Source organism: Psychromonas sp., assembly GCF_047632955.1.
Taxonomy (GTDB): Bacteria; Pseudomonadota; Gammaproteobacteria; order Enterobacterales; family Psychromonadaceae; genus Psychromonas.
The window spans coordinates 1-57671 of the sequence record NZ_JBLIED010000005.1; the positions used below are offsets into that span (position 1 = coordinate 1).

At 41.1% G+C, this 57671-nt stretch carries 57 protein-coding genes, 4 tRNA genes, 1 other RNA gene and 1 other annotated feature (1 of these 63 running past the window's edge); of the genes, 32 read left to right on the forward strand and 30 right to left on the reverse strand.

The window, feature by feature from the left end; translation table 11 throughout:
- From ACJAZP_RS05155 to smpB, 3 genes are all read right to left on the reverse strand, one after another.
- A partial coding sequence (locus ACJAZP_RS05155; RefSeq protein ID WP_415229669.1) for a transposase occupies nt 1-256 on the reverse strand: 256 nt, incomplete at its 3' end.
- 378 nt (nt 257-634) lie between these two features.
- Nucleotides 635-988: a transfer-messenger RNA gene (gene ssrA / locus ACJAZP_RS05160) on the reverse strand.
- A 97-nt stretch (nt 989-1085) separates the two neighbouring features.
- Complete coding sequence (gene smpB / locus ACJAZP_RS05165) at nt 1086-1574, reverse strand: SsrA-binding protein SmpB (RefSeq protein ID WP_415229670.1); 489 nt, start codon at nt 1572-1574, stop codon at nt 1086-1088.
- 162 nt (nt 1575-1736) lie between these two features.
- Between smpB and ACJAZP_RS05170 the strand changes: the two genes are divergently transcribed.
- Nucleotides 1737-2174, forward strand: a complete 438-nt coding sequence (locus ACJAZP_RS05170; RefSeq protein ID WP_415229671.1) for an SRPBCC family protein — start codon at nt 1737-1739, stop codon at nt 2172-2174.
- An 8-nt stretch (nt 2175-2182) separates the two neighbouring features.
- A complete protein-coding gene (locus ACJAZP_RS05175) occupies nt 2183-2473 on the forward strand; it encodes an RnfH family protein (protein WP_415229672.1) in 291 nt (96 codons plus the stop codon).
- A gap of 112 nt (nt 2474-2585) precedes the next feature.
- Here the strand turns inward: ACJAZP_RS05175 and ACJAZP_RS05180 are convergent, their stop codons facing one another.
- Entirely contained in the window at nt 2586-3032 is a 447-nt protein-coding gene (locus ACJAZP_RS05180) for an outer membrane protein assembly factor BamE (RefSeq protein ID WP_415229673.1), read from the reverse strand.
- Between the two features lie 254 nt (nt 3033-3286).
- Between ACJAZP_RS05180 and hemA the strand changes: the two genes are divergently transcribed.
- The 8 genes from hemA to rlmM all read left to right on the forward strand — a co-directional run bounded on the left by hemA (nt 3287) and on the right by rlmM (nt 10319).
- Nucleotides 3287-4546: a glutamyl-tRNA reductase gene (gene hemA / locus ACJAZP_RS05185; protein WP_415229674.1), complete on the forward strand. Its 1260-nt coding sequence runs from the start codon at nt 3287-3289 to the stop codon at nt 4544-4546.
- A 48-nt stretch (nt 4547-4594) separates the two neighbouring features.
- A complete protein-coding gene (prfA, locus tag ACJAZP_RS05190) occupies nt 4595-5686 on the forward strand; it encodes a peptide chain release factor 1 (RefSeq protein WP_415229675.1) in 1092 nt (363 codons plus the stop codon).
- A complete protein-coding gene (prmC, locus tag ACJAZP_RS05195; protein WP_415229676.1) occupies nt 5687-6532 on the forward strand; it encodes a peptide chain release factor N(5)-glutamine methyltransferase in 846 nt (281 codons plus the stop codon). It abuts the gene before it with no gap.
- Nucleotides 6533-6553: 21 nt separating this feature from the next.
- The gene (locus ACJAZP_RS05200; protein WP_415229677.1) at nt 6554-6940 is read left to right on the forward strand and encodes a SirB2 family protein; all 387 of its coding nucleotides are present in this window, start codon (nt 6554-6556) and stop codon (nt 6938-6940) included.
- 3 nt (nt 6941-6943) lie between these two features.
- On the forward strand, nt 6944-7789 hold the full coding sequence (locus tag ACJAZP_RS05205) for a SirB1 family protein (protein WP_415229678.1): 846 nt from the start codon (nt 6944-6946) through the stop codon (nt 7787-7789).
- 24 nt (nt 7790-7813) lie between these two features.
- On the forward strand, nt 7814-8659 hold the full coding sequence (kdsA, locus tag ACJAZP_RS05210) for a 3-deoxy-8-phosphooctulonate synthase (protein WP_415229679.1): 846 nt from the start codon (nt 7814-7816) through the stop codon (nt 8657-8659).
- Complete coding sequence (locus ACJAZP_RS05215) at nt 8659-9072, forward strand: DUF423 domain-containing protein (protein ID WP_415229680.1); 414 nt, start codon at nt 8659-8661, stop codon at nt 9070-9072. Before kdsA ends, ACJAZP_RS05215 begins: the two co-directional genes overlap by 1 nt.
- 149 nt (nt 9073-9221) lie before the next feature.
- A complete protein-coding gene (rlmM, locus tag ACJAZP_RS05220) occupies nt 9222-10319 on the forward strand; it encodes a 23S rRNA (cytidine(2498)-2'-O)-methyltransferase RlmM (RefSeq protein ID WP_415229681.1) in 1098 nt (365 codons plus the stop codon).
- Nucleotides 10320-10416: 97 nt separating this feature from the next.
- On the opposite strand, the gene ACJAZP_RS05225 is transcribed toward rlmM, so the two are convergent.
- The 4 genes from ACJAZP_RS05225 to pspB form a co-directional block, all read right to left on the reverse strand.
- Entirely contained in the window at nt 10417-10971 is a 555-nt protein-coding gene (locus ACJAZP_RS05225; RefSeq protein WP_415229682.1) for a DUF882 domain-containing protein, read from the reverse strand.
- Nucleotides 10972-11147: 176 nt separating this feature from the next.
- On the reverse strand, nt 11148-12710 hold the full coding sequence (locus ACJAZP_RS05230; RefSeq protein WP_415229683.1) for a L,D-transpeptidase family protein: 1563 nt from the start codon (nt 12708-12710) through the stop codon (nt 11148-11150).
- A 155-nt stretch (nt 12711-12865) separates the two neighbouring features.
- Nucleotides 12866-13258 (reverse strand): envelope stress response membrane protein PspC, encoded by a 393-nt coding sequence (pspC, locus tag ACJAZP_RS05235; RefSeq protein ID WP_415229684.1) that lies wholly within the window; start codon nt 13256-13258, stop codon nt 12866-12868.
- Nucleotides 13255-13476 (reverse strand): envelope stress response membrane protein PspB, encoded by a 222-nt coding sequence (gene pspB, locus ACJAZP_RS05240; RefSeq protein ID WP_415229685.1) that lies wholly within the window; start codon nt 13474-13476, stop codon nt 13255-13257. Before pspB ends, pspC begins: the two co-directional genes overlap by 4 nt.
- Before the next feature lie 310 nt (nt 13477-13786).
- On the opposite strand from pspB, the gene ACJAZP_RS05245 reads away from it, so the two are divergent.
- The 4 genes from ACJAZP_RS05245 (at nt 13787) to ACJAZP_RS05260 (ending at nt 16681) form a co-directional block, all read left to right on the forward strand.
- Nucleotides 13787-14083, forward strand: coding sequence for a hypothetical protein (locus ACJAZP_RS05245; RefSeq protein ID WP_415229686.1), 297 nt, complete (start codon nt 13787-13789; stop codon nt 14081-14083).
- A gap of 173 nt (nt 14084-14256) precedes the next feature.
- Nucleotides 14257-14535, forward strand: a complete 279-nt coding sequence (locus tag ACJAZP_RS05250; protein WP_415229687.1) for a peptidylprolyl isomerase — start codon at nt 14257-14259, stop codon at nt 14533-14535.
- An 830-nt stretch (nt 14536-15365) separates the two neighbouring features.
- Nucleotides 15366-16367: a BsuBI/PstI family type II restriction endonuclease gene (locus tag ACJAZP_RS05255; protein WP_415229688.1), complete on the forward strand. Its 1002-nt coding sequence runs from the start codon at nt 15366-15368 to the stop codon at nt 16365-16367.
- 59 nt (nt 16368-16426) lie between these two features.
- Nucleotides 16427-16681, forward strand: a complete 255-nt coding sequence (locus ACJAZP_RS05260; RefSeq protein ID WP_415229689.1) for a hypothetical protein — start codon at nt 16427-16429, stop codon at nt 16679-16681.
- Nucleotides 16682-16790: 109 nt separating this feature from the next.
- Here the strand turns inward: ACJAZP_RS05260 and ACJAZP_RS05265 are convergent, their stop codons facing one another.
- Both ACJAZP_RS05265 and ACJAZP_RS05270 read right to left on the reverse strand, forming a co-directional pair.
- Complete coding sequence (locus tag ACJAZP_RS05265) at nt 16791-18281, reverse strand: Eco57I restriction-modification methylase domain-containing protein (protein ID WP_415229690.1); 1491 nt, start codon at nt 18279-18281, stop codon at nt 16791-16793.
- A 101-nt stretch (nt 18282-18382) separates the two neighbouring features.
- Complete coding sequence (locus tag ACJAZP_RS05270) at nt 18383-19099, reverse strand: HNH endonuclease (protein ID WP_415229691.1); 717 nt, start codon at nt 19097-19099, stop codon at nt 18383-18385.
- 675 nt (nt 19100-19774) lie between these two features.
- Here ACJAZP_RS05270 and ACJAZP_RS05275 point away from each other — a divergent pair.
- A complete protein-coding gene (locus ACJAZP_RS05275) occupies nt 19775-19954 on the forward strand; it encodes a hypothetical protein (protein ID WP_415229692.1) in 180 nt (59 codons plus the stop codon).
- 8 nt (nt 19955-19962) lie between these two features.
- Here ACJAZP_RS05275 and ACJAZP_RS05280 read toward each other — a convergent pair whose 3' ends face one another.
- Complete coding sequence (locus ACJAZP_RS05280) at nt 19963-20721, reverse strand: TIGR01458 family HAD-type hydrolase (protein WP_415229693.1); 759 nt, start codon at nt 20719-20721, stop codon at nt 19963-19965.
- A 251-nt stretch (nt 20722-20972) separates the two neighbouring features.
- Between ACJAZP_RS05280 and ACJAZP_RS05285 the strand changes: the two genes are divergently transcribed.
- The gene (locus tag ACJAZP_RS05285; RefSeq protein WP_415229694.1) at nt 20973-22655 is read left to right on the forward strand and encodes an aspartate:alanine antiporter; all 1683 of its coding nucleotides are present in this window, start codon (nt 20973-20975) and stop codon (nt 22653-22655) included.
- 132 nt (nt 22656-22787) lie between these two features.
- On the opposite strand, the gene ACJAZP_RS05290 is transcribed toward ACJAZP_RS05285, so the two are convergent.
- Nucleotides 22788-23948, reverse strand: a complete 1161-nt coding sequence (locus ACJAZP_RS05290; RefSeq protein ID WP_415229695.1) for an SO_0444 family Cu/Zn efflux transporter — start codon at nt 23946-23948, stop codon at nt 22788-22790.
- Between the two features lie 2 nt (nt 23949-23950).
- Nucleotides 23951-24418, reverse strand: coding sequence for a Zn(2+)-responsive transcriptional regulator (gene zntR, locus ACJAZP_RS05295; RefSeq protein WP_415229696.1), 468 nt, complete (start codon nt 24416-24418; stop codon nt 23951-23953).
- A 261-nt stretch (nt 24419-24679) separates the two neighbouring features.
- Between zntR and ACJAZP_RS05300 the strand changes: the two genes are divergently transcribed.
- Entirely contained in the window at nt 24680-25834 is a 1155-nt protein-coding gene (locus tag ACJAZP_RS05300; protein ID WP_415229697.1) for a serine hydrolase domain-containing protein, read from the forward strand.
- 133 nt (nt 25835-25967) lie between these two features.
- Here the strand turns inward: ACJAZP_RS05300 and ACJAZP_RS05305 are convergent, their stop codons facing one another.
- Nucleotides 25968-27299, reverse strand: a complete 1332-nt coding sequence (locus ACJAZP_RS05305; RefSeq protein WP_415229698.1) for a succinylglutamate desuccinylase/aspartoacylase family protein — start codon at nt 27297-27299, stop codon at nt 25968-25970.
- Between the two features lie 311 nt (nt 27300-27610).
- Here ACJAZP_RS05305 and ACJAZP_RS05310 point away from each other — a divergent pair, with 311 nt between their 5' ends.
- The gene (locus ACJAZP_RS05310) at nt 27611-28195 is read left to right on the forward strand and encodes a DUF502 domain-containing protein (RefSeq protein ID WP_415229699.1); all 585 of its coding nucleotides are present in this window, start codon (nt 27611-27613) and stop codon (nt 28193-28195) included.
- Between the two features lie 74 nt (nt 28196-28269).
- Entirely contained in the window at nt 28270-28863 is a 594-nt protein-coding gene (locus ACJAZP_RS05315; protein ID WP_415229700.1) for a DUF938 domain-containing protein, read from the forward strand.
- A 160-nt stretch (nt 28864-29023) separates the two neighbouring features.
- Here ACJAZP_RS05315 and metG read toward each other — a convergent pair whose 3' ends face one another.
- Complete coding sequence (gene metG, locus ACJAZP_RS05320) at nt 29024-31084, reverse strand: methionine--tRNA ligase (RefSeq protein ID WP_415229701.1); 2061 nt, start codon at nt 31082-31084, stop codon at nt 29024-29026.
- 188 nt (nt 31085-31272) lie between these two features.
- Here metG and apbC point away from each other — a divergent pair, with 188 nt between their 5' ends.
- The gene (gene apbC / locus ACJAZP_RS05325) at nt 31273-32358 is read left to right on the forward strand and encodes an iron-sulfur cluster carrier protein ApbC (RefSeq protein WP_415229702.1); all 1086 of its coding nucleotides are present in this window, start codon (nt 31273-31275) and stop codon (nt 32356-32358) included.
- A gap of 244 nt (nt 32359-32602) precedes the next feature.
- Nucleotides 32603-33706: an alkene reductase gene (locus tag ACJAZP_RS05330; protein WP_415229703.1), complete on the forward strand. Its 1104-nt coding sequence runs from the start codon at nt 32603-32605 to the stop codon at nt 33704-33706.
- Nucleotides 33707-33828: 122 nt separating this feature from the next.
- Here ACJAZP_RS05330 and ACJAZP_RS05335 read toward each other — a convergent pair whose 3' ends face one another.
- From ACJAZP_RS05335 to gltX, 5 genes are all read right to left on the reverse strand, one after another.
- Nucleotides 33829-34668 carry an ABC transporter ATP-binding protein gene (locus ACJAZP_RS05335; RefSeq protein WP_415229704.1) on the reverse strand — a complete coding sequence of 280 codons (840 nt, stop codon included), beginning with the start codon at nt 34666-34668 and terminating at the stop codon, nt 33829-33831.
- A 37-nt stretch (nt 34669-34705) separates the two neighbouring features.
- Nucleotides 34706-35695, reverse strand: a complete 990-nt coding sequence (locus ACJAZP_RS05340; protein ID WP_415229837.1) for an ABC transporter permease — start codon at nt 35693-35695, stop codon at nt 34706-34708.
- Nucleotides 35696-35798: 103 nt separating this feature from the next.
- A complete protein-coding gene (locus tag ACJAZP_RS05345) occupies nt 35799-37184 on the reverse strand; it encodes a CmpA/NrtA family ABC transporter substrate-binding protein (protein ID WP_415229705.1) in 1386 nt (461 codons plus the stop codon).
- A 713-nt stretch (nt 37185-37897) separates the two neighbouring features.
- Nucleotides 37898-37973: transfer RNA gene (locus tag ACJAZP_RS05350), tRNA-Ala, on the reverse strand.
- Nucleotides 37974-38091: 118 nt separating this feature from the next.
- A complete protein-coding gene (gene gltX / locus ACJAZP_RS05355; protein ID WP_415229706.1) occupies nt 38092-39504 on the reverse strand; it encodes a glutamate--tRNA ligase in 1413 nt (470 codons plus the stop codon).
- 395 nt (nt 39505-39899) lie between these two features.
- On the opposite strand from gltX, the gene ACJAZP_RS05360 reads away from it, so the two are divergent.
- The 10 genes from ACJAZP_RS05360 to ACJAZP_RS05405 all read left to right on the forward strand — a co-directional run bounded on the left by ACJAZP_RS05360 (nt 39900) and on the right by ACJAZP_RS05405 (nt 48238).
- Nucleotides 39900-39975 (forward strand) — tRNA-Val (locus ACJAZP_RS05360).
- A gap of 48 nt (nt 39976-40023) precedes the next feature.
- Nucleotides 40024-40099 (forward strand) — tRNA-Val (locus tag ACJAZP_RS05365).
- A 48-nt stretch (nt 40100-40147) separates the two neighbouring features.
- Nucleotides 40148-40223: transfer RNA gene (locus ACJAZP_RS05370), tRNA-Val, on the forward strand.
- A gap of 395 nt (nt 40224-40618) precedes the next feature.
- The gene (locus ACJAZP_RS05375) at nt 40619-41836 is read left to right on the forward strand and encodes an ammonium transporter (RefSeq protein WP_415229707.1); all 1218 of its coding nucleotides are present in this window, start codon (nt 40619-40621) and stop codon (nt 41834-41836) included.
- 159 nt (nt 41837-41995) lie between these two features.
- Nucleotides 41996-42622 (forward strand): uracil phosphoribosyltransferase, encoded by a 627-nt coding sequence (gene upp / locus ACJAZP_RS05380; protein WP_415229708.1) that lies wholly within the window; start codon nt 41996-41998, stop codon nt 42620-42622.
- Between the two features lie 105 nt (nt 42623-42727).
- The gene (locus ACJAZP_RS05385) at nt 42728-44011 is read left to right on the forward strand and encodes a uracil-xanthine permease family protein (RefSeq protein WP_415229838.1); all 1284 of its coding nucleotides are present in this window, start codon (nt 42728-42730) and stop codon (nt 44009-44011) included.
- Nucleotides 44012-44222: 211 nt separating this feature from the next.
- A complete protein-coding gene (locus ACJAZP_RS05390; RefSeq protein WP_415229709.1) occupies nt 44223-45599 on the forward strand; it encodes an NfeD family protein in 1377 nt (458 codons plus the stop codon).
- 30 nt (nt 45600-45629) lie between these two features.
- Nucleotides 45630-46400 (forward strand): slipin family protein, encoded by a 771-nt coding sequence (locus ACJAZP_RS05395; protein ID WP_415229710.1) that lies wholly within the window; start codon nt 45630-45632, stop codon nt 46398-46400.
- A 79-nt stretch (nt 46401-46479) separates the two neighbouring features.
- The gene (locus ACJAZP_RS05400; protein ID WP_415229711.1) at nt 46480-47526 is read left to right on the forward strand and encodes a CNNM domain-containing protein; all 1047 of its coding nucleotides are present in this window, start codon (nt 46480-46482) and stop codon (nt 47524-47526) included.
- 418 nt (nt 47527-47944) lie between these two features.
- Nucleotides 47945-48238 (forward strand): hypothetical protein, encoded by a 294-nt coding sequence (locus tag ACJAZP_RS05405; protein WP_415229712.1) that lies wholly within the window; start codon nt 47945-47947, stop codon nt 48236-48238.
- Nucleotides 48239-48287: 49 nt separating this feature from the next.
- Here ACJAZP_RS05405 and ACJAZP_RS05410 read toward each other — a convergent pair whose 3' ends face one another.
- The 10 genes from ACJAZP_RS05410 to ACJAZP_RS05455 all read right to left on the reverse strand — a co-directional run bounded on the left by ACJAZP_RS05410 (nt 48288) and on the right by ACJAZP_RS05455 (nt 57412).
- The gene (locus tag ACJAZP_RS05410) at nt 48288-49439 is read right to left on the reverse strand and encodes an iron-containing alcohol dehydrogenase (protein ID WP_415229713.1); all 1152 of its coding nucleotides are present in this window, start codon (nt 49437-49439) and stop codon (nt 48288-48290) included.
- 284 nt (nt 49440-49723) lie between these two features.
- Entirely contained in the window at nt 49724-50353 is a 630-nt protein-coding gene (hisIE, locus tag ACJAZP_RS05415) for a bifunctional phosphoribosyl-AMP cyclohydrolase/phosphoribosyl-ATP diphosphatase HisIE (RefSeq protein ID WP_415229714.1), read from the reverse strand.
- On the reverse strand, nt 50350-51123 hold the full coding sequence (gene hisF, locus ACJAZP_RS05420) for an imidazole glycerol phosphate synthase subunit HisF (RefSeq protein WP_415229715.1): 774 nt from the start codon (nt 51121-51123) through the stop codon (nt 50350-50352). The genes hisIE and hisF overlap by 4 nt, the downstream gene beginning before the upstream one ends.
- Nucleotides 51105-51842 (reverse strand): 1-(5-phosphoribosyl)-5-[(5-phosphoribosylamino)methylideneamino]imidazole-4-carboxamide isomerase, encoded by a 738-nt coding sequence (hisA, locus tag ACJAZP_RS05425; protein WP_415229716.1) that lies wholly within the window; start codon nt 51840-51842, stop codon nt 51105-51107. The genes hisF and hisA overlap by 19 nt, the downstream gene beginning before the upstream one ends.
- Before the next feature lies 1 nt (nt 51843).
- Nucleotides 51844-52446, reverse strand: coding sequence for an imidazole glycerol phosphate synthase subunit HisH (gene hisH / locus ACJAZP_RS05430; protein ID WP_415229717.1), 603 nt, complete (start codon nt 52444-52446; stop codon nt 51844-51846).
- Nucleotides 52443-53513, reverse strand: coding sequence for a bifunctional histidinol-phosphatase/imidazoleglycerol-phosphate dehydratase HisB (hisB, locus tag ACJAZP_RS05435; protein WP_415229718.1), 1071 nt, complete (start codon nt 53511-53513; stop codon nt 52443-52445). The genes hisH and hisB overlap by 4 nt, the downstream gene beginning before the upstream one ends.
- Nucleotides 53514-53523: 10 nt before the next feature.
- The gene (hisC, locus tag ACJAZP_RS05440; protein WP_415229719.1) at nt 53524-54594 is read right to left on the reverse strand and encodes a histidinol-phosphate transaminase; all 1071 of its coding nucleotides are present in this window, start codon (nt 54592-54594) and stop codon (nt 53524-53526) included.
- Between the two features lie 160 nt (nt 54595-54754).
- The gene (hisD, locus tag ACJAZP_RS05445) at nt 54755-56062 is read right to left on the reverse strand and encodes a histidinol dehydrogenase (protein WP_415229720.1); all 1308 of its coding nucleotides are present in this window, start codon (nt 56060-56062) and stop codon (nt 54755-54757) included.
- A gap of 2 nt (nt 56063-56064) precedes the next feature.
- Nucleotides 56065-56961 (reverse strand): ATP phosphoribosyltransferase, encoded by an 897-nt coding sequence (hisG, locus tag ACJAZP_RS05450; RefSeq protein WP_415229721.1) that lies wholly within the window; start codon nt 56959-56961, stop codon nt 56065-56067.
- Between the two features lie 22 nt (nt 56962-56983).
- Nucleotides 56984-57106: a sequence feature (His leader region), on the reverse strand.
- Between the two features lie 135 nt (nt 57107-57241).
- Entirely contained in the window at nt 57242-57412 is a 171-nt protein-coding gene (locus ACJAZP_RS05455) for a DUF2986 domain-containing protein (RefSeq protein ID WP_415229722.1), read from the reverse strand.
- 194 nt (nt 57413-57606) lie between these two features.
- Here ACJAZP_RS05455 and ACJAZP_RS05460 point away from each other — a divergent pair, with 194 nt between their 5' ends.
- Nucleotides 57607-57671, forward strand: the start of a protein-coding gene (locus ACJAZP_RS05460; protein ID WP_415229723.1) for a cysteine-rich CWC family protein. It continues 184 nt past the right edge of the window; 65 of the gene's 249 nt are visible here — the first part of the coding sequence; its start codon is at nt 57607-57609; its stop codon lies off the right edge, out of view.

The window sequence follows — 57671 nt, forward strand, 5'->3', positions numbered from 1 at the left end:
TAGGTGTTAACCCTATAAAAGCCGATGCCTCCCGCCCACTTTTAAACTGCTTTCCATCACCAATGGATGAATACAGCATGCCAGCACATACTTCAGCAACGCCTTCTAAATCCATTAATGATTTACAGGGCGGTGACTGGCGGATCAGACTGTTTTTGGTTTTTATTAACTGGGCTAACTCTGTTTTTAAGTGCAAATAGGTTACCCAAAGTTGATTAACGGTTGACCGCACACTCTGGTAATAAGCTCGCTTCATCAAGCGTCTCCAGCACGGCCTTAGTTAATCCTTTGACACCGACAGTACTGACAATGCCATATTCAATAGCATTGCGCGCAAATGGTTGCCTAGGGCAGTAATACTGCGTGATAGGAACAGTCGGCTTGTGTCTAATGTTTGTAAAGTTTGCTGTTCTTCACTTTTGGGTTTGCTTGTTTAACTTCTGTATTTGTTAAGGGCGTAGTTTTTGCCATATGTAGTACCAGCTTTAGCAGTTAGGATGTAGTACTACTAAACATACTACTTAAAGTGCTGGATGTCACCAATGCCCCTCGAACCCTATAGACATAAAAAAACCCGCAAACCAGTTGGTGACTGGTGTTGCGGGTCTTAGTCGGTCTTAAAAAGACCTATAGGTGGTGGAGATGGGGGGAGTCGAACCCCCGTCCGAAAAACCTACATCCTCGGTACTACATGCTTAGTCAGTTATTTGGTTAACTCGTTGATCTCCAACTGACAGGATATCAAAAAGCGAGTCCGATACTGTTTCGCGGTTCACCCTCGAACAAGGTTCCCTCGCTATCCAATGTAAATGACCTTCCGAATCCCTGCCCATGGGAGAAACGTGGGTGGAAGGCTAGCTAGCCTAAGCTGCTAGAGAGTAGTTAGAGTCGTTTGCAACTATAACGTTGGCGGCTTTTTACGAGGCCAACCGCCACCTCGGCATGCACCTTGGGTTTCAAGAATCTCGTCGAGTCCTAAATCATCCCCGGTGGTTATTAATATTGCTATTGATAACGGTTACACTATAACAACCTTTGAAAATTAAAGATAGTGTTATCTATATCACATTTTATTTTTTTACGCTTTATTTGCGCGTGTCGTGCTTCATCATACGTTCTTTTTGTACTTTCCATTCTCTGTCTTTCACGTCGGCACGTTTGTCATGATCTTGTTTACCTTTTGCCAGTGCAAATGATATTTTTACCCAAGCGTGTTTCCAGTATAACGAGATAGGAATGATAGAATAACCTTGGCGCTCAACTTTACCGACTAAGTTGTCGAGTTCTCGTCTGTTAAGCAGTAATTTACGATAACGCATAGGGTCACATACAACATGTGACGACGCTGCAAGAAGGGGAGGGAAAGTGGCACCCAATAGCCATGCTTCTCCATTTTTCAGGAAAATATAACTATCAGCGATATTCGCTTTGCCCGCGCGTAACGATTTAACTTCCCAACCCTGTAATTCAAGACCTGCTTCAAAGCGTTCTTCTAGGTGGTAGTCGTGACTAGCACGTTTATTTCGTGCAATCGTGTTGTCGTTTTTTTTAGTTTTAGAATTATTTTTAGCCATAGTCTCGCATTATAGAGTGACTATTATAAATTGATAGAGTGACTAATATAAATTCCTTGAAGATTTGTATAAAAGTTGCTGAAATTTAGCATAAATTCTCTATTTGTTTTTTCTTGATGGTGCGAATCGTGTAATATAACTTTTTTTAAAGAGGGAGAGCAGATGGCACAGGTATCTCGTAGTGCGTTACTTATGTATAGCGCCGAAGAAATGTATCAATTGGTTAATGATGTCAATGCTTACCCTGAATTTTTGCCGGGCTGTGTTGATGCTAATATATTAACAAACAATGACAATGTGATGCGCGCTTCAGTTAAAGTGTCAAAAGCCGGTATCAGTCAAACCTTTACCACTGAAAACATTCTAGTAAATGGTCAAAGCATTTTAATGAACTTAGTCGATGGCCCTTTTAAACATTTAAGGGGCGGCTGGACATTTTCTGAACTCGACGAACAAGCCTGTAAAATAAATTTAGATTTAGAGTTTGAATTTAATAGTTCACTGGCTGAACTTGCATTCGGGCGAATTTTTCATGAGTTAGTGGGTTCCATGGTGAAATCTTTTTCCAGCCGTGCAAAAGTAGTTTACGGAATACGATAGGAAAAATTATGAACGAGTTGATTGAAATTGAAGTTGTTTATGGCAGACCGGATAAACAAGTTTTATTGTCGTTATCTGTGCCAGTGGGTAGTACGCTAGAAGAGTGTATTAAGTTATCCGGGATAACAACTTATTTTCCGGAAATTATACCAAGTGAAGCTGTGGTTGGTATTTTCAGCCGGCCAGATAAATTGTCTAGTATTGTTAAAGCGGGGGATCGTATCGAAATTTATCGTCCGCTAACGGCCGATCCTAAAGAGATGCGCAAATTACGCGCCGCTAAAATGAGTAAAAAATAGTTGATTAGCGCTAATCACTTATACCTGTATCTTCAACAGGTTAAGTTAAGATAATAAGCGTAATAAGTTTAGCTGGATTTATTACGCTTATTATTGCTAAATTCAAGTAACGCTAATTTACAATAATAGGTGAGGTATTATCTGTTTGCGCGTCATCGATAGTGCTGGGGTCTTCAGTTGCTGCATTCGGTGCATTTCGTCCCTTAGGGGTTTTAATAAGGGGATTTGTATCAATTTGACCTTCTCTTGTGATCTTAGTCAGCAATCTATTATCAAAGGTAAAAACCACATGATCCTGTTCAATTGCTTCTCCGCCCGGTTTGATATAACGAATATAATACCATTTGGATGAATCGAATTGATCTATCAGCATGGGGGAGCCAAGAATAAAAATGACTTGTTCCTGGGACATACCAAGGTTTATTTGATCTAGTTTGTCATCCTCGAGGTAATTACCCTGTGTAACATCAATTTGATATACAAAGGTATCGTAAAGAAATGTACATCCCGAGAGTGAAGAAATGAAAAATAAAAAGACGACGATTTTTTTAATAGGCATGATTTAAACAACATCTTAGTTGAAGTGAGTGGACCTTAATTAAGGTGATAATACCCAAGGGCTGCTTACTTGTAAAAATATTAAAAGAAAAATTTGTCATTTCTGCTCTGTTTCGTGCGCTGTTAAGCGTTAGATGTGAAAATAAATTACTTAAATGTAGTCGATATACATCGTTTTCTTTAACTTCTGTGTAAATGCCCGTAGAATTCAGCCCTCTCCCCTAACCGTTTTAACTTGTTTTGTGAAATTATTACATGCCTCTATTTGCTTTAGGAATTAATCATCAAACTGCTTCAGTCGCAATGCGTGAAAAAATCGCTTTTTCAGACGAGCTGTTGTTAGGTGCCTATCAAGCATTATTAGCACAACCCTCTGTATTGGAAGCGGTCATTGTTTCAACTTGTAACCGTACTGAAATTTACTGCCATCTAAAGCAGGATAACTGCGACGAGGTCATTAAGTGGCTTTGTTCTTTTCATCAAATCGAAGAACATAAATTAAAACCTCGTATGTATTGTTATCATCACGATCAGGCTATCCAGCATCTTTTTCGCGTTGCCTGCGGGCTAGATTCGTTAGTCTTAGGTGAGCCGCAAATATTAGGGCAGATAAAACAAGCTTTTGCCACGGCTAAACAAGCTAAGGGTGTTGATAAAATTTTACAAAAATGGTTTCAACATACCTTCACGGTGGCAAAGCGGGTACGTACTGAAACACAAATCGGTGCTAATGCCATTTCGGTTGCCTTTGCGGCGGTTTGTTTGGCGAAACAAATATTCAGTGACTTATCTCAAAGCCGGGTTTTATTAATCGGTGCGGGCGAAACTATCGAGTTAGTGGGTAAGTATTTAATTGAGCACCAAGTTCCGAATATCACTATTGCTAATCGTACGTTATCGCGGGCGATGGCATTGGTTGAACAGTTTGATGCGCAGGCTATCACGCTCGGGGAAATTCCCAATCACCTTGCTCAAGCTGATATAATTATCTCATCGACTGCAAGTCCGCTGCCTATCATTGGCAAAGGGATGGTGGAAAGGGCGTTAAAAGCGCGTCGCAATCGGCCCATGCTATTTATAGATATCGCCGTACCGCGGGATATTGAAGCTGAGGTGTCAGAGTTAAGAGATGTATACCTTTACAGCGTTGATGATTTACACGGGATCATTGAAGAAAATAAACAAGCCCGTCAGGTCGCTGCGCTGGAAGCGGAAAAAATTGTCGAGGGCTGCATTGTTGAATTTATATCATGGATTGATTCGCTTAAAGCGGTTGAGTCTATTCGTACGTATCGTCAAAACAGTGAACAGCTGCGAGATGATTTATTAAATAAAGCCTCTGCTGAATTGCAAAATGGCGCGGAAGTTGAGAACGTTTTAAAAGAATTAGCCTTTAAATTGACCAATAAATTGATTCATCATCCCAGTCTGGCGCTGACCGATATTGCTCGGTCGGGTAATGATGATGAACTGAAGTTGTTGCGTAATGCCTTAGGTCTGAGCAAAAAAGATTAACATTCGCTGTACACTCAGCAAATGAATAAAAGAACATAAGAGAAGAATATGAAAGCATCAATAGTGGCAAAGCTCGAAGGTCTGGTTGAACGTTATGAAGAGGTTCAGGCATTATTAGGTGATCCGGCGACGATCAGTGATCAAAATAAATACCGGGAGTTAACCAAAGAGTATTCACAACTGGAAGTGGTTGTCCTTTCCTTTCAAAAATATCAAAACGCACAAAATGATCTTGCCGTTGCGCAAATGATGGCCGACGATGATGATCCCGATATGCGTGAAATGGCTAAAGATGAAATCAAAGCTGCCAAACAGACTGTCGAAAAATTGGCGGGTGAGTTACAGATTTTACTGCTGCCAAAGGATCCGAACGATGACCGTAACTGTTATTTAGAAATTAGAGCGGGCGCGGGTGGTGATGAAGCGGCTATTTTTGCGGGCAACCTGTTTCGTATGTACAGCAAATACGTTGAAAGCAAAGGTTGGCGGATTGAGGTAATGAACAGCAATACCAGTGAGCAGGGCGGTTACAAAGAACTGATTGCTAAGATTGATGGCGAGGGCGCATACGGTATTATGAAATTTGAGTCTGGCGGTCATCGTGTACAGCGTGTGCCGGAGACTGAATCTCAAGGTCGTATTCATACTTCTGCTTGCACCGTTGTGGTGATGCCGGAAGTTCCGGAAGCTGAGGCAATCTCCATTAATCCTGGTGACCTTAAGGTTGATACCTTCCGCGCATCCGGCGCCGGTGGACAGCACGTCAATAAAACCGATTCAGCGATTCGACTTACTCACTTACCTACAGGTACCGTGGTCGAGTGTCAGGATCAGCGTTCACAGCATAAAAACAGAGCACAAGCGATGTCTGTGTTACAGTCGCGCCTGCAGCAGGCTGAGGATGAAAAGAGCCATGCTGAAGAGCAAACTATACGCCGCAGCTTAGTCGCAAGTGGGGATCGCAGTGAACGTATTCGGACCTACAACTATCCACAGGGGCGTGTTAGTGATCACCGTATCAACTTAACCATATACCGTTTGAATGAGGTATTAGAAGGTGATTTAAATGCGTTACTTGAGCCTATCTTGCTCGAGGATCAAGCCGATAAACTTGCCGCACTTTCTCAGGCGGAATTCTAGTTGTCGATAGATGAAACACTCACCTGGGCAAAGCTTACCTTAGTAAACAGTGAAAGTGCTTTATTGGATGCGCAGGTACTGCTTGCTTTTGTTTTAGAAAAAGAAACTATTTACCTGATGACCTGGCCTGAGCGCGAGCTCAGCACCGCGCAAAAAAATGCTTTTGAAGGGCTGATTAAGCAACGGGCCGATGGTGTTCCCGTTGCCCATTTAACGGGTGTCAGAGAATTTTGGTCATTGCCTTTAAAGGTTAATAACTCAACACTGATACCGCGTCCTGACAGCGAAATGTTGGTTGAAAGCGCCCTTGACTATTGCGCGGCGAATGGCCGTATTTTAGATCTCGGTACGGGCAGTGGTGCTATTATTTTAGCGCTGGCCAGTGAATTACCCAATGCCTATTGTCTGGGAGTTGATGTTAATGAAAGGGCGGTGGCGTTAGCGATTGAAAATGGCAGAGATTTAAAGCTTAACAATGTCCATTTTAAACACAGCAATTGGTTTGATAATGTTGACGGTTTGTTTGACGTGATTGTTTCCAATCCGCCTTATATTGAAAAAGGCAATCGTCATCTGTTGCTGGGAGATGTTCGTTTTGAGCCGCTGTCGGCGTTAGTTGCCGAAGAAAATGGTCTGGCAGATATTCGCAAAATTGCACAGCAAACGCCGGGATATTTAAAAAAAGGGGGGTATTTATTGGTTGAACATGGTTTTGAACAGGGTTCAGCTGTTAGAGAAATACTCACTGACTTAGGTTATTCGAAGGTCATTACCATCAAAGATTACGGGGATAATGATCGCGTTACCATGGGATTATTTAACCAACCTGATTCATTATTAAAATAAACCTAACGGGTGGAGAAGTAAATGTACGAACTTTTAAAACATACTCATTTAACGCTGATATTAATAGCGGTTGTGCTGTTTCTCTTGTGTTTTTATTGGAGAGTAACGGATCATAAAAATGCTCAAAAAGTTATTTTCAAAAAAATATTATTACACACTCATCTTACTATTGTAGTGATAGGTTTAGCCTTGATGGGGGTTTTGCAGATCAACCCCTTCGACATCCAAAATTATTGGTTAGTTGAAAAAATAGTTGCATTTATCGGTTACTTAATTCTTGTAAATGTGGCTTTGAGAGAAAAAACCAGTAAAGGAATGCGATATTTCGCCTTGGTTGGCGCGTTTGCTTGGATTGTTTATATCGGACAACTGGTGTTCAGTAAACAAGCTATATTATTGCTAGGATAAAAAATGACAACAGTTTCTAAAAATGAAAGGACAGAATTTATTATAAATGATCAGTTTAATTTCGCAGAACATTCGCTCATCGATGCCGCCATTTCTGTCGAGTCTGAATTAACCGGGCTCAACGTGACGGAGTTTCATAAGACGTTACGCTTACAGCATCTTGTTCTGCAGTCGCAGTTATCCACTTTTGATCTTGTTGATAAAACCAAGTTGTTAAAATTAATTGATTGTTTATATCAGCAGCAAGCATTCGAGGGTGATTGGAAAGCATTTTTCAAAGTAGAAAACGCCCTTATTTCAAATGTATTATCACGTAGAAAAGGTATTCCAATCAGTTTGGGGGTATTACTGCTGGATTTCTTAAAAGAAAATCAGTTTGATGCACAGGGGATCTGTTTCCCGAGTGGTTTTATTGTTCGTGTCAATATTGCAGATGAAATACTCTATATTGATCCCTTTACCGGTGAACTGGCGTCAACAGAATTACTTGAACTTAAACTGCGTGGTCAACTAGGTAACCATGCCCGTCTTAGTCCTGAAATGTTGGATCCCGATGACAATAAAACCATTATTATGCGTTTAATTAATGTTATCAAGGCCGCTTATATTCAACAGGAGTCATTAGAACAGGCACTGTTGTGCTGCGATATGTTACTGCGGATTGATGCCAGCGATGCCTATGAAGTGAGAGACCGCGGGTTTTTATTTCAGCAACTAGACTGTTTAAATTTAGCGCGAACAGACTTTGAGTTTTTCATTGAGCACCATCCACAGGATCCTATCGTCGGTTTGTTAAAACGACAAATCAGACAGATAGATATTGATACGCATGCGCAAGTGGTCCATTAATCAGATTAATAAAGTGAGCAAGTAATGAAACAAAAAATTATTAAAGTAGGCAATATTAACGTTGCTAATGATCTTCCCTTTGTGTTGTTTGGCGGAATGAATGTGCTTGAATCGCGTGATTTGGCGATGCGCGTCGTAGAAACCTACGTTGAAGCGACAACGGCCTTAAATATTCCCTATGTATTTAAAGCCTCATTTGACAAAGCCAACCGTTCGTCTATTCACAGTTACCGTGGGCCGGGTCTTGAAGAAGGACTGCGTATTTTTGAAGAGATTAAAAATACCTTTAATGTGCCTATTATTACCGACGTGCACGAACCATATCAAGCAGCGGCCGTGGCCGAGGTCGTTGATGTTATCCAGTTACCCGCCTTTTTAAGTCGCCAAACTGATCTGGTTAAAGCCATGGCTGAAACCAATGCGGTTATCAATGTTAAAAAAGCCCAGTTTTTAGCGCCGCATGAAATGAAACATATCATTACTAAGTTTAATGAAGCGGGTAATGACAACATTATTCTTTGTGAGCGCGGCAGCTGTTTCGGTTATAACAACCTGGTCGTTGATATGCTTGGTTTCAGTACCATGAAAGAAACCGGTTATCCGGTCATTTTTGACGTCACGCATTCTCTGCAAAAACCGGGTGCACGCAGCGACAGTGCCGATGGTCGCCGCAGTCAAGTTGTACAACTGGGTTTAGCGGGTATGTCACAAAGTATTGCCGGTCTTTTTCTGGAATCTCATCCTGATCCGGCTAATGCAAAATGTGATGGTCCTTGTGCATTACCATTGAGTCAGTTAAAAGCCTTCCTTTCGCAAATGAAGCAGATCGATGAGTTAGCTAAAAGTCTTGATATTATTGATACCGAATAATGCAGCAGCCGCAAATAAACCTAACCCGACCAACCCGCCTGTTTTTAATAACAGCCTCTTTATTAGGGGCGACGGGCGTTGCGTTGGGGGCTTATGGCAGTCACGGGCTATCGGCTTGGGCGACGTTAAAACAGATTGAATATTTTCAATTGGCGGTCACTTATCAACTGTTTCATGCGATCACTTTATTTGCAGTTTGTATATTATCCCTTTTTATCAGCAACGCTTTTTTAACGGCGAGTAAAATTGCTTTTGTATTAGGGATCACTTTATTCAGTGGCAGTTTGTATCTGTATGTTTTGACCGGAACAAAAATATTGGGCGCGATTACGCCACTGGGTGGTTTGTGCTTAATTGTCGCCTGGCTTTTAATTGTCCTGAGTTTGTTACGTCATAAAAATAGTACCAAGTAAGCTCAACTCGAGAGAAGTACAGTGACACTGTATAAAATAAAAGTATCAGACTTTTATTTTCCCGAGTTGAGATAAGTAAATTGTGAGTTAACGTTTTAACAGAATGAAATTTTCCACGTCGATGACGGGAACTCATTCTAGAGGTAAGTATGTTAGGAATTTTATTATATTGTCGTCCGGGATTTGAGAACGATTGCGCTAATGAGCTGCAGGCCAAAGCAAGCGTCTTAGAAGTCTTCGGTTTTGTTAAAACAAAACGTAACAGCGGTTATGTTTTCTACCAGTGTTATGATCCGCAACAGGTGGAATATTTATTAGGGCAACTTGATTATAAACAGCTGATATTTGCACGGCAGTTGATTGCAGTTAAAAGCTTTATTGATGATTTACCGCTGGACGACCGTATCAGCCCTATTTTAGAAATTACGCGGAATCTGCCATTGGGCGGCGATCTTTATGTTGAAACCCCCGAGGGCGACGAAACTAAGCCGCTACTCACTTTTTGCCGTAAATTTACCGTGCCTTTACGTCAGGCATTAAAAAAACAGAACAGTCTCACGGCAAAAGAGAACCGTAATAAGCTTTGTTATCATTTATGTTTTTTAGATAATAAATCCGCTTATATCGGTTTTTCTGTGCCCCATAACCGCAGTGAATTTTACATGGGGATCCCGCGTTTACGTTCACCAAGTGAAGCACCAAGTCGTTCTACATTGAAACTTGATGAAGCTATTCAGGTTTTCCTTACGGCCGAAGAGCAGGCGCTGCGCTTACATTCCGGCATGCGCGCTGTCGATTTAGGTGCCTGTCCCGGTGGCTGGACATACCAACTGGTTCGCCGTGGTTTGTTTGTCACAGCTATTGATAATGGTGCTATGGCACAAAGCCTGATGGATAGCGGGCAGGTTACTCATTATATGGCTGACGGCTTTAAATATGAACCTGAGCGTAAGAACATCGACTGGTTAGTCTGTGACATGATTGAGAAACCCAAACGGGTGGTTAAACTGATGGCGCAATGGTTAATTGACGGTTGGTGTAAAGAAGCTATTTTCAACCTTAAATTACCCATGAAAAAACGTTATCAGGAAGCGTCTGAAGATATCAAAATATTAACCGATATGTTCGACAATGAAGGCTTTAAGTATGAACTGCAAGCCAAGCACCTTTATCATGATCGCGAAGAGATAACCGTACATGTGCGTTTAATCGGTAATCTCTGGGGTAAACAGCTGGGTAAAGAATAAGTTTTAATTGGGCCATTACAGACACCTTTAAGTTATGACTTAGAAAAGGCGGTTTGTGATGGCTGATTTTATTTTTCTTGAAAAAGTCTGTTAACGCCTATCCCCAAGTACGGAATCTGCCCGTATCTATGTGCACAAAATTACTGTCAGGATAATAACCTACGCCTCCCACTTTAAGGGATAATGCCGCTTTTTTAACTTCTATTAGTGGTACATCCTGCAAACGAAAATCAATCGCCTGTCCAAGCATATGCATACTTTTTTTCGCCACGCCGTTGGACTGACCTCGAAGCATTTTATTGGTCTCCGGGGAACGATACCCTGAAATTAATTGCACCTGGCTATTACAACCAATGGTTTGTTGAATTGCCGATAATTGGTCGAACAGTCGTTTGTCCATATTGATTGTTTCGTTACGACGAAAATCACGACAGAAATGGTTTATTTTTTTCATTTCACTGCGCTGGTAGCTTTTACCATTAAAATACTCAGTCAGTAATTCCTCACCCGTATGAAGGTTATTCAGATTTAATTCTCGCGGAGTATCTTTAAATAAAGATGCGAATGAAACAGAAGGGCTGCATATTGCGCCCAAGGCGACGATCCCCGTTAACATGGCATTTCGACGACTAAGATCGGTTTTTTTTGGCATAGTACTCAACAGTATAAAAGGGAAAAATAGACAAGCGAAGAGTGAAAATACTGATTTTTTATGGTGCAGTCAAATTTAAAATGACGGCATAAGCGCTGATAAATAGGTTTCTAATGGTTAGTTATTGAACAGTAAACAGTTTTTTGTTTTCAATAAAAAATAATTTTTAGTTAAATTTAAAGTATTCTTTGTTTGTCGTACTGATAGATATCATTTCTAAACTGCGTGGAGCCAAATTTATCCACCCATACGGTTTCATAGATGATATAAACTTTGATCTTTTTCTTCAGACTGAGCATGCTGGTCTCGGTGCTGTCACGATGCAGTTCATAATCTCTGCTGGAATAACCGGATTTATCTATTAATAACTGGGCAAATTGTTGTGCTTTTTGTACGCGAATGCAGCCTGAACTAAATGCCCTGTCTTGCTTTTCAAATAAATATCTCGCGGGGGTATCATGTAAATAGATGGCATTTTTATTGGGTGTATTAAATTTATATAAACCAAGTGCATTGCTACGGCCTGATTTTTGACGCAATTTGTAAGGGAAATTATTGACCGTCATTGATGCCCAATCAATTTTATCTGCACTTATTTCGTTTTTACTGTGCCAATTTTCAATGATCTGATAGCGGTTTTGCGTTAGATAATCGGGGTTTGATAAGGCTTTAGGCAGAATATCCTTACGCATTATTGAGGTTGGCACATTCCACGAAGGGTTGAACACAATAGTATCAAGATTCGCTGAAAAGAGCGGGGTTTTACGCTTTGTTTGCCCGACTATGATCTTACTTTCAAATACTTTTTGATCGGCTTCCCAATACTCCATTTTATAATTTGGAATATTGACCAATATTTTATTACTCGTCTCTATTGCACTTAATTGTTGCCTGAGAATGTTTAGGGCCATTAAGCGGACGCGTTCCTGACGACTGATATTAAGCCAATATCGGGTCTTTGCGCCTATAACAGCGTCGGCTCTTAAACCATGGCGGACTTGAAATGCGCGAATAATGTTGCCAAGTGCCGGGCTATACAATTGATTATTTTCTAATTCCAAGGCTTGTTTGCTTTTTGATGACAATTCACCGGAAATTTCTAATCGGGATAAAAGAAGGTTTTTTTGTTCAAGCCGGTCACCTATTTTCGAAAATTCAGTCAATTTTTCTGTGGTAAAATTTTGAATAGGCGTATTTTTTAGTTGTAAGAGGTTGTTATAAAGTGCAGTCTGCTGTGCTGATATGGGTGATAAAGCTTGTAAATATAACAACCTCATTTGAGCCGAATAGGCATTAAAGAAATTGTCGATAGAATGCTGTGAGGGGGCATCTGTTTTTTTTATTCCCCCACCAAACAGCCATGAATTCCCTGTAGCGGATATTTGTTCGCTGTAGGAGAGATAAAACAGTAACATGTCCGATGCTATCAGTTCATAGTGCTGCCAATCCTTGTTCGCACTCGCTTTTATTAATCTTTGATAGTTATGAAGCAGGCCATCACTAATATTCGCCAGCACTATTAATGATATTTGTTTCTCAAATTCGTTTCTCAAAACCGAGTCTGTCCAAAATTGTTTATCGGGATGTTGTTGATAGATAGCGGCCATTAAGCTTGGATATTTCAGGTTGAAGGTATTTACTTGATTCGGATTAAAAAGATCTGCGCGTAAAGGCACAGTCACTATTTGCCATAGCAGAGAAAGTAGGAGAGCAGTTTTCCACCAACGCAGTAAATTCATATTGGCCCTTTTATATTGAAAACTAAATGGAGATAAAAAATTTTTATAGCCTAATTAAAAAAAAATAAAGGGCTAGAGGTGATCTGATGTTTTATAGTATAGCACAACAAATTGAACATTTTAGGGGCGTTATTTTATCGGGTATTGTTACTTAACTACTTGTTTTTGTTTTTAAATTCTTGGTTTAGTTTGTATTCGAAGGAGGTCACATAGTCTTCCAGTTGCTCAATGTTCTGCTGCATTTTATCTAATTCGATACTTATGTTTTCTAATATTTTCTGTGCAGAATCGCCTGTTTGCCAGGCTTTCTTTTTTACCTTGTGTTTTGTATAGACATTTTGCTGCCACTGTTTTTCCGGCATCTCATCTAACAGAAAATACGCCATCACATAGGCGATAAACACAAAAAATCCAGCTGTAAATAAAAATACCGATACTACTAATAAACGAACAAGCCAGACTTCAATATCAAAATATTCTGCTATTCCGGCGCATACTCCCCCTAATTTAGCATTTTCAGGGTTTCTGTAGAGTGTTTTTTTATTCATTTGTCTCTCCATTTTGGCGCTTCTTTATCAAGAATTCCCTCTAAAGAGACTATTCTATGCTGCAGCTCTTCAGTACGTTTTACGAGGGATTGTAAACGTTCCAAATCGGCGGCAGACAAACCTTTGCTGGTCTGTTTTTGACTGCGGTAATAAAGAAATAACCATAGCGGTGCGACGAAAATAAAAAAGATGCTTAATGGTATTGCAATATAATTCATATGAATTCCTTGGAAAATTTAAATCAAATAGTTATTTTTTGTGCACTTAACGAAACCGCTTTAATTTAGAGTAATAAAGAGAAACTCATTTCAGCTTTGTACTCATTTTTATTACATAAAACACTAAAACATTGAAAGCAAGGGGTAAACCATTTTTATAATAATTTTTTTAATTAAAGTGAAGCTGTTCAAATAGCCTTGATATAAATATGGATATATTTGTTGATTTGGTCTTTAATTGTTTAATGTTCTTTAAACGTCAAATTTAAATCACGAATTTTCCTCTTTATTGTACCGTCGTGGAGTTATTATGACCAAGTCATTAAATCAAGTCATCGTCAGTTATCAGGATTTGTGTGCTAAGGGCTTGATAAGTGACCTTAAACAAGCCGCTTCATGTGATGTCAAAACGCTATGCCGTTTATCCTGTAATAATTGCCCGCATGTCGGTGTTGATATTAACTTAAAAAAAGTATCCTTTGTCGGTCTGCAAACTGACTTAGTTATGATTAAGCACAGCAAAAACGACGATCTTGATATCTATATGAGCGGGGAGCATATTATTGCCTGGCTTGATAAACATGAATTAGCTTACCAACGCTTTTGATCGGCGAGTTTCTCTCTTATTTAAATGTTCCCTGAGTGTTCCCTTATATCTGCCTTAAATACATTGATAATATTTTTTATAAAAAATGTCAATATTTAACCTCTCTTTCTGTTTTCCGTGTAACATAATGGCATCTTGTTAAAATCCCAAAAGTATAAAAAACCGAGGTAAGTATGGCTGGAACAGCAGCAGCTTTGCACATTTTAGTGAAGCATAAAGAACAAGCGGAAGAGATCCTTTTACAGTTAAAGAAAGGGGGGAAATTCCAAACATTAGCGAAGAAATACTCAAATTGTCCATCGGCTAAAAAAGGTGGCGATCTCGGTGAATTTAAAAGAGGTCAGATGGTGCCAGCCTTTGACAAGGTGGCTTTTTCCGGTGAAATATTAACCCCGCATTTAGTGAAAACTAAGTTCGGCTGGCATGTGATAAAGGTTTTGTACCGAACTTGATGAACTTCAAGTTATTGATTTGTAGGTAATAAAATAAAAATAGAGCTAAAAGCTCGTTTCTTTGCCTAACGTTTAGGAAGTTGCATTTTACCGTTGTTTGTTGCTCATATGATAGCAAAGCTTTTCCCCCTCTTTTTTGCCAGTTCGCTCTCGACCACTCTGCAATTTATCCACGATAATACTATGCTCAAACTCAGCAAGAAAATCCAGAAATTGAGTTTGGCTTTTTGCATGAGATTATCAGAAGTATTATCGGCTTGACCGACTAGATTGCATATCTGAAACCCTTTTGTTTTGCAATTCTTGAATAGTGTTCAATGTCATACTCAGTGGACGGTCCATTCAGTCAAGCTTGGTTAATAATACGTATCGTCCTTACGAACATAATCAATTAACTATTGTAGTTTTGCTTTGTTGTTATTACTTTTTCCTGATTGCTCAAGTGATTCGAGCTGTGCACCTCAATATTGGTCTTGCGTGCTAACTCGCGCATATCAGATTAAAGCCATGTTGTTACTTTAATAAATGACAGTGTTAAAAACTATGTAGTAATAGATATTACGATAACAGGCGTTCGGTTCTTTGATAATGGCTGTTTTGGACATGTACGAAATTAGTGGAGAGTTTTGAACGCGAGGGCTATGCCCAAAGAAGTGTTAGATCGAATTGCAATATAAAAAATGATATTGCAAGCCCACTTAATGGCGTAAAAAATGGCAGATTAAACTGAGAACTGAAAGGTTATATTCTATAACCGTATAAAAAGAATGGAAAAATAGCCTTAGCTTCCGTAGGATAACTGGATGTTTTTCAGTTGAATAGGAAGCAAGATGGGTGTTGTGGATGATGCAATAGCAAGGCGTAATAAAAGCATTGCTGATGGAGAGGACGTCTTAACAGATAACTACAATAGTGTAACTGTAGATAAAATAAGAAGAGTTCTAACTCAGATTGATAGATGCACTAATAATATGATTGAAGGTGTATTTGCACTAATGAGCACGGAACCTAACTGGTTCAAAAAAGCAGCGGAAAATGGTTATTTATTTAGAGATGGCGCAACCACTGCGCATATTGGTACACATGTTGGCATTCTCCAGAGAGGAAACCGCGACAAACTCGATAGAGAGGGGCGCGATTATTGGCTTAAACCTCTCTGGGAAATTGGTGCAATAGAAAAAGCATATTTCGACTCCAAAAATATCACTTTCTTATCTGGTCACCCAAAGGCCAAGTCACCAAATTCAGCATACAGACTATCAAGTGATTTTATCGCTATATTAGAAGCTGACGAAGGTTCTTGGCAGAAAATTGCAACAGTTTGGATTCAAGAAAATGTATTGCGTGAACGCTTGAAATTGCAAGCAGACCAAGCGGAGGAGGCAAAGAAGAGCGTTGAGAGCGCGCATAGTTTGCTAATCACGGCGTCGTACAAAGTCTATGCTGAGCGTTTTCTTTCAGGCTATGAAGTTGTCTATATTGATGATGGGGATGGTGACCGTATTACAGATGAGCAGCGTGAAGCATTAGCCAGCGCTAGCTTATCCTTAAGGTTAGGAGATGCTATGCCAGATGTTCTGCTGTGGAACCCTGAAACAGACATATTATGGGTAATCGAAGCAGTTACTAGCGACGGTGAAGTTGATAATCACAAAAAAGCTAGCTTAACTGAGTTTGCTACAAGAAATGGAAAGGCAGGTATCGGGTTTACAACAACCTACCCAACATGGAAGAAAACTGCTGAACGTCAATCGCAGTTAAAGAATCTTGCTGATGACACTTATATGTGGATTCAAGAAGATGCCTCTCGTAATATTCATATCAAGCAATAATACTTCAGGTGATTGTTGAACCTAATGTTTTTTAATATTAAATGTAATAGGGAATGAGTATGAGCCAAGAATGGAAAGATGAAGCTTTTGCAACTGTAGTGAAAGTTGCTGAATCGATGCGGGAGTTTACACCAGATGATATTTGGGACTTTGGGCTAGAAAAACCCTTAGAAGCTAGAGCTTTAGGCGGGATAATGAGGTCAGCGAAGGCTCGTGGAATTATTGAAAAAACTGGACGAGTAGCACCAACAAGACAAAAAGAAAGCCATTCTACTGATGTTACAGTCTGGAAATCAAATATATTCAAAGGTTAATGTATAAAAATTGGAGGGTGTAAAACAAGCTGTGTAAATGCCCGTTAGATATGGGGAGCTAATTGCTCCTCAAATTGAGCGATAAAAAGGCAGGCTATCCCTGCCTTTCTTATATTTGAGCTATTAAATTATCAATATGTTGTTGTTCATACTCCTGAACATCATGACCTAGTTGAGTCAATGTTTCCGCATCGGGGTATCTCAATACTCGTAAGTCAGTAGCATTGACTTGAGTATGACCGTTAAATTGGCGAAAATATTGGTCAATAATAGTGCTGTTTAAATACGCCCAAAGGCCTTTTGCAAAAAAATGTTCTAGCGGTTGACCGTAAGCATGAAAGTAGTTTGTTTTATTCTCAAAACCGACCACATCCCCTGTTGCGATATCAGGTGTATACAAAGCGGCCACAATACGACGTTGTTCTTCTTTGGCAGATAATCGCTTAGTTAAGACATAATGCCCATTAGGAATTAATTGTTTTTCAGTCGCCTCATTACGTACAAGTGCATTAGGCTTCTTAATGTTATCTTGAGGCCATTCAATGTAACCGTCAGTAAAATGAACAGGAAAGATTAGTGGAACAGAACCTTCTTCTAGTTCTTGGCGTAAGTTAGATTTAGTTCTGAAGTCAACAACTTTGCCTGTACTTGCATTTATTCCTAAGTCTTCAAGCGAGCATGGCATTCCCCCTATCCGTTGAGCAATATCTGCCTGCTCATCATTAGTTACGATGTGGATGAATCTATCAGGATTATTAGGATTTATTACCTCATCAAAGTTAGTAATGCGTATTTGTGGTACAGGATCATCAGCACATGTACTCGATATAATTTCCACATGACCTTGAGCTTGGCCTTTGATTATGTGGAAAATAACATTCTCCTGTAGAACTTTATCGCCTTTAAATGCCCGCGTTCTGCTTTCAAATACGTGCAGTTTACATAGGGCATTATTATTCAATAGTACTCTACGGAAGTCATTAAAGTACGGGCCGTTACAGAAGCTTCTTGGTGTAATAGCCACTAGTTCACCACCGTCTGCTAGTAGCATTAGTGCGAGAGAAACAAAGCAAGAGTATAGGTTTCCAGTTTCTACTCCAACGCTTCTTAGTAGTTCTCGTTCTTTGCTTTTGGCTGAAACTTTCAAATAAGGAGGGTTTAAAATAGCTTTATTGAAAGAGACTGTTTCTTCACCTTTTTGTCGAGCACTAAGAATTTCTACAGCAGATTGAATGAAATCAGAGTTATGAATATGAGTGTGCAATGGAACATCTCTTTCCTGACATGCTTCGTTATTGATAGCAAAGCTCTGCTCGATGTGATGAGCTAGTATGCTTTCTAACTCCCAAGCATTTGCTGTAATTGTTTGAGGATGAAATTCATTCACTGCTCTCTCGATTAAAGCTGTAGTTAATGAGCCAACTCCTGCCCCAGCGTCAAGAATGGAAATGTTTCCGTCTAAGTTATCAAACTGACTTGCAAGTAACCTAGCAACAGAAGCAGGCGTCATAAATTGCCCCATGCTACTTCGCGTAGTTTCATCTAACATTTTATTTGCTGTTATGCGGATATCATCAACCGCATTTAATATGTGGGGCATATAAACTTCTTTTTACTAAGTAAACTTACTGGTGATTTGTACAGTGCATTTTATAGTAAACTTTTCATTAGCTCAATATCAAATCCTAGTTAATATTCTCATCAACCGAAGTGTTTTTCTCTATGACAGTTTGGACACAAAGCTTCAGTATTTTCAGTCCAATCAAGCCCTCCAGCGGATAGCATTTTAATATGATGAACTTCTAGATAAGGACTATTGTCTTTTTTACGCAAAAATGGCGCTTCTTGTTTGCATCTTTCACAAGTACCTTTTGCTCTATATAATGTCTCTGCTACTACATCAGGATTACGTCTATAAAGTTTAGTTTTAGCGTCGATTAACTTTGCTTGCTTAGGTGCTGACTTTAATCTAAATAGCCTGCTTTCCGAGCTGTCCTTTTTAGCAATTATTACTTTATCTTCGAAGTCATCGTGGTCAAACTCTTGCTCACAAATAATCGCATATTTTTCATATATTAATCTAATCGGCTCCTGAGGACTCGATGTTTTTGATAGGTAATAATCTAAATGTTTTCTAACTGCTTCAATAGCAAGATTCAAACTAGTCAACGGGTAACGCTGATAGATTTGTGAAAGATAATACTCCGTTGCTTGTGTGTTGATTGTACGCGTATAACAATGACCAGTTAGTAATTCACCTACGGTTTCTATATACCCTTGAGCTGAACTCGGGTTCATATCAAAATCGTTAACTAATACAGGCTTAAAGTTACTGACACTGATATTGTCATTAAATGATTTAATGCCTAGTTCAAATGCTTTTTCTATTTGTTCGGTTGTAATTCTCTTTCTGGTCATAAATTTCGCCTAGGAAAGTTTACTTTTAAAATAATAGGAATAGATAATAACATTTGGAGAAATATTTTGAGTAACAGGTTATATAAGATTAAGTTGTATCATTATTTTTTAATAATTGCTTTAGGTTTTTATGACCCGATTTTTGGCTCCTGAACGATTGTCATATTATATGGATGTACATTGACGGTTAGCACCCCTTATATATAAGACGCTATTTTATCATCCAAAAACTGGACGAGTTTGTTTATTTGTTTACTTTCGCACTAAATAGACATAGGGCAAGCCGCTAATGCATCGCAACGCCAAAATACACCTCTATCAAACTTCAGAGAAAACCTGGAATTCTTACTTTTAGAAAGCTTGTCTATAGAGTTTGTAGTTTAGCAGCAAGGTACAACCAAAGAATTTAAAATCTTATTTGATCTCATTATGCTAATTGCTTGAGGGACTTTTGCATGGGTTTTGATAGAGATAATCTGAAATCTGATTTTTACACGCAACAGCTAATCGTCAGACCAATTGAGTGGATAACAAGATAAACCAATAATATTGTCATTGAATGACTTTGCGCGTTCAACTCTCATATTAAACGATGACTCAACGACAGGTATTATTTCTAATATAAAAAAATATTGTTTCTAAATCAGAAGGTTGGCAATATGAAAAGAGTTTAGATTGCTGACCCTAGAAGAGGGAAATATTTATAGTTATTTGCCTGGCTCACTAAAAGAAATAGTAATTGACGATAAAATACCTGAATACCAGCAAAAGCTCGTTATTGATGCGGCTAAGTCTGCAAATCCTGATATGCAAATTAAATTAACTAGATTGAAAAAAGACACGTATCAATTATAAGTAGTGGATTATAAATCCAATAAAGCATAATCCACCGCTTCGACAATGGAGTCAAATGTCAGATGGGGCGCGCTGATTTTATGCTCATCACCCGGTTGATATTTTCCCGTACGCACCAAACCACCAGACAGCCCTGCATTTATTGCGCCCTCAATATCGCCATAGATATCATCGCCAATCATCAAAACCTGATCCGCCCTTAAACCCGTTGAAGCAAGCACCTGCAGGAAAAAATCTTTGCTTGGTTTTCCGATGATAATGGCTTGTGTGGATGCCGCAAACTCCAGTGCCTTTATAAAGGGCCCTGCATCTAATAAAAGCTGACCATCTATTTTAAAATAACGATTGTAGCCAATGCCGACCAGGGGCGCTCCTTGCTGGCATAATTGAAAGGCGCGATTTAATTTGTCGTAACAGAAATCCTGCTCAGCATCGCCAATCACCACCGCATTAGGCTCCGTCTGAAGCAGATCCGCAAATTCGCTTTTGATATCGTGGTGAATAAGGCAATAGGGGCGAAGTTTTTGCTCTTGCAGCCAGGCATGAACCGCAACAGGTGCGGTAAAGAGCTCCTGTTGCTGCAGCTCAAAGCCTAAATTATTAAGTTCATTCAATAGCTGTGTGCGTGTTTTGCGGGAGGTGTTGGTAACAAAACGCAATTGCAATTGGCTTTCTTTTGCTTTTTTAATTGCAGCGATAGCGCCGCTGATCACTTTATTACCTTCATACAATACACCGCTTAAATCAATAAAAAGGGCTTTTAGCATAATCGTCTACTCCGTGTTGAGAGCCTGTCTAGAGTATAGAATAACGCCATATTATGGGTACAATCATTGATTAAAAAAAACGCTTAAAAGCTTACTCTTTTTAGCGTTTTCATTAAGATGCTTTAAATCCAATAGATTCAAATAGTAAGTGTCTGTATTACAATAAAAAGTTATCAAAATTATAGCCGCGAACTGGGTATTTAGGATAGAATCTATCCCTAGTTCTTTGATGTATTTATTGGGAAAAGTAAGTGAATATTGACATTGCAGTTTTGTTATCTGAAAACGATATTTTATTGTTGTTTGTGGTTTTATCATTAGGTTTGTTAGTTGCGAAAATAAATATCGGAAACTTCCAAATTGGTCATTCCATTGGCGTTTTGAGTGTCGCAATTGTCGTCGGCCATCTTGGTTACTCATTCACCCCGGAAGCATTAAATATCGGTTTTATGCTGTTTATCTTTTGTGTTGGTATTGAGGCGGGACCCAATTTTTTTGGTATTTTCATGCGTGACGGAAAGCATTATTTAATACTGGTCTTAGTAGTTTTGGTTTCAGCCATCGGCCTTACACTGCTGTGTGGTCACTATCTTAAATTAGATTATGGACTTTCCGCCGGTATGTTGGCTGGGGCGTTAACTGCAACGCCCATTCTGGTTGGAGCACAGGACGCTTTAAATTCCGGGTTAGCTGTCTTACCTGTTGGTGTGGAATACAATAAAGTGATTAATAACCTCAGTGTCGGTTACGCTATGTCTTATCTTATCGGGTTAAGCAGCGTCATTTTATTGGCACGTTTATTACCGAAATTACAAAAGCAGGATTTAATACAGAGTGCCCAGGAAATTGCTTTAAAAAGGGGCATCGGTAGCGTTGGCAAACGCAAAGTATACCTGCCGATCATTCGTGCTTATCGTGTCGGGCCTGAACTGATTATTTGGACTGCCGGTAAAACCCTGCGTGAATTGGGTATTCATCGTCAAACAGGGTGCCATATTGAACGTATACGCCGTAATGGTATTTTGGCCAATCCCGATGGTAATTATATTTTGCAGCAGGGTGATGAAATTGCGCTGGTAGGTTATCCGGACAGTCACGCTAAATTGGACCCCAGTTTTCGCCATGGTAAAGAGGTATTTGACCGCAACTTATTAGATTTACGTATCGTTGAAGAGGAAATTGTCGTTAAAAATGACAGTATTGCAGATAAGCGGTTATCGGATCTTAACCTTTCTGACTACGGTTGTTTTTTAAACCGTGTGCAACGCGCACAAATTGAAATGCCCATTGAGCATGATATTGTTTTGTCTAAAGGTGATATTTTACAAGTAAGCGGTGAAAAAAGTAAGGTGCACCGCCTATCTGATAAGATAGGCTTTATTGCCATTCACAGTCAGGTTTCTGACCTGCTGGCTTTTTGTGTGTTTTTTATCATCGGGTTATTATTTGGCATGGTCACCATGAGCTTCGGGCAACTTACCTTTGGATTAGGCAGTGCCGTTGGTTTGTTGATTTCGGGTATCAGTCTTGGTTTTTTACGTGCCAACCATCCGACCTTTGGTTATATCCCTCAAGGTGCGTTAAATATGATGAAAAACCTCGGTCTATTAGTCTTTATGGTGGGCATCGGTTTAAGCGCGGGCAGTAATGTTTTTGAATATTTTGCGGATTCCGGATTTAAAATTTTGGCTGCGGCTTTAATCGTCAGTGTGATACCTGTGATGTTGGCCTTTTTAGTAGGGGCTTACCTGCTAAAAATGAATAGGGCACTGTTAATAGGTGCCATCATTGGTGCCCGTACCTGCGCACCTGCGATGGACATTGTTAATGAGCATACCCACAGTACCATCCCCGCTTTAGGTTATGCCGGGACTTATGCCATTGCTAATGTATTAATGACCATTGCAGGTACAATAATGATTTTACTAATTTAATACGGTTTTGCTGATTCTGGGGGATAAGTTTTGATTTTTCAGTGGTATTAGTGGTAACGGGTATGAGAGTTGATTTGATGACCGAAGCGTTTAACAATAGTCTAAAGGGCGTCTGTTAAGCGCCCAGAGTGATTAAGAGCAGCAGTTTTTTTGTTTTAGTTTTTTAGGGATCATATTATAAAGAACTTTTGCCATTAATATTGCCAGAATAATGGCTGAAGTATGAACCACTATCTCTGGTAATAACTGATGTTGCTCACCGATTTGAGGTATGACTGCAATACCAAAAGTACTGACCAGATAGTTAACTAATATGCCCGATACTAATGCCACGCTTAACACTCCCCCCAGATAGCCCCATAATGCGCGTTTTCCAAGTTCGTTCGCGACCACGCCCAGGGTCGCTATATTAGTGGCAGGGCCGGCTAACATAAACACTAATACGGCTCCCGGTGAGACGCCCGCTAATAATAATCCGGCGGCGATCGGCGTTGAAGCCGTTGCGCAGATATACATAGGCACGGAAATGATCACCATCACCAGCATGGCTAAAATGCCATCACCCCATTTCACTAAAAAATCAGCGGGGACATAGGTCTGTACCAGAGCCGCAAAAAACAGTCCGAGCAGCAGCCAAACTGTTATATCCTTTACTAAATCCGTTGCCGCAAAATGAAATCCCTTAAGGATCCGTCCGATAATAGAGGTTCCCTGCAATTGTGTGGCAATATCTTCAGTTGACTCGCAGCATTGTTCAGTTTCAGGTTGCTCAGACACTGTGCCTGAACAACAGGATTTAATTTCGGGTGCTTTGTGACTCGAACAGCAGGTACTCTTATTTGTCTCTTTGGAAGGGGAAACACTGCTACTCTTTACGTTTTTTTCACTTTCTTTTTGTACTTCATCTTTGCCTACCAATAAACCTGCAACTATTGCGCTGGTGATTGCGGCGACTGGTCTCACTACCGCCATAAAAGGACCCAGTAAGACATAAGAAACTGTGATTGAATCAACGCCCGTTTCTGGTGTTGAGACTAAAAAAGAAGTGGTTGCCGCTTTAGATGCGCCTGAGCGTCTTAGGCCGACTGCGGCAGGAATAACACCGCATGAACACAAGGGTAAAGGTGCACCGATTAAAGCCGCTTTTAGGGTACTTTTAAAACCGTGCCCGCCCAACTGCTTGTGGATCCATTTCATGGGGACAAACATCTTAAGCAAACCCGCGAATATTAACCCCAGTAATAACCACGGAGCAGAGTCCAGAAAGAGATCGATAAAATTAAGTAGTAGCATAATTAAGCCTTATTTTGTCTGTGTATATGGGGTTGTAGATGCCCGCTATTAGTGCAATTTATCGGATATGACTTTGATTCTAATGCCTCGAGAATAGAGCAATGTTCAGCACTTTCCAGCCCGCCACAACAGGCATCGGAGAGCTGTTGTAAAGCGCGCTTAAAATAATTGAGTTGTTCTATTTTTTCACTGATATCTGTTAATTTAAGATCAACCACACACTTCACGTCTACGCAGGCTTTATTGGATTTATTGAGCTCAATAGAAAGCAACTCTGAAATCTCCACTAGGGTAAAACCGATGGCCTTGGCTTTTAATATAAAGCGTAATCGCTCCGCATCTTTTTTTGTATAGAGTCTATACCCAGATTCAGATCTTGATGACGGCACAAAAAGTCCCTGCTTATCGTAAAACCTTAAGGTGTCTGTCTTTATATTACAGAGCTTTGCAAGCTCACCGATTCGGTACATTTTTTATCCTATTCTGAGGTATCCGGTGTTAAGTATAAACCTTAGAGTTAAATCAAAGGTAAAGAAATTTTGTTGGTTATTTACTCTTAATGAAATTTATTAAAGAGTTGCCCTATTTAAACTGCTTAAAAGCTGGCTTCCTGCACCCTAAACAGGGCCTTTATTTGGTAATAGGGGGGATTAACCGTGCTGGCAGGCTTATCTTTTGCGGAAGTCTAAGATAGACTGTGTTTTTGTTTAACTGCCGTTGAGGATGTTTTTTTGAAGCATATTATCGTATTTTTTTCCGCACTGCTTGTGCTGAGTGTCTTGTCACCCGTATCCGCTAAATCAGCCTCCCCTTCAAAAATAGAAAATGAGTTCAACAAACAGTTTAAGCAGGCGATGCGGGTATATAAAATCCCCGGTGCCGCTTATGCCATTGTGCGCGGCGATCACGTGTCGACTATTAAAACCTATGGCGTACGCGGCAAAAAGAATAAACAAGCCATCGACAAAAATACTTCATTTAGATTGGCATCGGTATCAAAAACATTTTCCGCCGAGTTGGCTGCGCTGATGGTTGAAAAAAAAGCCTTTTCCTGGAACGATTCTATTGTTGATTATATTCCTGAATTTAAGCTTAAAGAGGCAGGTCAGGCCGAAGCTATTACCATCAAGCATGTACTGAGTCACAGCAGCGGATTAATGCCCAATGCTTTTGACGGGTATTTAAAAGGTCGTTTTCGATTTAGCCATATTATATCAAAATTTGAAGTGCTAGCGCCTTATTGCTCTCCCGGAGCATGTTACGGTTATCAGAATGTTCTGTTTAGCTTTATCGAAGAGGTGCTTAAACGCAGTACAGGTAAAACATACGCACAATTGATGCAGCAGATGATCTTTTCCCCGTTAGCAATGAATAATGCAAGCGTCGGTTTTAAAGCTTATCAAAATACCATTAATAAAGCCTACCCTCATATTAAAGTCAGCCGCAATGGGCCTTGGCATCAGGTGAAAGTTAAACCAGATTTCTACAAAGTCGCGCCTGCAGCCGGTATCAATGCGAGCATTACTGATATGAGCAAATGGTTGATTGCGCAGTTGGGGCATAGGCCTAATGTGATTTCTGCACCGTTATTAGACACGGTAAGAGAGCCGGTTGTTAGTACCGAAAAAGATATAACAGGTCGCACCTGGAAAGGCATTATTGATGATGCGCATTATGCTATTGGCTGGCGTGTTTACCAATATCATGATGATATATTATATTTTCACAGCGGTTGGGTTGAGGGGTATCGAGCCGTGATTGCCTATTCAAAAGATAAGCAGATAGGGTTAGTTATCCTGGCCAATGCCGAATCGCGCAGTATTGATAAATTAACGGTTAATTTCTGGCGTTTGTTACTTAAAGAACCCTCGGTTAAGACAAAATAATAAGTGAATAATAGTAATTCGCTTAATTAAGCGAATTACTATCAACACTGCATCTATTTCCGTGCCTGTTGTTGCGAAGGCAATAAACGCAGTGAGCTATTTTGGGCTAAAAAATAGCCCAAAATAGTTGTCGTTATTGTTGCTCTGAAGGGGATGTTGTTTCTGTTGCTTCCTGATCCGTTATGGTTAACCCCACTTCTTGTGCATTTTGCTTAACTACATTTTTCTTGGACTCTGAACCTTGCTGCTCTAACTCTTTTATGTTGCTACGCTTACCTAAGTTATATACCGCATAACCTGCACTCACAAATTGGTCTTCAGCTCGGCCCAATACCACCGCATCAAAGGGCGCAAAGAGTATTTCAACCTGATCATTGACGGGGTTGCTTATTTTGCCCAGTAATTCTCCCTTATTGACCTTTTCTCCCAGCGCCACTTTATTAATCAAAATACCTCCTTGCTGGGAACGAAGCCATTGAGACGCGTAAAATGTTGGTTGTGGGGAGGACCAAAAAAATGAGTGCGGTAAAATATCAATTGAACTGAGGTAGCTACGCAGCGCCTTTACTGCGGTTTCAATTAAGGCGATATTGATGGTGAAAGGTCCGCCGACTTCCATGACCACCGTTGGGATCCCCACTTTTGTCGCAGAACCCCGTAAACTACCCGAAGGTGCGCTGCTTTGTAGTACTGAAACCGCGCCAAATTGTTTGGCCATCTCAGCCACCGCCGGTATGGTCAAATCAACCCGCAGTTGGGTGATATTTTCGCGATACATGGATCCAGAATGCAGATCGATTAAACTGTCACAGTGACTGATAATATTGTTAAACAGACTGTAGGCTACCCGAGATGCGGTGGAACCATTAATATCGCCGGGAAAGGCGCGGTTAAGATCGCGACGGTCTGACATGTAACGATCTTTACGCCATAAACCATCCATATTAACGACAGGTACTGAAATAAGCGTACCTTTAAGATCTTCGGATTTTATATTTTGTACCACGCGTCGCGCAATTTCGACACCGTTCACCTCATCTCCATGCACGGCAGCGGTTAAACAGACCGTTGGACCAGGCTCTTTACCATGAATAACCACCACCGGTGTTGCCAGATCAAAACCGCCCGATATATGGCCGGAATACCATTTAATGGTGGTCTTACTATTAATGGGTAAGGTATTACCCAAGAGTGTGATGGTTTCCCAAACAGGCTCTGCGGGTGCATTTTCAAGCTCAGTAATGGGGATTTCTGCGGCGCTATTTTTTTCTGCAGGAAGTACTATTTCCTTTAAATCATTGGCCGAAGGCGTTTTAGGATCGGTAACACAGGGCTCGTCAGCAGATTGACAAGGTAATGCTAATTCAATGGCAGGGGACTCTTCGAGTTGCTCATCTTGCTCGGTAGCAAAAGTAGGCGTACAGCAACACAAAAAGAGTGCAACACAGGATAGACGAAATGGCATGAAGTTTCCAATTATGACAGGTAGTTGATTAAGATCTGCCCGTTCGGGCATGAAAAGATTGATAGTGTAGCCATTTTTATAATGATAATGAAGGTTTTTAGCGATGTCGGACAATACATTATATCGCTATTATTTTTAATTTATATTTTAGGTATCGAGCTAAAGCTGTTGCAGCATTCTTTGTGGCACGGATGTTGTTCTTTTGCCAAAGAAAAATCGTTTAAGTGCTTTTGTTTTTTATTACAGTTTTACTTTTGTTTATGGAATTCTTATGTACAGTACGTATTCTATTTTTGTAAACAGGGTTTATCATGCAAAAAACATTATTACGGGGCATATTAAATATATTACCCTTGGCCGTGTCGGTGTGGTTATGCTGGTCCATTACAGTGGCGCTCGATGATATGGGGCATGCTGTTTTAACCTTAATCGGTCTAGGTAATCAGTGGACGGGCAGCGGTTTCATTCTTATTTTTTGTTTGTTACTGGTGGCCGGCGTGGCCTTTAGTGTCAGCCCAATCATTTGGTTGTATCAAAAGCTTGAGAAACAGATATTACGCTTTCCCTTTTTTAGAACCATTTATACCTCGATCAAGGATTTAGCATCCCTGGCAAGCAGTGACGACTCAAAAAATCAAAAACGTCAGACGGTCTTATTCAAACAAGGCAATGGCACTTATATTGTCGGCTTTGTGACCTCAGAAACTGTCCCTAAGGTAGTCAATGATGCTTTACCAGAAGATGAGTGGGTGCCTGTTTTAATTCAAATGAGTTATCAGGTCGCAGGGATCACTTCACTGGTCAAACGCAGCGAGCTTATTTATGTTGACTGGCCTTTTGAAGATGCAATGCGCTTTATGTTAACCGCGGGCATTTCGCCGGCAGCTCTAAAATAGCCTTGTAATTTGAAGGTGCGGCTTACTGCATCTTCAGTCATTTTCATGGTGCTTAACAAAAGTGAAGATTAATCATGACTGTCAATTTTTCCCAATCCTGTGAAAAAAATAAAATTTTTATACTCAATGTATTAAAGCCGCTATTAAAAAATCGCTGCCATATTGTCGAAATAGGCAGCGGCACGGGGCAGCATGCTCGCTATTTTGCCGAGCAGCTTGCCCATATAACCTGGCAAAGCACCGAGCGCACTTTATGGATTTCAGATTTAAGCGAAGCAATAAGCGCATTTAACGGTGCAAACCTGCCTGCACCATTACCTTTAGATGTGAGTGAAAAAGAGTGGCCAATTGGACCTTGTGAAGTTATTTTTACGGCCAATACACTGCATATAATGTCGTGGAATAATGTTCAACAGTTCTTTACCGGTGTAGCAAATGTTCTTCAAGTTGAGGGGGATTTATTTATTTACGGGCCGTTTAATTATCGAGGGGAATATACCAGTAACAGCAATAAAGATTTTGATCAATTTTTAAAGCGTAAAGCTCCTCACAGTGCGATTCGTCATTTTGAAGCAATATTAGCATTAGCAAAGCTGGCAGGGCTGCAACTTGTTGATGATTATGCCATGCCAGCCAATAACCGTTTATTACATTTTATAAGGCGCTAAGGTCAACAGACTCTAATAGAAAAATTCTTATCTTTAATGTTTAACTGAGTGACAAAAAAGCCCTAACAATTAGCTTGTTTAGGGCTTTTTAATATTGATATGCCGCCCGTAATATTAACAGGCGATCATAGTTTCAATAAAATCAAAGAGCATCTAACGGTTACATAATACGTTGGCCGGGTTTTGCGCCATCATCGGGATTTAGAATGTGGATTTCTTTACCGCCGGGACCTGTTGCTAATACCATGCCTTCTGATAAACCGAACTTCATTTGTCGTGGTGCTAAGTTGGCAACCATCACCGTCAGTTTGCCCTCAAGCTCTTCGGGTGTATAGGCTGACTTAATGCCGGCAAATACGGTGCGGGTCTCACCGCCTAAATCCAAGGTTAGTTTAAGCAGCTTGTTAGCCTTAGGCACCGCTTCTGCTTTTGCGATTAATACAACGCGCAGGTCTGTTTTAGCAAAAGTATCAAAGTCAATTTCCGGCGCCAGCGGTTCTTTGTCAAGTTCTGATTTGTCAGCTTCCAGTTGCGCTGCTGCTTGTTTCTGTTTGGCAGCTTTATCGGCTTCCAGACTGTCCTTCGATGCGTCAACCATGGCTTCTACATGTTTAGGATCAATACGTTGGAATAACGCTTTGAATTTATTGATGCGATGACCGGCAAGGGGCGTTTTAATGATTTCCCAATCGAGGGTTTCCGCCAGGAAGTCTTCACTGCGTATTGCCAGTTTTGGCATAATAGGTTTTAGATAAGTCATTAGGACACGGAATAAGTTAATTCCCATTGAGCAGATATCCTGTACCTCAACTTCGCTGCCTTCCTGTTTTGCTAATGCCCAGGGTGCTTTTTCGTCAATATATTTGTTCGCTATATCGGCTAATGCCATTATTTCACGAATCGCACGGGCAAAATCACGTTGTTCAAACAAGCTGGCAATGCTTTCCCCTGCATCAATAAAAGATTGATATAACTGCGGCTCAGAAACGCTGTTGGATAATTGACCGTCGTATTTTTTAGTAATAAAACCTGCTGTGCGTGAGGCAAGATTAACCAGTTTGTTAACCACATCAGAGTTCACTCGTTGGGTGAAGTCTTCAAGGTTTAAATCTAAATCGTCAATACGACTGGTTAATTTGGCGGCATAATAATAACGCAGACACTCAGGATCGAGATTATCTAGATATGTGCTGGCTTTAATAAAAGTGCCTTTAGATTTTGACATTTTAGCGCCGTTTACCGTGACATAACCGTGGACGTTAATCGCGGTTGGTTTACGGTACCCTGCACCTTCTAACACAGCCGGCCAAAATAGGCTGTGGAAGTTAACAATATCTTTACCGATGAAATGGTATAACTCAGCTGCACTGTCTTTTTTCCAGTATTCATCAAAGTTAAGCCCTTCGGTTTTATCACAGAGGTTTTTAAAGCTGCCCATGTAACCGATCGGTGCATCTAACCAGACATAGAAATATTTACCCGGTGCATCGGGTATTTCAAAACCAAAGTAGGGTGCATCGCGGGTGATATCCCACTGTTTTAAGCCGGTTTCAAACCATTCACCGACTTTATTTGCCATTTCTGTCTGCAGTGCGCCGGATTTAGTCCAGACTTTTAACATATCTTCAAATTGTGGCAGATCGAAAAAGAAATGCTCAGTGTCTTTCATAATGGGCGTGCTGCCGGAAACCGCTGATTTTGGGTTAATCATCTCGGTTGGGCTGTAGGTTGCGCCACAAACGTCACAGTTATCGCCGTATTGATCTTCAGCTTTACACTCGGGGCAGGTGCCTTTTACAAAACGATCCGGTAAAAACATCTGTTTTTCAGGATCAAATAATTGTGAGATGGTTCTATTGGTAATGAAACCATTTTCACGCAGGGCGATATAGATTTGTGAAGACAGCGCCTGGTTCTCTTCGCTGTGGGTACTGTGGTAGTTGTCAAAGCTGATGTTAAAACCGGAAAAATCGCTTTCATGGGAAGATCGAATGTCCGCTATCATCTCGGTCGGTTTAATACCCATCTCTTGTGCTTTAAGCATAATAGGCGTGCCGTGCGCATCATCTGCACAAATAAAATGGATATTATGACCACGTAAGCGCTGAAAACGTACCCAGATGTCAGCTTGAACATGTTCAAGCATGTGGCCGAGATGAATCGGACCGTTTGCATAGGGTAGAGCGCAGGTAACAAGGATTTTACGTTGTTGAATTTCCATTTTATTTATTATTCCCGTTGTATTAAATCTAAATTTTAAGGGGGGAGTTTACCCAAAAAAGGCTTAAAATCCCACTCTTAAATGGGCTTGTAAAATCCTTATTTATTTGTGGGTGAAATAACAACAGGTTTTGTTACACTGTTTTTATCGTAACAGGAGATTTTGTTGCTTAAAAATAAGGAGCATTTGTGTTTTTTAATAAAAAAAGTTTGTTAGATAAAGTCAGCGCCTGTCTGCAGGAAAATGATTCCACTCAGGTGGTCGCTAAATTAATTGCCAATAAGGCAATGATAATCGATGAAAAGGGCGCTACCATAAAAATCAAAATGCCTTTTTATGCCCCTGTTTGGTTGCAAAATCTGCAACTTGATTGTGCTGCTAAACTTGAAAAATTATTTGGCAAAGCGGTTAGCTGGGAGGTTAATCATCAGGTGGTCGCGTTACAAAATGACAGCAGTAAATCGGTCCTGCCCAAGATAAAAAATATTATCGTCGTTGCCTCGGGTAAAGGCGGCGTGGGTAAATCCACTGTGAGTGTTAATTTAGCCCTTGCTCTGGCCGAAAATGGCGCTCAGGTAGGTATTTTGGATGCCGATATTTACGGGCCATCTATTCCGACTATGCTCGGTGTTAAAGATGCAAAGCCGGTCAGTTCCGATGGTAAATTAATGCTGCCGATTAAGGCCCATGGTATTGTTTGTAATAGCATTGGTTTTTTAGTGGCGGAAGAAGATGCGATGATCTGGCGCGGCCCGATGGCCAGCAAAGCGTTGTCGCAGGTGATCAATGAAACTGATTGGCAAGATCTTGATTATTTAGTGGTTGATATGCCGCCTGGCACCGGCGATATTCAGTTAACTATGTCGCAAAATGTGCCCGTGACAGCGGCTGTTGTAGTGACAACGCCGCAGGATGTGGCTTTAATTGATGCGAAAAAGGGCATTTCCATGTTCAACAAAGTCGCAGTCAATGTAGCAGGTATTATTGAAAACATGAGCCTTTATTCATGCAGTCAGTGCGGCCACCAGGAGGCTATTTTTGGTACGGGTGGTGGTAAAAAACTGGCTGAACAATTTAATTTACCCTTTTTAGGGGCCTTACCCTTACATATAACATACCGGGAAGACACGGATCAGGGAATACCAACGGTTGTAAAAGGAGAGAGTGAGGTTTTAAGCGCGCCATTTTTATCTCTAGCTGAAACCTTAGCGATTAATCTTTATCGAGATTTAACCATCGCCTTACCGGAAATAATGATCACTAATTTAAAATAAACCTTGTCTTGAAATTCCTCTTCATTCTGACTGTTTTTATAACGGCCAGAATGCCTGCACTGCCTTATCACTATCATCAAATGAGATAGGTAATAATATTTTACGGGCAGGGTAGTTATTTACCAAATTCAAAGATATTGAAGGCTTGAATTTCGGTTTTTTCTTTGATTAATACTCCGGTTTTTTCATTTGAATCTATTCTTTGTTATTGCAAATAAAACTTGGATCAACAAGGAGAATTAAAATGTCAAATTCGACCGTCGGCAAGCAATTATTTAGTCCGGGTAAACTCGGCTCTTACACTTTGCAAAATCATCTGGTTATGTCACCGATGACCCGTAATAGGGCGATCGGTAATGTGCCAAATGATCTTATGGTGGAGTATTATGGACAACGTGCAACGGCCGGACTGATTGTTACCGAAGGTACCTCACCCTCAGCGAATGGTCTTGGCTACCCGCGCATCCCGGGAATTTTTTCAGCGGAGCAGGTGGTGGGTTGGGCGCGAGTTTCTGAAGCTGTACATGCAAAAGGAGCAAAAATATTCGTCCAGTTGATGCATACCGGACGTATTGGACATTCCCTTAATCTGCACCAAGAAGCTCGAATATTAGCCCCCTCTGCCGTTGCAGCGGACGGTGAAATGTATACTGATGCACAGGGGATGAAAGCGTACCCCGTACCGACGGCTATGAGCCATGATGATATTATCAGTACTCAAAAAGAGTTTGTTATGGCGGCTAAAAATGCCATTGCAGCCGGCTTTGATGGCGTTGAATTACACGCGGCAAACGGGTATTTACTGGAGCAGTTTATCCGCCCTAATTCAAATATTCGCACTGATAAGTATGGCGGCACAATTGAAAATCGAGCCCGTTTTGTGCTGGAAGTCGCCGCGGCAACCGTCGCTGCGATTGGCAAGGATAAGGTCGGTATCCGTTTATCTCCCTTTGGCGTATTTAATGACATGCCACTTTATAATGCGATGGAGTCGGATTACGTTTATTTGACTGAAAAATTAAATGCCCTGGGATTGTTGTATTTACATATCGTGGATCACGCATCGATGGGGGCACCGACCGTGCCGGATTCGATGAAAAAAACCATGCGCCGTTTATTTAAACAGACCCTGATCCTGTCGGGAGGTTATGATGCCGCGCGAGCACAAAGTGATCTTGCGGCGGGCAAAGGGGATTTGATTGCCGTCGGGCGTCCGTTTCTTGCAAACCCGGACTTGCCAGCGCGCTGGCAGACTAATGCACCTTTGAATGCGGCTGACATGGAGACGTTTTATGCAGCGGATGCAAAAGGTTATAGCGATTATCCGGAGCACAATAAAGGCTGTTAAAATAGCGTAGATAATGGGGATACAGGCATTCTCCCCATTATCCGGGCCTTAGTAACTGTTGTGCTTTGGTCTCATTCTTGTCGTGCTGTGCTGTTAATCATTGTTTATATAGTGGCTATAATTTATACATTGACGGTTTTATTGATCGCGACTGCGACCGTTTTACTTTTGATATTTTCGACCTTTCTCTGCTTTTCATATAGGAAGGTTAATACCTCAGACCTTAAGCGGTTGTATTCAATATCTTTGGCCAGACTCAATCTGTTTCTAGGGCGTTCTAAATTGACATGCAATATTTCACCGATGGTTGCTGAAGGCCCATTGGTCATCATCACAATACGATCCGACAGCAGTACCGCTTCATCAACATCATGGGTGATCATGATCACCGTATTATTAAGCTCGTTTTGAATCTCCATCAGTGAATCCTGCATATGCGCTCTAGTTAACGCATCTAATGCGCCAAAAGGCTCATCCATTAACAACACTTCAGGCTGCATCGCCAGCGCACGTGCAATACCGACACGCTGTTTCATGCCACCGGAAATTTCATTGGGGCGTTTATGCATCGCATGGTCCATGTGCACCAATTTGAGGTTATGCTCGATCCACTCTTTCTTTTCCGCTTTGCTCATTTTTGAGCCAAACACCTGGTCAACGGCTAATTCAACATTTTGATAAGCGCTTAACCAGGGCAGCAGGGAATGATTTTGAAAAACCACTGCACGCTCCGGTCCCGGCTCAGTGACTTCTCTACCACTGAGTATCACGCCGCCCTTGGTTGCTTGATAAAGCCCTGCTACAACATTTAATACGGTTGATTTTCCACAACCAGAATGTCCAATTAATGAAACAAACTCACCTTTTTTTATTTGTAAATCAACATCTTTAAGCGCGGTAAAACCACCAGAAGGCGTCGGGAATACCATATCAATATGGCTGATATCAAGTAATGTGGTCATTATACTTTTCCTTAATCTCTTATTAAATCAGTCTGTTTTAAACGCTTGCTGTGGACTTATCCCAAGATGCAATACGTTGCAGCTGCAACATGCCTCTATCGAGAATAAAACCTATCAACCCAATCACAATCACGGCTGCCATAATACGTGCTAAAGAATCCGAACTGCCGTTTTGAAACTCATCCCAAACAAATTTCCCAAGTCCCGGATTCTGCGCCAGCATCTCTGCTGCAATCAAGACCATCCATGCGACACCAAAGGATAAGCGCATGCCGGTAAATATCATTGGTACTGAAGCGGGTAATACAATCTTTTGAATATGTTTACCCAGAGGTAAACGTAAAACGCGGCTGACATTTTTTAAATCCTGATCCAGCGATGACACACCAATAGAGGTGTTAATAACCATTGGCCATAAACTACATAAAGTAACTGTGAGTAAGGAGTTAACAAATGATTTCGAGACTAATGGATCGTCCGATACATACAGCGCGCTCACCACAATAGTCACTAAGGGCAACCATGCAAGCGGCGAGACTGGCTTGAATATTTGTACAATAGGGTTGACTGCTGCATTTAAGTTTTTACTTAAACCCATGGCGATACCAAGCGGAATTGCGATTATTGCGGCTAATAAAAAACCACTGCTAACGGTAATTAAACTGGTTATTATTTGGTCAAAAAATGTTTCTTTGCCCGTATAATCTATTGTTCTAGAGACGTAGCTAGGATCGGCAGCGACTCGTTTGTCATTTCTTATTTCTTGACGTACATAAAATTTATCTGCTTTTTCTCTTGCTGCTTTATGCTCATCATATAAAGAGTGAAACTGCTGGTAAACGGCGCTGGGGCCTGGAAAGTCACCTAACGAGGTATGGATGTTTTTAGCGGTAATGGTCCAGAGTAGCAAAAATAGCATGATACCGAGGAATGGCAGGATTAATAACTTACCTGTTGATTTTAAAAAACCTTGAATATTAGCCAATGAAGGTGCTGTTATGGTTAATTTATTCGTGAGTGAGGTAATTGTCATTATGACTCATCCTTTTTAAACGCTGTTTGCTTAGACCCGCGCCGATAAACACGGACCTAAGGGATTATGATTTTAAAATGTTATTGAAGGTTAATATTTAAAGCATGTCATCTTTTTTGAGACCGATTTTAAATGTATCTATGTAGGCATTGGGTGTGTTGCCGTCATAAACTAAGTCATCGATAAAGTGTGTTTGTGGTGCTCTAAAGCCTTTCTCAGTAGCAAAGTCAGGAAAATCTTTAGCATCAGCTAACTTATCATCAATCAATGATTGTGCCGCTTTCTGGTAGATATCCGGACGGTATACTTTTTTCGCTAAGTCTTTATACCAGTCATCGGTTTTAGCTTCGGGTATTTGTCCCCAGCGGCGCATCTGCGTTAAATACCAAATGGCATCTGAGTAGTACGGATAAGTGGCGTTATGTCTGAAAAATACGTTGAAATCAGGCACGGCACGTTTATCGCCTTTTTCGTACTCAAAGGTGCCCGTCATGCTGTTGGCAATAACCTCATAGTCTGCGCCCACGTAATTTGATTGAGACAGGATTTTTACGGCCGCTGGGCGGTTAGCATTGTTATTTTCATCTAACCACATTGCCGCTCGAATCAGTGCTCGTGTTAAACGAATGGTGGTATTTGGATATTTTTCAGCAAATTCAGCGGTTAAACCAAATACTTTTTCAGGATTATTTTTCCAAATCTCGTAGTCTGTTACAACCGGTACGCCGATACCTTTAAATACCGCCTGTTGATTCCATGGTTCACCGACACAATAACCGTAGATAGTGCCGGCTTCTAATGTGGAAGGCATCTGTGGTGGTGGTGTTACAGATAAAATAGCATCACCGTCAATGTGGCCGCTGGTATCGCCTTTATGCGGTGCGTAATAACCCGGATGGATTCCACCTGCGGCTAACCAATATCTAAGTTCATAGTTATGTGTTGATACCGGAAAAACCATGCCCATATTGAAAGGTTTTCCTTGTGCTTTATAGGATTCAATAACCGGTTTTAAAGCATCTGCTTTAATGGGGTGAACTGGTCTGCCATCGGCTTGTTTGGGAATATTAGGTTTCATCTGTTCCCAGATATCGTTAGAAACCGTAATGGCGTTACCATTTAGATCCATCGAAAAAGGGGTGATAATATGAGCTTTAGTTCCAAAACCCATAGTGGCTGCTATGGGCTGACCGGCGAGCATATGCGCACCGTCTAATCTGCCATCAATTAAGCCATTGAGCAGTACTTTCCAGTTGGCCTGCGCTTCTATGGTTACGTACAATCCTTCATCTTCAAAGTAGCCATTTTCATAAGCTATCGCGATTGGCGCCATATCCGTGAGTTTAATAAAACCAAATTTTAATTCCTCTTTTTCCGGATAGCCCAGTTTTTCACTTTGAGCAAAAGAAACAAGGGTGGATGATATTGCGATAGTTAATACTATCTTTTGTGCTACAAACTTCATTGGGTTAATCCAACGCATAGTGGAATCCTTTTTGTGTGTCTTTCCGTTACCTGAGAAAACGATTGTCACTTAACTCAGGAAGTTAACATTTTTATAACATAAAGACTTAAGCAAAAATGATGCCACTTATTTTTAAATTAAAACAAACATGATGTTAGGCATTCTTTTAGTTTTTCTGGAAGGAAAATAATGCACCATAAATGTTACCTATTTCACAGTTTGCACCAGAGAGGAGCGCTGCCTGGAAGTCATAAATAGGGGGTTTTTAAGGGCATGCTTAACAGGGATTTGATTAACTGAATTAACCATTTTAGATGTTGGGGGAATGCATGGATGCAGGGTCGATTGATGTAGTGTTCTATCTCACGGGTGTGGAGTTGGCTATGGTGAGGTCATTTAGATAAACGATGCTTTAATGGTTATAGCAAAAGAATTAAAAAGGTGTTCAATAGGATTTTATGAAGTGAGGACAACTAGCGAATGCAGTTCACGCCTTGTTCGTGCTTATTTATCAAGCGTAAGGCATGCTCAATTCATTTGATCTTAGGATTTGATAGTTGCTGCTACTGTGAATTATCTTATATGTAAGAGTACAAGAATGATGGAATCAGTACTAGAGTATGAGTGCTGCTAAAGGTTTTTTAATATAAAGAGATGAGGTGACTTAAATAAGTATAAAAGATCTATAGAGGGGCTTGTTAATGGATTTAGAAAAGGTAGAGTAATTAAAGTGGTGGAGCCATGCGGGATCGAACCGCAGACCTCAACGCTGCCAGCGTTGCGCTCTCCCAGCTGAGCTATGGCCCCACTTTAATCTTTAACTAACCGTTTGAATTGGTTAGGTATAACAAGAACAGGGCGCATAATATGCACCTTGCTCTTAACTGTCAACCAAAACTTGCAAAATAACTTATATTTAGCGTTTTTATGAAGCAGCTACACGTGCAGCGATATATTCAAGTGCGCGATCGATACGTTTAATACTACGCTCTTTACCAATTAAGCGCAGGGTGACATCTAAAGAAGGTGATTGACCACCGCCAGTGATAGCAACCCGTAATGGCATACCCACTTTACCCATACCAATTTCTAATTGATCGGCAGTATCATTGATTATTTGATGCAGCGTGGCATCTGTCCAGTCATCGTTTGCCTGCAGTTTTTGCTGGGCTAAAACAAGCGCATCTTTGGCTACCGGGCGAAGATGTTTCTTAGCGGCAGCGGCATCCAACTCATCGTACTCTTCAAAGAAGTAACGGCTGGTGGCTGCTAACTCAACTAATGTTTTAGCACGTTCTGAAAGTGCGCTGACAATCTCAGGAAGGGCAGGGCCATTACTAGTATCGATTTTTTGATTATCCATGTGCCAAGCAAGATGTTGTGCAACGTAGGCCGGATCCAGTGATTTAATGTAATGTTGATTTAACCAAACTAATTTTTCGGTATTAAATGCAGAAGGTGCTTTATTAATAGCATCTAACGAAAACAGCTCAATCATCTCTTTTTCTGAGAAAATTTCCTGATCACCGTGTGACCAGCCTAAACGTACCAGATAGTTTTTAAGTGCTTCAGGTAAATAACCCTCATCACGAAACTGCATGACAGATACGGCACCATGACGTTTAGAAAGTTTTGCGCCGTCATCCCCTAAAATCATCGCAACATGCGCATATTCTGGTAAAGGTGCTCCTAATGCTTCTAATATATTAATTTGTCGTGGTGTATTGTTAATATGATCTTCGCCACGAACGACATAAGTAATGCCCATGTCCCAATCATCAACAACCACACAAAAATTATAAGTCGGTGTGCCATCGGTACGCTGAATAATTAAATCATCAAGCTCGGTATTTGAAAATTCAATCGGACCACGTACATGATCGTCAAATTTAACGCTGCCTTGTTTAGGGTTTTTGAAGCGGATAACGTAAGGGGCATCTGTGTCCTGCGGTGCTAAGTCGCGACACTTACTATCATAACGAGGTGATAGGCCTGCTTTTTCCTGCGCTTCACGCAGTTCATTAACGCGTTCTTTTGTGCAGTAACATTTGTAAGCTGTTCCGTCGGCAAGCATCTTTGCGATGATCTCTTTATAGCGATCAAAACGTTTGGTCTGGTAATAAGGACCTTCATCCCAAGTCAAGCCCATCCAAGTCATACCTTCTAAGATTGCGTCAACGGCTTCTTGAGTTGAACGCGCAATATCGGTATCTTCTATACGCAGTACAAACTCACCGCCTTTATTTTTTGCTTGTAACCAGGAATAAAGCGCAGTACGCGCACCACCAACATGTAAAAAACCAGTGGGGCTTGGGGCAAAACGTGTTTTAACTTTCATTGAAAAATGTCCTTATGGATAGGCGCTAAAATAATAGGCGTATTTTAACGGATACCATTGTAATTACATTAACTATTTCTGTTTTCTCGAAAACAAAGTGAGACAAAAGAACTCATTAGCCAGAAAACAGGCAAGCATTGTTTACCCTTTGAGCGATTGAACATAATTCAGAGTTTTTATTATAAAAATGGCTTGACTGAAAAAAGCGGATCCCTATAATACGCCCCACAAACAACACGCTGTTAAATGTTGTTTTGCTTCGAGCTTGCTCGATGCAGTTAAAATTAAAGATAGGCGGTTGTGCCGTTATGCGGAGAGCAATGCTCGAAGCACAGTATCGCCCACCATCTTTAATCTTCTTTATTCGGAAGTAAAATGAATTCTCCATTAAAGATGGGCGATTAGCTCAGTTGGGAGAGCACCGCCCTTACAAGGCGGGGGTCACTGGTTCAAGCCCAGTATCGCCCACCATCTTTAATCTTCTTTATTCGGAAGTGAAACGAATTCTCCATTAAAGATGGGCGATTAGCTCAGTTGGGAGAGCACCGCCCTTACAAGGCGGGGGTCACTGGTTCAAGCCCAGTATCGCCCACCATCTTTAATCTTCTTTATTCGGAAGTGAAATGAATTCTCCATTAAAGATGGGCGATTAGCTCAGTTGGGAGAGCACCGCCCTTACAAGGCGGGGGTCACTGGTTCAAGCCCAGTATCGCCCACCATCTTTAACGCTATTAATTCCTTCTGTTTAAATCAACTCTCACTTAGCATATTTAATATGATAAATTACTCATATTCAAATCAATATATTTTATTAATCAACATTGTCTCAATCTCACAATAATCAATTATTATCAGCTGCTTAGCTTATATCTACAGAAACCCATTTTACAGACCTTTCCCATACTGTGTTGTTATTCTCTTTTCATAAAACATCGAGAAGTGCGGCAAATGTTATTATTTCATTAACACTGTATTTAAATTGATCATTTACATTAATCCTGATCTTTGTCATTTTTTTGTTATATCTTCTCAAAAACACCTGTAAATATTTTGATATATGCACAGCTTAAGTTAAAATCCGTTAAATTTTTTTGGACCAAAAATAGAGAATCAAATGGATTTAATACAAAATCACGTTACGGCATTAGTCAGTAGTGCAGATACGTTATTTATTTTATTAGGTGCAATCATGGTTTTCGCCATGCATGCAGGATTTGCTTTTTTGGAAGTTGGCACTGTCCGTCATAAAAACCAAGTAAACGCGTTAGTTAAAATTATGTCTGACTTTGGAATTTCAGCATTGGTTTATTTTTTCTTTGGTTATTGGCTGGCTTATGGCGTTACCTTTTTTGATAGTGCCGCGGTATTAGCTGAAAATAATGGTTATGAATTGGTTAAATTCTTTTTCTTAATGACTTTTGCTGCCGCAATTCCGGCAATTATCTCCGGTGGTGTTGCCGAGAGAGCTAAGTTTAACCCGATGTTAATCGCAGCTGCATTATGTGTTGGCCTGGTTTATCCTTTCTTTGAAGGCCTTATTTGGAACGGTAATTACGGCTTTCAGGATTGGCTTGCGGTAAATTTTGGTGCGGCGTTCCACGATTTTGCCGGTTCTATTGTTGTACACGCAGTAGGTGGATGGATTGCCTTTACTGCGATTATTGTTTTGGGCAGTCGTAATGGCCGTTATCGTTCCGGCAGGTTAGTCGCTTTTGCTCCCTCTAATATCCCCTTATTAGCACTTGGTGCTTGGATTTTATCGGTCGGCTGGTTCGGTTTTAACGTTATGTCTGCACAAGCCATTGAAGGAATTAGCGGTTTAGTCGCAATGAACTCTTTAATGGCAATGGTCGGCGGCATTATTAGCGCACTGGTTATCGGCAAAAAAGATCCCGGTTTTATTCATAATGGTCCATTAGCCGGACTCGTCGCAGTATGTGCCGGTTCCGATATAATGCACCCGATGGGCGCATTGCTCACCGGTTTAGTGGCCGGTGCTTTATTTGTGTGGTTATTCACTTATGTACAAAAAAAATACACCAGTTTTGATGATGTGTTGGGTGTGTGGCCTTTACATGGTGTTTGCGGCCTGTGGGGCGGTATCGCTGCGGGTATTTTTGGTCTGCAAAGCCTAGGCGGTTTAGGCGGCGTCAGTTTTGTCAGTCAATTAATCGGTTCGCTTGCCGGCGTGTCAGTAGCGGTGATTGGCGGTTTTGCTGTGTACCGACTGGTTAATCACTTTATACCCATTCGCCTCTCAGAAGAAGAGGAGTTCAATGGGGCGGATGTCTCAATACATAAAATTGGCGCAATTAATGTAAACAACCAATAAGTTGATTACAAGAGAAAAAAGGGATTGCATAAGTTATCCCTTTTTTTATGCCATTAATTCATATCAAATACACCTACAGCAAAGGTTATTGGGATCTTAATTGCTCTTGGATTTAACCCGCACAAGTAGATTTTTATTTTATTATTAGGAATAAATAACATGAAAGTAATTGAAGTTAAACATCCATTGGTTCAACACAAACTCGGTTTGATGCGTGAAGCCGATATTAGTACTAAACGTTTTCGCGAAATAGCGCGCGAAGTCGGCAGTTTACTGACTTATGAAGCTACCAAGAATCTGGAACTTGAGACAGTGACAATTCAAGGCTGGAATGGAGAGGTAGAAGTACAACAGATTAAAGGTAAAAAAGCCACTGTTGTACCGATTTTGCGTGCTGGTTTAGGCATGATGGATGGCGTTTTGGAGCATATGCCAAGCGCTAAAATTAGTGTTGTTGGTATTTATCGTGATGAAGAAACATTGCAGCCGGTACCTTATTTCCAAAAATTAGTGGGCAACATTGATGAACGATTGGCAATTGTTGTTGATCCGATGCTTGCGACGGGTGGCTCTATGATTTCCACCATTGATTTAATCAAAAAAGCCGGTTGCACTAAAATAGTTGTACTCATTTTAGTGGCTGCTCCTGAAGGTTTGAAAGCATTGGAAGCTGCCCATCCGGATCTTGAAGTTTATACCGCCTCAGTTGATGATCATTTAAATGAAAAAGGTTATATCATACCGGGTCTTGGTGATGCTGGTGATAAAATTTTTGGTACAAAATAACTTCCTAACCAATCCTATTGATTAATAGTTAATCTAAGGGATTGGTATAACTTAACTCTGGTCTTAAATTTCCAGGGTGAATTTTTGAGTATTACGGAGAAAGAGATGACGGCTCGAACAGGTTCTGAATTGGAATCACCAGAAAAAGGTGCGGTTGAAGATGTGACTGCTGACTTTAATGTATTTCAGCAAGCCTTAGCGGGTTCACAAATGTTGTTTGTAGCATTTGGTGCATTGGTCTTAATGCCATTAATCACCGGACTTGATCCAAATGTTGCCTTGTTCACCGCTGGTATTGGTACTTTATTGTTCCACTTAGTGACCAAAGGACAAGTGCCAATATTTTTAGCCTCTTCATTTGCCTTCATTGCTCCTATTGCCTACGGCATTCAAACCTGGGGAATTCCCGGAACGATGTCCGGATTGTTTGCAGCCGGTGTTGTTTATATGCTGATGTCCTATGCGGTTAAGCTCAAAGGGGTTGATTTTATCCATCGTTTATTACCTCCCGTGGTGGTTGGACCGGTGATCATGGTGATTGGTTTAAGCCTTGCTCCCGTTGCCGTTAATATGGCGCTGGGTAAAGCGGGTGATGGCAGTTTTGTGTTAATAGAACAAAATACCGCAATGATTATCTCTTTCTCCTCACTGATCTGTACTTTATTAGTTGCGACCAAAGCAAAAGGCGTTTTTAAGTTACTGCCTATTCTTTCGGGGGTGGTGCTTGGTTATACGCTGTCATTTTTCCTTGGTGTGCTTGATTTTGCTCCCGTTGGTAATGCGGCTTGGTTGAGTCTTCCTAACTTTGTCGCGCCTGAATGGAACTGGCAAGCAGTTTTATTTATGGTGCCGGTAGCAATAGCGCCTGCAGTTGAACATGTTGGAGATATTCTTGCCATTAGTAATGTAACCGGGAAAGATTTTCTGAAAAAACCTGGTTTACACCGTACTTTGTTTGGCGATGGTTTGGCAACTAGTGCAGCTTCTTTATTTGGCGGTCCCCCCAATACGACTTATTCCGAGGTGACTGGTGCTGTGATGTTAACGCGTAACTTTAATCCCAAAATAATGATTTGGGCTGCCGTTATTGCGATTTTCTTGGCTTTTATTGGTAAATTTGGTGCTCTATTACAAACCATTCCTTCGGCTGTTATGGGCGGTATTATGATCCTATTATTCGGGACTATTGCGTCGGTTGGATTAAATACCTTAATCCGGCATAAAGTTGATCTGTCCAACGCGCGTAATTTATGTATTGTTTCTGTCGTTTTGGTTTTTGGAATAGGTGGAATGGCCTTTGACTTTGGTGGTTTTAGTCTGCAGGGCGTCAGTTTATGTGCACTTGTGGCGATACTTTTGAATCTTCTTTTACCCAAGACAATTTCATAAATTAAATTTTATTACTATAAAACGTAATATTTCAGAAATGGAGTATTACGTTTATTTAAAGCCTATTTTAAAATAAAAATATCGAATCAATCAGTTATGATTATAAGTCCGCGTGATTTTTCTCCCTTCTATTTAAACCTTTCCTAAAAAGTCTACAGCACTCCCTAAGTGAACTATTATTAAATCATACTGTAACTTTGGAGGGGTAATCATGAATAAATTGCCTATCTTTTGGTTTTTAATTTCAATGTTTTTCAGTTTTACTGCCAGCGCTAAAGAAGTTTGGGTTATTCCCATTCAGGGCGCTATTGGCCCTGCGACCTCTGATTATATAGAGCGGGAGTTTGAATTAGCGCAGCAGCAAGACGTCTCTTTACTGATTCTTAAAATGGACACGCCGGGTGGCTTAGATTCAGCTATGCGCAGTATTATTCGAAATATTACTTCCTCAACTGTTCCCGTTGCCACTTGGGTCGGCCCCAACGGTGCGCGCGCAGCAAGTGCCGGTACCTATATTTTATTAGCTAGCCATATTGCTGTAATGGCAAATGCAACCAATCTTGGCGCAGCCACGCCCGTTGCTATTGGTCTTTCCGGACCGGATAGTTCGCCTAGTGATGAAAATGCACCGTCAAAGCCGGAAGACGCTGAAAAGAACCAGCAGGTCAGCGCCAAAACGACACTTGAAAAGAAAGCGATTAATGATGCCAGTGCCTATATTAAAGGCTTGGCAAAACTGCATGGTCGTAACGAACAGTGGGCGGAAAAAGCGGTCAGGGAAGCTGCCAGTATCGATGCACAAACAGCATTAGCGGAGAATGTTATTGATTTTATTGCCGATGATCTTGAACAAGTGATAAAGCTTGCCGATGGCCGGGAAATTATATTATTGGGTAATCATACAACGCTATCATTAGATGGGGTCAGCCTTATCGAGCGCACACCTGATTGGCGTTATTCTTTTTTGGCGACTATTACCAACCCTAATATCGCTTATATATTACTGTTAATTGGTATCTATGGATTATTACTTGAATTTTACAATCCCGGTGGTGGGCTCCCCGGTATTTTGGGAGGGATCTGCTTAGTGCTGGCAATGTACGCGATGCAGATGTTACCGATAAATTATGCCGGATTAGCTTTGATTTTACTGGGGCTTTTATTACTTGTAGGTGAAGCCTTTAGCCCAAGTTTTGGTGTTTTGGGCCTTGGCGGGGTTGTCTCATTTATACTGGGTTCCATTTTTCTTATGGACAGTGACTTACCGGAATATCAAATTGCTAAGCCTCTGATTATTGCCGTATCACTGTTATCGGCTGCTTTTATTCTGTTGATGATTGCGCTGTTATTAAAAGTCAGACAGAAAAAAGTCACTACGGGGGTAGATTGTTTGGTTGGCAGGCTTGCTACTGTAAAAGATGATTTTGATAGAGGCCAGGGCTGGGTTGAGGTAGCAGGTGAGAGTTGGCACGCATCCAGCGCTGATAGTTTATTGGCAGGGCAAAAAGTACGCATTCAACAAGTCAGTGGATTAAACCTGGTTGTCTGTGTGAATGATATTGAAAGTCACGGAATAAAACCAGTATAAAACTTGTGTCCATTAATAAGGAGAAAGATGATGATGACTTATAGTATAATCGGTGGTTTTATTTCCATCTTAGTAATCGCGTTCCTCTTTAGCATGTTCAAAGTATTACGTGAATATGAGCGTGGTGTGGTTTATTTTCTTGGGCGTTTTCAGGAAGTGAAGGGCCCGGGATTGGTTATTTTAATTCCTGTTATTCAGCAAATGGTAAGAGTTGATCTGCGAACAATCGTTTTAGACGTACCCACTCAAGATTTAATCACACGTGATAACGTCTCGGTTAAAGTTAATGCAGTTGTCTATTTTCGAGTCGTGGATCCGCAGATGGCTATCAACAATGTAGAAAGTTATTTTGAGGCAACCAGTCAATTATCACAAACGACTTTAAGGTCGGTGTTAGGGCAACATGAACTTGATGAGTTGCTCGCTGAACGGGACCGTTTGAATAAAGACATACAAGTTATTCTCGACAAACAAACGGATAATTGGGGCATAAAAATAGCAACGGTTGAAGTTAAACATGTCGATCTTGATGATAGTATGATCCGAGCGTTAGCCAAACAAGCTGAGGCGGAGCGTGTCAGACGGGCAAAAGTTATTCATGCAACGGGTGAATTCGAAGCCTCTGAAAAATTGCAGCAGGCTGCAATGGTTTTAAGTAAAGCGCCTAATGCGATGCAGTTAAGATATATGCAAACGTTAACTGAAATTGCGAATGAGAGAACGTCCACTATTATCTTCCCTATGCCGATTGATTTGTTGGATAACTTAAAAGATATTATTAAAGAAAAAAATCCAAATTAGTATATAAAGAGAGGCAGCGAGCAAAGTTAAATAATCTCTATACTATTAATACAGATTAAAGACAGACTCATAGGGCACTATGACATTACTTCTTTTTTATATTTTTATTGCCATTGGTATTTCTTTTTTATGCTCACTATTGGAGGCGGTGTTATTGTCCATCACGGCAACCTTTATTGAGCAGGTCAAGGAAACCAATAAACGTGCCGGCAAGGTATTGGCAAATACCAAGTTAAATATTGACCAGTCTATTTCCAGTATCCTTATTTTAAATACGTTCGCTCATACAATGGGGGCCGCTGGCGTTGGCGCGCAGGCTATTCGGGTTTTTGGTGAAAAGTGGGAATCCTTAGTTGCATTATTATTAACCCTGGCTATTTTGTACCTATCCGAAATTATACCCAAAACATTAGGGGTTACCTTTTGGCGTCAACTTGCCATTCCTGCCGCATATATTATTCGCTTTCTGGTTTATTTTATTTATCCATTAGTTTGGCTGTCGACACGTTTGACCGGCTTGTTCCATCGTCATGGAAATGAAAATATCAGCCGTGAAGAGGTCTTGGCATTTGCAGCCTTGAGTTATCAAGTGGGAGGGATTGAAACGCAAGAGAAGCTGTTAGTCGAAAATATTTTTAAATTACGCGATGCCAAGGTAAAAGATATTTTAACCCCGCGTACTATGGTGCATGCTTTGCCTGAATCGACAACGGTTGAGCAGGCATTAGCTTTGGATAAAACGGCTATTTTCACTCGTATTCCCGTTTATGCTGAGACTATTGATAATATCACCGGGTTTATTATTAAGGGTCAACTCTATGAAAGTGAGCGGCGAGGGCAGGGGGCTATACGACTAAAGGAGATTAAATCTCCTATTTATCGAATATCTGGAGAGTTCCCACTTTTGAATCTATTTGATATTTTTATTAAACGCCGGGAACATCTTTTTTTAGTTGAAGATAAATTCGGTCAAACTTCAGGTGTTGTTACCTTAGAAGATGCGGTAGAAAGTTTACTTGGCCGTGAAATCGTGGATGAAAGTGACCAAGTTGCAGATCTACAGAAACTTGCCAAAGAAAATTACCGACAAAGCTTACGTAATAAAAAGGGGGGTAGAGAGCGCTAAAAGCGGCTGTGATAAACCCTATATGCATGCTTTATTTTATCTTTTGAAACTTATATAATTTAAAGTAGGTCTGTTTATGTCAATATATCTTACTTTGCTGCTCTGTTTAGGGTTAAAGTAAATGCATAAAAGTAAGCTCTTGATGATAGTCATTGGCCTAAAGTAAGTGATTTTAATAATATCTGTTGTGTGCTATTTTACTGGAAAATTTTATTTCAACGGATGACTTAATAACAGAGAGTAGTGTAACTCATTATGATCCATTGAGCGCTCTTATAGGCATTTTCAAAGCAATAAAAGAAAGACCAGATACTTGTATTGAGCCTTATGAAACGATTTACTGAAGCTGGCGATGTTAGCAAGGTCGAAGAGAAGACTGACCAAAATACCATAATCTACCAGTAGAGATATTTACAATATGTTTAGACTATTTAATAAAGTTTGGAAACCATGCGCTAAGGCTTTTCATGCTTCTCAAGAGTTCCAGCAACGAATTTGGGTTGTCAGTATTCAACAGGGCGAACAGCAGAAAAATAGTGCTTTTAATAATACCTATTTGATCAATGAAGATAGTTTCGATACGCCGATGCATTGGATGTATGACAAAGGCTATTCAGCAGGAGATATTAAAAAAGTCGACAAGATGCAACGTTCACAGGTGCTTGTAATCGAGTTTGAAAATTACATACATAGTCTGATACGGGTTAAGTAGAGGCCTGCAGAAAATTTTGTGCAGGCTTGGATTTATGTGCAGTTAAAGTTCACAGAGCAGCTTCTAAAATTTTACGTGATCGGCTTAAATCGATGTTAGCATGTTCCCCCAATGCAACCATTCCATGTTTTTTTAAACTATTTAAAATCACTTCAATGGACGATCTTTCAAGCCCCGCATGATTGAGGCTTGTTGGCGCATTCATGATGGTGAAAAAATGAATTGTTTCGGCAATTGCCTGGTTTATGCGTTGCTCAATTGAACCTTCAGTAATAGCAAAAACTCTTTCGCCATATTGTAATAATTTTTCTTCCTTTTCGACCCTGCATATATTCATTACTGCGGGTAAAATAATACTTAAACTGCGTGCATGGTCAATACCATAATTACCGGTAAGCTCATGTCCAATACTATGCGATGTCCAATCTTGCGGCACACCGGCACCAATTAAACCGTTTAATGCCTGCGTTGCACTCCACATTATATTTACTCTAACGGCCAGATCATTCGGTGTTTTTAATACTTTTGGACCTTCTTCGAGCAAATTCAATAATAGAGCTTCTGCAAAACGATCTTGTACTTTGGCATTAACCGGATAAGTGAGGTATTGCTCCATGACATGGACAAAGGCGTCGACAACACCATTGGCACTTTGACGTGGTGATAAGCTTAACGTTGTGGTGGGATCTAAAATTGCAAAAGCCGGGCGAACCAGCGGTGAATTAAAAGCAAGTTTGTCGTGATCTCGAGTAACAACTGCGTTGCCGTTACTTTCAGATCCTGTTGCGGGCAGCGTTAGTATACAGCCTAAAGGAAGCGCACTATTAACCGCCGCCTGTGCTTCCAAAATATCCCAACACTCAGGACCTTCAAATTTGCAGGCCGCCGCAATAAATTTTGTGCCGTCAATGACAGAACCACCGCCAACGGCTAATAGATAATCAAAATCTTCCGCTTTGATTAATGCAACGGCTTTAAGCAACGTATCATATTTAGGGTTTGGTTCAATGCCGGAGAATTCACCCCAGTTATAATCTGCCAAGGCATTCTTAACCTGATCATAAACACCATTATTTTTAATGGAGCCTCCGCCATAAAGCACTAATACTTTCTTGCCTTTTGGTATTTCAGAGGTGATTTTGCTAATCTGACCTTCGCCAAAATGAATACGTGTGTTATTAAAAAAAGTAAAATTATCCATGCCTATCTCCATTTAATAAATTGCAACTTGAGATAATATCCGTGAAGGTTAATTAACATTAGCAGTTAATATCAAATACAGTTGCATTTTTTTCAATCCTTTTAAGGACCTATTATTTAAATGTGTTAATTTTTTTAATTTTTGGGCCATGTGATTAAAAGGAAAGATATAACTTAACTGTGCAGTTGTGTTCGTTGTTTATTGACTTGAATGGTATTGAGCATTTTAAGAGAAAGGTTAATCAACAGATTGTTATCATTAACCCTTCTCTGAAAAATTAAAAATCAACTGCTATGGCGTTCCTGTAATTTATCAGCAACGTCGGATAGTTGTAAACCTTCATTTTGTAATAATACGGTGAGATGATATAAAAGATCGGCACTTTCACAAGTTAATTCATCCATATCTTTGGCCATTGCAGCAAGCGCAACCTCAACACCTTCTTCTCCCACTTTTTGGGCGATACGTTTTGTTCCTCGCGCATAGAGACTTGCAGTATAGCTGCTTTTTGGATCAGCATCTTTGCGTCCGGCTACGATTTTTTCTAAATCGGCAATGAAAGTGAGTGCTGGTTGTAATTCACCTTTAAAGCAGCTTTCTGTGCCCAGATGACAGGTTGGGCCAACGGGATCAACGATAGCCAACAGGGTATCATTATCACAGTCGGTGCTGATTTCTAGAACATTTAAAAAGTGACCAGACTCTTCCCCTTTACACCATAAACGCTGTTTGGTGCGGCTGAAAAAAGTCATTTTCCCGCTTGTCAGGGTTGCGGCTAACGCTTCTTGGTTTACATAACCCAACATTAATACTTTACCGGAGGTGCGGTTTTGCACAATAACCGGCATGAGGTTATCAACTTTTGTCCAATCAAGTCCGTTAAGCTGCTCTTCATTCATTAATACATTACTCATAATCTGATCTCAACCTGCTGTGTTTTAAGGTAAGCTTTTAACTCACCAATATTAATTATCTGTTTGTGGAATACACTCGCTGCCAGAGCGCCATCAACATCTGCCTGGTTAAATACGTCGGCAAAATGAATCATTTCACCTGCGCCACCAGAAGCAATTAACGGTACATTACAAACTGCACGTGCTTGGGCGAGTTGGTCGATATCGTAACCGCCACGAACGCCGTCCTGATTCATCACATTCAGTACAATTTCACCTGCTCCGCGTGATTGCACCTCTTTGATCCAATCAAAAGTATTCCATTTAGTGGTGACCGTGGCATGCTCGCTACCGGTAAATTGCTTAACCTGGTATAAACCCGTTTCCGCATCATAGTAGCTGTCGATTCCAATGACGATACACTGCACGCCAAATTTTTCGCTAAGACGGTTGATTAAACTCGGATCTGCAAGCGCCGGACTGTTAATCGATACTTTATCTGCGCCAAATTCTAATATACGTCGTGCGTCATCGATAGTCTTGATACCACCGGCTACGCAAAAGGGAATATCAATCACTTCGGCAACGCGGCTTACCCAGCTTTTATCTACCACACGGGCATCTGAACTAGCAGTGATATCGTAGAAAACTAGCTCGTCAGCGCCTTCTTCCGCGTAACGTTTTGCCAGAGGGACAATATCACCAATAATCTCGTGATTACGAAATTGTACACCTTTTACGACTTGCCCGTCTTTAACATCAAGGCAGGGAATTATGCGTTTTGCCAGCATTTGATTGCCTCCTTCACATTAAATTTACCTTCGAGCAGCGCACGGCCGACAATCATACCGGACGCACCGGAGCGGGCAACGGCGGTAATGTCATTCAATGAGCCGATTCCACCCGATGCCTGCCAGGCTACCTGCGGGTAGGCTGCGGCCATTTCTTTGTAAAGGTCAACGTTGGAACCGGTTAGGGTACCGTCTTTGGAGATATCAGTGCAAAGTACATGTTTCAGGCCAACGGCTAAGTAAGTCTCCAGTAGAGATTCAATGCTTTGCCCACTGGCTTCCTGCCAGCCGGAAACGGCCACAATTTTGTTACCCTGTGCGTCGATGTTGATATCCAGTGCCAGCACAATACGCTCTGCACCGTATTTTTTCATCCAACCGGCTACCATAGCCGGTTCTTTAACCGCGGTAGAGCCGATAACCACACGCTGTGCGCCTGCATCTAAGAGATCTTTTACGTCCTGCTCGGTGCGCACGCCACCGCCAATCTGAATTTTAGCCGGCGTATTGGCAATCAGGCTGGTGATCACATTGAGCTGACGTTTAGTGACGTCTTTGGCGCCATCAAGATCCACAAGGTGTAACCACTCTGCGCCATCCTGATTGTAGATGGTAAACTGGCTTTGCGGATCATCACTGTAAACCGTTTTTTGTGCGTAATCACCTTGATATAAACGCACGACTTTGCCATCGATCAGATCGAGTGCTGGGATAATCATATTAAAGCTCCAGAAAGTTTTTAATCAGTTGTGCGCCGGTTTTACCCGAGCGTTCAGGGTGGAACTGCACCCCGTAAAAATTATCTTTATTAACGGCAGCAGTAAACGGCGTACCGTACTCGCAACTGGCAATGGTATTGTCATTGACGGGTAGGGCATAACTGTGCACAAAATAGAAGTAACTGCCCGCAGGAATATCTTTAAACAACGGGTCATCAAGTTTAGGCGTGACTTGATTCCAGCCCATATGCGGGGATCTAAGTGGCGCAACATCCATCTTTTCGATATGGCCTTCCACTATTCCCAGTGTTTTAATAATGGGTTGATCACCAAAGCCTTCTTCAGAGGCGCTGGCCAACATCTGCATTCCTAGACAGATCCCTAAAACAGGCTGAGTCAGGCTTTTAATCGGTTCAACTAAATTACGCTCAATGAGGTTGGCCATCGCTTCTTTAGCGGTGCCGACGCCCGGTAGAAAGAGTTTATCTGCCTGCTGTAAAATGGCCGGATCTTTACTGACCGTGACCTTATAACCGAGACGTTCAATGGCAAATTTAACCGAGGAGAGGTTAGCGCATCCCGTATCAATAATGACTATCTTCATAAAACACCTTTGCTTGAAGGTAAGTCGGTTCCCACTACTTGTATAGATTGGCGCAGGGTACGGCCGAATGTTTTAAATAAACCTTCAACCATATGATGCGCATTACCGTTCTCAACTTCAAGGTGTAACGTCGCGCCCAGCGCTTGTGCTAAGGAATAGAAAAAGTGTTCAACCATTTCCGTTGACATAGTGCCGACTAATTCACGTGGAAATTGCGCTTTAAATTTAAGGAATGGTCGGCCGGATAAATCCAACGTACAACTGGCTTTTGTTTCATCCATGGGTAATACAAATCCAAAACGACCTATACCGCGTTTGTCTCCGAGCGCCTCTTTTAAGGCCTCGCCAAGCGCCAGAGCGGTATCTTCAACACTATGATGATCGTCTATGTGTAAATCACCCTTAACCCGTACATCCATCTGAAAACCGCCGTGGGTGGCAATTTGATCTAACATGTGGTCAAAGAAGCCCATGCCGGTATCAATATGGTTTTCACCGGTATTATCTAAATCCACGGTGACATTAATATCGGTTTCTTTAGTTGTACGGGTAACGGATGCCGTACGGCCTTTGCTGGTTAACTGTTTAACAATTGCATTCCAGCCACAGGTTTCTCGGTTGTACATAATGCCGGTGATACCCATATTTTCAGCAAGCTGGATATCGGTTATACGATCGCCAATGACATAGGAATGTGCAAAATCGATGCGTCCCGATTTTAGGTATTCGCTGACCATCCCCAAATGGGGTTTACGGCAGCTGCAGTTATCTGCTGGGAAGTGCGGACAAAGCAGAGTGGCTTCAAACTTAACACCTTGCGAGGCAAAGATTTCGATCATTTTATTTTGCGGAATATCAAAATCACACTGCGGGTAACTGTCGGTTCCCAGACCATCCTGGTTTGACACTATGACCAAAATATAACCGGCGTCTTGTAATGTCAGTAAACTTGGAATGACATTGGCTTCAAAGATCAGTTTTTCTAAACTATCAACCTGTTTGTCGCTGATCGGCTCATCAATTAACGTACCATCACGGTCGATGAATAGAAATTTTTGTTTACTCATTATTTATTTCCTATAGCGAATTTAAGGTGGTTAATGTTGCCTGCATTTCAGCTTCGGTGCCGATAGTAATGCGAATACAGTTTTCCAGTCGCGGCTTGTTGGCAAAGTCGCGCATAATGATGCCGTCTTTGGCAAAGGCTGCGAATACTTTTGCTGAGTCTTTAAAGCGCACCAGTAAAAAGTTACCGGTTGCCTGAAAAATCTCGCTGACACAATCAACGTTCTGCAGTGCCTTTTGTAACAGTTGGCGGTTGTTATTAAGTATTTTAACGCGCTCCAACATAACCGTTAAGCCGCTGCTTGAAAGAGCTTGTATGGCTATCTGAGCAACTGGAGCGGGCACCGGATAAGGCGCAATAACTTTTGACAACATTTCAATAACCGCTTCCTGCGCCAGAGTAAAACCACAGCGAATAGCGGCCAGGGCAAAGGCCTTTGACAGGGTCCGGGTGATCACCAGGTTTTCATATTGTGCGATCAAATCTGCCTGGCTTAATTCTGAACAAAATTCGATATAGGCTTCATCTGCGACAATTAACGCTTTACCTTCTGTTGCCTGCAGCAATGCGATCAGTTTCTGTCTGTCGAGCATATTACCGGTGGGGTTGTTAGGTGCGCATAGGAATACTAATTTAACCTGACTGCCGGCTTTGGTCACCGCGTGTTCAACGGCTTGATAATCAACATCAAAGTTATCTGCTAAGGGCACCTCTTCAATCGCAACACCACAGGTTTCAGCACTGATTGCATACATGCCGTAGGTTGGCGGGCAGATTAAAATGCTGTCAGATCCTGGCTCACAAAAGGTGCGGATCAGTATTTCAATACTTTCATCGGCGCCGCGGGTGCTTAAAACCTGGCTGTGCTTAACGCTTGCATAGTCTGCATAGGCAGAAATGAGAGAGGGGGGTTGAAATTCTGGATAACGATTGAGTTTGCTGGAGTCGAGTTGATATTCATTACAGTCGGGGGATTCATTGGCATTTAACCAAACGTCTCCTTTGCCTCCAATACGACGTGCAGAAAGGTAAGGTGTTAATGCTTGCACCGTTTCACGGGCAAGGAGTTTAATGCTGCTCATGTATTTTATTCCCTTGCGAATAATTTCTGATGTCCGTGGGCAAATGTTTTCAACACTAAATATTTGCCCAAAATTATTAAAAATTAACTGTATTATACCCAAACTACTTGAAGATGCGGATTTCTGTATCTTTAAATGATTTGGGTATATCTACAGGCGGCTATTTTGTACTGTTTAATTTATCAACACGGATAGTAACTGCGCGTTTATGTGCCGTTAATCCTTCTGCATCTGCAAGACAGGTAACCGTAGGAGCTAAATTAAGCAAGCCTTCTTTGGTTAACTCCTGCACAGTATAACGTTTAACAAAGTCTGCTAAGCCTAAACTCGAATAGGTACGAGTATAACCATAGGTAGGTAACACATGGTTTGTGCCACTGGCATAATCACCCACAGACTCCGGCGTCCAGGCGCCAAGGAAGATTGAACCGGCATTTTTCAGTTTCGGCTGCAATGAGCGTGGTGAGTTAGTTTGTACAATCAGATGCTCGGGAGCATAACGGTTAGATATTTGAGCCGCTTGATCAAGATTTTCACAAATAATACTGACACTGTTGGCGATCGCTTTTGAGGCGATATCCCGACGTTCTAAAACAGCCAGTTGCTGGTTAATTTCAATGGCGGTTTGCTCTGCAATCGCAATACTGGGAGTTACTAGTATGGATTGTGAGTCATGACCGTGTTCAGCTTGAGAGAGCAAATCTGCGGCGATAAAAGCGGGATCAGCATTCTCATCGGCAATCACCAATACTTCAGAAGGACCCGCCGGCATATCAATGGCAGCTCCGGCAAAATCATTACTGACCTGACGTTTTGCTTCGGTAACAAAGGCATTACCGGGGCCAAAAATTTTATCAACGGCGGCAATGGTCTCAGTGCCGTAGGCTAAAGCGGCTATTGCCTGCGCACCACCGACGGTATAAATTTCATCTACGCCACAGAGAGAGGCGGCATATAAAATTTCATCAGCCAATGGAGGCGGCGAGCACAGTACTAAGCGGCTGCAACCGGCAATTTGTGCCGGTGCTGCTGTCATAATAACGGTTGAAGGTAGCGGGGCGCTGCCACCGGGGATATAAAGGCCAACTGATTCAATGGCTTGAGTGTGCATTTCACAGACCACTCCGGGCATGGTTTCAACGCGGATCACATCCTGCACTTGTGCCTGATGAAATTTAACCACCTGGTTATAAGCGGTACGGATAGCCGTTTTAATGTCATCACCTAAACGTGCGCTCGCCTGCTTAATTTGTGCTTCTGAGATGGTAAAGTTTTCGCCATCTAATTTGTCAAAACGTTTGGTGTAATCTAATAGAGCACCATCGCCTTTAATACGAACATCAGAAATTATTTCAGAGACAGTTGTTTTCAGACCGGCAGAGTCCGCCATTGCAGGACGAGCAAGCAGTGCTGTTTGTTGCTCATCTGATAAATCTAACCAGTTAACTGTCCGCATTTTAGTTTGCATGCCTACTCCATCATTTTTTCAATGGGTAACACTAGAATAGAGCTCGCGCCTAATGTTTTAAGCTGCTCCATTGTTTCCCAAAATAAGTTTTCTTTGCTGACCACGTGCAGGGCGACATGGTCACTGCTGCCTGCAAGCTGCATCACCGTTGGTTGCTCTGAACCCGGTAATAGCGACTTGATTGCTTCTAAATTAGCGGTTGGTGCATGCAACATGATGTATTTACATTCTTTAGCCGATTGCACCCCATCAATACGGGTTAAAATACGATTGACTAAATCTTGCTTTAGTTGGTTTAATGGTTCAGCCCGCTGGATTAAAACAGCCGTTGAACGATAGATAACTTCAACTTCTTTAAGACCATTTGCTTCCAGCGTTGCACCGGTTGAAACAAGATCACAAATTGCATCGGCAAGGCCCGCACGCGGGGCAACTTCAACGGATCCGGTCAACATACAAGAAGTATAAGGGATTTTAGCTTCTTCCATGAAACGTTTAAGGATATGAACGTAAGTGGTTGCGATGCGTAAATTTGCAAGTGATTGCACACCTTGATAGTCAAAATCATTATCAACCGCAAGTGAGAAACGACAGGCACCAAAAGCTAATTCTTTAACTACTTTATGTGCGGTGGGCTCTTTTGCCACTGCACGCATCATGTTTTCTTCTTCAAGTACATTTTGACCGATAAAACCAAGGTCAACCACACCATCCATTATTAAGCCTGGAATATCGTCATCGCGCACGCGCAGAATATCAATAGCCATATTGTCACTGTGTGCAATCAAGCGCTGGGTATTGAGGTTAACTTTTACACCACAAGCTTTTAATAACTTAACGGTATCTTCACTTAAACGACCTTTCTTCTGTATTGCAATTCTTAAACGCTGCTCTGGCATTATTTTTTTCCTTGTCCTATAAACTAAAAAACCCTCGGGAGGTGAAACTTCCGGGGGTTTATTTTTTTGGTAACCACTGGAAGAACGCAAAAATTCTCCCAAGAATAAGATCCTGAAAGATTAGGTAATATGATGGTGGTGCGATTTCAGAATGATTTTTTTCATGGTTACATAATTCTCTATTGATTAAGTGTCTATAGATTAACAATCTCGTTATTAAAAGTGAACTGTTTTTTGTGTATATTAACTATTAATAGAGAACCATTGTGTGGTTTAGTGGTTATTGCTCAGCCATTAGCGCATTTTGTGGTTCGCTGTTCGACTCTAATGCTTCTATTCTTGCACGCTCTGCTTTAGAAACATATTTAGGTTTTAAACCCGGATTCTTTTTAGCATTCATTCGCTTGATGCGTTTATCAAGAATGCTGTTTAATTTTTTCTTTCTGTTCATCTCTTTTTCCGTACTTATCTATGATGGGTGCATTGTAAAGATCTGCCTAAATAAACACAAGTTAAAGAAAATATTGCGAACATTAAATAACCTTTCTATACAGGCTTAATTATTTAACTAAGCCTGTATAGAGAGGTTTTTTACCGATACAATAAGCGCTGTATATTTTTTACGGAAAAACAGGGGAACGGCCGATGCTTATTGATAATAATAAAACCTCATGCCCATTTTGCGATGGCGTTAATGAGTGTATGGCAGA

What these genes read in the sequence shown, in the direction of transcription:
- smpB (WP_415229670.1), bottom strand. Translation starts at nt 1,574, where the DNA reads ATGGCTAAAAATAATTCTAAAACTAAAAAAAACGACAACACGATTGCA.
- ACJAZP_RS05170 (WP_415229671.1), top strand. Translation starts at nt 1,737, where the DNA reads ATGGCACAGGTATCTCGTAGTGCGTTACTTATGTATAGCGCCGAAGAA.
- ACJAZP_RS05175 (WP_415229672.1), top strand. Translation starts at nt 2,183, where the DNA reads ATGAACGAGTTGATTGAAATTGAAGTTGTTTATGGCAGACCGGATAAA.
- ACJAZP_RS05180 (WP_415229673.1), bottom strand. Translation starts at nt 3,032, where the DNA reads ATGCCTATTAAAAAAATCGTCGTCTTTTTATTTTTCATTTCTTCACTC.
- hemA (WP_415229674.1), top strand. Translation starts at nt 3,287, where the DNA reads ATGCCTCTATTTGCTTTAGGAATTAATCATCAAACTGCTTCAGTCGCA.
- prfA (WP_415229675.1), top strand. Translation starts at nt 4,595, where the DNA reads ATGAAAGCATCAATAGTGGCAAAGCTCGAAGGTCTGGTTGAACGTTAT.
- ACJAZP_RS05200 (WP_415229677.1), top strand. Translation starts at nt 6,554, where the DNA reads ATGTACGAACTTTTAAAACATACTCATTTAACGCTGATATTAATAGCG.
- ACJAZP_RS05205 (WP_415229678.1), top strand. Translation starts at nt 6,944, where the DNA reads ATGACAACAGTTTCTAAAAATGAAAGGACAGAATTTATTATAAATGAT.
- kdsA (WP_415229679.1), top strand. Translation starts at nt 7,814, where the DNA reads ATGAAACAAAAAATTATTAAAGTAGGCAATATTAACGTTGCTAATGAT.
- ACJAZP_RS05215 (WP_415229680.1), top strand. Translation starts at nt 8,659, where the DNA reads ATGCAGCAGCCGCAAATAAACCTAACCCGACCAACCCGCCTGTTTTTA.
- rlmM (WP_415229681.1), top strand. Translation starts at nt 9,222, where the DNA reads ATGTTAGGAATTTTATTATATTGTCGTCCGGGATTTGAGAACGATTGC.
- ACJAZP_RS05225 (WP_415229682.1), bottom strand. Translation starts at nt 10,971, where the DNA reads ATGCCAAAAAAAACCGATCTTAGTCGTCGAAATGCCATGTTAACGGGG.
- ACJAZP_RS05230 (WP_415229683.1), bottom strand. Translation starts at nt 12,710, where the DNA reads ATGAATTTACTGCGTTGGTGGAAAACTGCTCTCCTACTTTCTCTGCTA.
- pspC (WP_415229684.1), bottom strand. Translation starts at nt 13,258, where the DNA reads ATGAATAAAAAAACACTCTACAGAAACCCTGAAAATGCTAAATTAGGG.
- pspB (WP_415229685.1), bottom strand. Translation starts at nt 13,476, where the DNA reads ATGAATTATATTGCAATACCATTAAGCATCTTTTTTATTTTCGTCGCA.
- ACJAZP_RS05245 (WP_415229686.1), top strand. Translation starts at nt 13,787, where the DNA reads ATGACCAAGTCATTAAATCAAGTCATCGTCAGTTATCAGGATTTGTGT.
- ACJAZP_RS05250 (WP_415229687.1), top strand. Translation starts at nt 14,257, where the DNA reads ATGGCTGGAACAGCAGCAGCTTTGCACATTTTAGTGAAGCATAAAGAA.
- ACJAZP_RS05255 (WP_415229688.1), top strand. Translation starts at nt 15,366, where the DNA reads ATGGGTGTTGTGGATGATGCAATAGCAAGGCGTAATAAAAGCATTGCT.
- ACJAZP_RS05260 (WP_415229689.1), top strand. Translation starts at nt 16,427, where the DNA reads ATGAGCCAAGAATGGAAAGATGAAGCTTTTGCAACTGTAGTGAAAGTT.
- ACJAZP_RS05265 (WP_415229690.1), bottom strand. Translation starts at nt 18,281, where the DNA reads ATGCCCCACATATTAAATGCGGTTGATGATATCCGCATAACAGCAAAT.
- ACJAZP_RS05270 (WP_415229691.1), bottom strand. Translation starts at nt 19,099, where the DNA reads ATGACCAGAAAGAGAATTACAACCGAACAAATAGAAAAAGCATTTGAA.
- ACJAZP_RS05280 (WP_415229693.1), bottom strand. Translation starts at nt 20,721, where the DNA reads ATGCTAAAAGCCCTTTTTATTGATTTAAGCGGTGTATTGTATGAAGGT.
- ACJAZP_RS05290 (WP_415229695.1), bottom strand. Translation starts at nt 23,948, where the DNA reads ATGCTACTACTTAATTTTATCGATCTCTTTCTGGACTCTGCTCCGTGG.
- zntR (WP_415229696.1), bottom strand. Translation starts at nt 24,418, where the DNA reads ATGTACCGAATCGGTGAGCTTGCAAAGCTCTGTAATATAAAGACAGAC.
- ACJAZP_RS05305 (WP_415229698.1), bottom strand. Translation starts at nt 27,299, where the DNA reads ATGCCATTTCGTCTATCCTGTGTTGCACTCTTTTTGTGTTGCTGTACG.
- ACJAZP_RS05310 (WP_415229699.1), top strand. Translation starts at nt 27,611, where the DNA reads ATGCAAAAAACATTATTACGGGGCATATTAAATATATTACCCTTGGCC.
- ACJAZP_RS05315 (WP_415229700.1), top strand. Translation starts at nt 28,270, where the DNA reads ATGACTGTCAATTTTTCCCAATCCTGTGAAAAAAATAAAATTTTTATA.
- metG (WP_415229701.1), bottom strand. Translation starts at nt 31,084, where the DNA reads ATGGAAATTCAACAACGTAAAATCCTTGTTACCTGCGCTCTACCCTAT.
- ACJAZP_RS05330 (WP_415229703.1), top strand. Translation starts at nt 32,603, where the DNA reads ATGTCAAATTCGACCGTCGGCAAGCAATTATTTAGTCCGGGTAAACTC.
- ACJAZP_RS05335 (WP_415229704.1), bottom strand. Translation starts at nt 34,668, where the DNA reads ATGACCACATTACTTGATATCAGCCATATTGATATGGTATTCCCGACG.
- ACJAZP_RS05345 (WP_415229705.1), bottom strand. Translation starts at nt 37,184, where the DNA reads ATGCGTTGGATTAACCCAATGAAGTTTGTAGCACAAAAGATAGTATTA.
- gltX (WP_415229706.1), bottom strand. Translation starts at nt 39,504, where the DNA reads ATGAAAGTTAAAACACGTTTTGCCCCAAGCCCCACTGGTTTTTTACAT.
- ACJAZP_RS05375 (WP_415229707.1), top strand. Translation starts at nt 40,619, where the DNA reads ATGGATTTAATACAAAATCACGTTACGGCATTAGTCAGTAGTGCAGAT.
- upp (WP_415229708.1), top strand. Translation starts at nt 41,996, where the DNA reads ATGAAAGTAATTGAAGTTAAACATCCATTGGTTCAACACAAACTCGGT.
- ACJAZP_RS05385 (WP_415229838.1), top strand. Translation starts at nt 42,728, where the DNA reads ATGACGGCTCGAACAGGTTCTGAATTGGAATCACCAGAAAAAGGTGCG.
- ACJAZP_RS05390 (WP_415229709.1), top strand. Translation starts at nt 44,223, where the DNA reads ATGAATAAATTGCCTATCTTTTGGTTTTTAATTTCAATGTTTTTCAGT.
- ACJAZP_RS05395 (WP_415229710.1), top strand. Translation starts at nt 45,630, where the DNA reads ATGATGACTTATAGTATAATCGGTGGTTTTATTTCCATCTTAGTAATC.
- ACJAZP_RS05400 (WP_415229711.1), top strand. Translation starts at nt 46,480, where the DNA reads ATGACATTACTTCTTTTTTATATTTTTATTGCCATTGGTATTTCTTTT.
- ACJAZP_RS05405 (WP_415229712.1), top strand. Translation starts at nt 47,945, where the DNA reads ATGTTTAGACTATTTAATAAAGTTTGGAAACCATGCGCTAAGGCTTTT.
- ACJAZP_RS05410 (WP_415229713.1), bottom strand. Translation starts at nt 49,439, where the DNA reads ATGGATAATTTTACTTTTTTTAATAACACACGTATTCATTTTGGCGAA.
- hisIE (WP_415229714.1), bottom strand. Translation starts at nt 50,353, where the DNA reads ATGAGTAATGTATTAATGAATGAAGAGCAGCTTAACGGACTTGATTGG.
- hisF (WP_415229715.1), bottom strand. Translation starts at nt 51,123, where the DNA reads ATGCTGGCAAAACGCATAATTCCCTGCCTTGATGTTAAAGACGGGCAA.
- hisA (WP_415229716.1), bottom strand. Translation starts at nt 51,842, where the DNA reads ATGATTATCCCAGCACTCGATCTGATCGATGGCAAAGTCGTGCGTTTA.
- hisH (WP_415229717.1), bottom strand. Translation starts at nt 52,446, where the DNA reads ATGAAGATAGTCATTATTGATACGGGATGCGCTAACCTCTCCTCGGTT.
- hisB (WP_415229718.1), bottom strand. Translation starts at nt 53,513, where the DNA reads ATGAGTAAACAAAAATTTCTATTCATCGACCGTGATGGTACGTTAATT.
- hisC (WP_415229719.1), bottom strand. Translation starts at nt 54,594, where the DNA reads ATGAGCAGCATTAAACTCCTTGCCCGTGAAACGGTGCAAGCATTAACA.
- hisD (WP_415229720.1), bottom strand. Translation starts at nt 56,062, where the DNA reads ATGCAAACTAAAATGCGGACAGTTAACTGGTTAGATTTATCAGATGAG.
- hisG (WP_415229721.1), bottom strand. Translation starts at nt 56,961, where the DNA reads ATGCCAGAGCAGCGTTTAAGAATTGCAATACAGAAGAAAGGTCGTTTA.
- ACJAZP_RS05455 (WP_415229722.1), bottom strand. Translation starts at nt 57,412, where the DNA reads ATGAACAGAAAGAAAAAATTAAACAGCATTCTTGATAAACGCATCAAG.